Origin of the sequence: Ligilactobacillus murinus (genome assembly GCF_003288115.1) — a bacterium.
GTDB lineage: Bacteria > Bacillota > Bacilli > Lactobacillales > Lactobacillaceae > Ligilactobacillus > Ligilactobacillus murinus.
Genome location: NZ_CP023565.1, coordinates 1,527,843 through 1,585,513, shown reverse-complemented (window position 1 = coordinate 1,585,513; position 57,671 = coordinate 1,527,843). Strand labels below are relative to the sequence as shown.

Below are 57,671 nucleotides of genomic sequence, written 5' to 3'. Positions count from 1 at the left end.
TTTTAGCTCTTTTAGTTACAAGTTTATGGAATATCTTTTTTATCTATTATCTATCTAATTGGTTAAATGCATCTTTAGTAGTTGTTATAAACAGTTTACTGTGTTTGTTCATCGCACCTTTAGTGGCTCAAACTAAGCTATGGCTGCTCTTTCCATATACTTACCATTACAAGGTGGTGGAGGCCTTGATCGGACTTAAGCCAAATGGAGTTCAGTCACCTGATTTTTTAAATGTTGATTGGGGTATGTTTGGCAGTTCAGTTGGATCAGCGTTATTGAGTGCGGTGCTGTTTTTCTGGTTACTAGGGAGGAGATCGGATGTTCAAAATAGTAAGAAGTGAAAGTGTGAAGTTGAAGGGGAGTTTCCAGCTGTATTTCGCAGTTGGTGTGATGGTGCTCCAATTGGTGACTGTGGTCCCATATGTGCTCTTGCTAAAAAATGGAGTCGCTCTAGTTGATGTTTTATTGCTTACATTTGCAGGTTATCCCTTGGTGACCAGTATGAGTGCTGTTTTGCTTTTTGAGCAAGAAAAAATGGCTAATTCATTTCAAGAGATCAGATGTTATCCTAAAAAATATCGACTTTGGGGAAGCAAATTGGTTTTGAGTGATTGCTTATCGATCGCTACACTGACAAGTACATGGTTGATTTTAGGTCAGATAAAACTAGCACTAGTCTCATTTCTTTTGGTAGTTTTACTTGAGCACATCCATGTTGGGCTAACTTTTTTTGTCGATCAGACTAAAAATATCCTGCTCGGTTTTTTAGAGGTCCTATTTATCATTTTTGCAAGTAACAAGGCTTTATTGAATATTTACGTATTGCCCGTGATCTTACCAGTAAATTATATTTTTCAGCCTAACAGTTTATATTTGCTCCTATATGTTGGCTATTTCATCTTAGCGACATGTATTGTATTATGGGGGATCCGGCGCTTAGATCGGTGATATTTTCGTGAAAATAAAAGAAGTCCCCTTGCTTGCAGACTAGGGGACAACTTGTGCTCAAGCGAGCCAATTAATTCAAGCACAGTATAGCATATTATTTATAGCGGTATTTAAACAAATAGGGTAAGTAGCTCGTATCGACACGTTCTACTTACCCTGTTTGTTTATTTTTGATGGTTAGCTAAATGGTCTTTGGCGATCGCTGCCCCATAGATCAAGGCTTCGATCACGGTGATAAAGAAGCTGACTGGCCAATCAGTGAGATAGCTAAAGTATAGCCCAAGCCAAACTCCAGCCAAAATGAAGACGAAATTTAAAACGATCATCTGGTAGAGTCGATGGGCGAAGTATTTTGTCGCCGAAGCTGGGATCGTTAAGAGCACAAAGATCAGTAACGCACCGACGATCTGAGCTGTAATACTGATCGTTAAGGCGAGCATCACTAAAAAGATGATCGAGATAGTTTTGTTAAAGCGCTGATTATACTGAGCTCCTTGAGAATCAAAGGAGTTATATGCTAGACGCTTGAATAAGATCGTGATCGTCAACAATAGTAAGATGCTAAGTGCGATCAAAACTTCGATATCGTTGCGGTCGATCCCAACGATGCTCCCAAATAAAATACTTGTCGCATAATTAGCTTGTTTATCTGAGAGTGATAAAAATAAGATCCCAAGCCCTAAGAAAAGACCGGAAAAGACACTGATCGAAGCTTCACGTCGCCCGAGCCGTTCACCTGACATCCCGATCAATAGGGCACTAGCCGTAGTAAAAGTCAGCATCCCTGCTAAAGGCGAGATCCCGATAAAGATCCCAAATGAAGCTCCAGAAAAACCGATCTCAGAGAGCGTATGGGTGAAAAAAGATGTTTGGCGTGCTACCACAAAGGTCCCCATAACACTACAGATCAAAGCGATGAAGATCCCGGCAATAAAGGCATAGCGCATAAAATCATAAGCAAACATTATTTTTTAGCCCCCTTTTCAAGTAAGACACCAGTTTGATCTTCCAAATGAAGTTCATAGTCGGCGTATTGTTCGATCAGCTCGGGATCGTGCGTGATAAACAAGATCGTTAGCCCGTGTTGTTGCATGACCTCACGTAGCATTTGTAACAATTCATGTTTGTTGGTCGTATCTAAACTTGCGGTAGCTTCGTCCAAGATGAGTAACTTGGGATCAGCACAGAGCGCTTGGGCTAGATAGGCCCGTTGCTTTTCGCCCCCAGAAGCTTTGCCTAAAGGTTGATCTTTGATCCGCGTCAGTTTTGTCTCCGTCAAGATCTGTTCGAGTTTTTCGTTTAAAGGCTTGCGGTTCCAAAAGAAATTGCGCTTTTTGAGACCAAAAGCTACGAAATCCTTGATGCAAAGGGGATATTCATCATCAATGTTGCGCAATTGTGGTACGTATTGGACTTCATCACGCTTGACATTAAAGACCGTGTGAACGGTATAGTTGTTAGCTAGATCTTGCAATAAGTGTTTGACGAGTGTTGTTTTTCCGACCCCATTTTCACCTGTGATACAGGTCAAACTACCTTGGGCGATCTCAAAGGAGAGATTGGAGAAAAGCTTGCGGTTGGGGATGGAAAGATCCAAGTTATGCACTGATAGGATCGATTTCATGAATAACTACTTCTTTCTATTTTTGAGTATCTAAGACAGCTTGGTATTCGCCTTGTAGCCAAGTTACGTATGTCTTATTTTTAGGTAGCGTTTCAGTAACTTTGACGACAGGAATGTTGCTTTCTTTACAGAGTGAAACGATATTTTTGATCACTGAGCTGTCGCTTTGGGTATTTTGAACAAAGAAAGCGATCTTTTTGTTTTTGATATCGTTTTGTAATTTCTTGATGTCTGAATATGATGGGTCGCTACCTTCTTCAGTTGCTTTAGCGAAGTGACTGTTAGCGATCTTGTAACCCATCTTCTTTAAAGAATAGTCAAAGACTGGTTCTGAAACAGCTACTTTTTGATTATTGCTGTTTTGTTTGATCTTGTCTAGCGTTTGTGTTAATTTAGCTAAAGTTTTTTTGTATTTAGTAGCATTTTTCTTGAAGGCAACCTTATTTTTAGGTTGTATTTTACCAAATTCAGTTGCCAAACGATCGGCGAGTTTTTCCATAGTTGTTGGATCATACCAGAGATGTTCATTTTGACCTTCCTTAACTTTCATGACATCAGCCACAGATAGATATTTTTTACCATTCAATTTTTTGACCCAGTTATCGTAGCCGGCACCGTTATAGATGACAAGATCAGCTTTGGAAACGATCTTAGCGGTCTTAGTTGTGGCTTCAAAGTCGTGGGGATCAACATTAGGACTAGTGATCAATGAAGTGACGGTTCCGTGATCACCTAAGACAGCCTTAGCAGTTTCGCCGTAAAAATCAAGGGTCGTTACTACATTTAGCTTATCAGATGCAGCGGCGGTATTTTTGTGACCAAAGGTGAAGAATGCTAGAAAAGCACTCACGAGTAAGATGAAACTAAATAATTTTTTTCGCATGATAAATATATCCTCTCTTAAATTGTAATGATTACCATTAACGATACTAACGTTTGAAATTACTGCTGTCAAGCGTTGTGGAGCCTAAAAAGCCTCAAATTACGATTAAGTATTTTAAGAGAGTACGTCAATTAAACTTTGAGAGCTTTTGAATTACGATTTAAAAAATTCTAGGAAAAATTTTTGCATAGTTTTTAGTGTTAGATATAAGTCTAGTTTAGTGCTAGAAATCCCAGTATAAAGGTAAGTCTTTGGACTTGAAAAATCCTGCGTACAGATCCAAAATAAAGTCAAAAGGGGATGGGAGATTTGAGTACTTATGAAGAGGCCCTTAAAGCATGGAACTTAGCGGGTTTTAAAGATGGGATGATCTTTTCGTGGATCATCTCAGAGCATAAAGACATTTGTTTAGAGCTGTTGCAACTGATCTTACCTGATTTAGGGATCGTAGACGTTAAAAACATCAAAAAAGAAGATACGCATAAGCAAAATACCGTCTTTCACGGGGCTCGCTTTGATATCTATGCTGAAGACGAGCATGGACGAATGTATGATATTGAGATGCAGGTCAGTGATGAACATAATTTAGGTAAGCGGATCTCATATTATCAAAGTTATTTGACCCAGCATGCTTTGGAGGCTGGGCAAGACTATAGTGATAGGGTCGATACGTATGTGATCTTTATCTGTGATTTTGATTTTTTCGGTGTAGGGTCACCGGTATATACGACTGAAGTGCGCGTAAAAGAAAGTGATCTGGTACTCGATACAGGGGAACATAACATTATTTTAAACGCTAAAGCTAAAGATTTTTCAGCTGTTTCACAAGAATTGGCGGCTTTTTTGAAATATGTAGATACAAATGTTCCAACGAGTGCTCTTACATGTAAGATAGCTGATGATATTGTTATTTTGAAAACTAACACGCAAAAGGAAGGTGATTACATGTTCTATGAATTAGAATTTCGCTCACGCCTTGCTAGAGAAACAAAAAAAGTAAGTAAAGAGGCACGAAAAAAAGGTCTAGCCGAAGGACGAAAAGAAGGACGAAAAGAAGGTAGAAAAGAAGGCAGAAAGGAAGGGCGGAAAGAAGGACTCACTGAGGGATGGGCCAAAGGGGAAAAACGAGTTGTTTGTGATATGATCAGCCGCTTGACTGCTAAGGGATATTCCAAACAAGATGTCATTAGTGCGGTTACAGAATTGACTCACTTTACAGTAGAAGAAGCTACTGTGCTTTATGACAAGTTATTTGTAAAGTGATCGAAAAAGGCTCACGTTGAAAAGTTTTCAGCGTGGGCCTTTTTGACTTGTTAGTGAGTTATTCATTTGGTGCTTCGTAAATATTACTTTGGCTTTCAGTACTTGGATCCAAAGTAGGTCGTGTTTGCTTTTGGGGTTGGGTGACTGGCGCAAGTGCATCATTGAGACGTCCGATCGGGTCATAAGCCCACAAGAAGAGGCTGACGACCACTAAGTTGAATAACGTAAAAGCTAACCACCAGTTGAATAAGGCATGCATGATCCCATTAGTCGTAGCTTTTGCCTTGAGATAGGCGTGTCTATATGGATCGTTTTCTGGTTCCATTGGAGTCATCCTTTCCTATGTGTTATAAAGTTATTTTTACTTAAAAATAGATTTTTCGCAACTAAGATCATTAATTTTATTCAGCTTCATAAACATCACTTGTGTCAGTACCCTCTTCTGTGGTTTCGGGTGTAGTAAAATATTGCTGCTGGGGTCGTGTTTGCTGGATCGTAGTGTTGATCGTTTCGGTTATCCGTCCAACAGGGTCAACGATGATCCAGAAAAACCACAATATTAAACAAGTGATAATGATATGAAAGAGACCAAAGATCAAATACCAGATAAAGGCTGAACATAAAATCCCATTAGTCGTAGCTTTTGATTTCAAATAACGGTCTCTATAAGGGTCGATATCTCTTTTCATAATTATCATCCTTTCTATGGTGCTATTCTAGGCTATCCGTACGGTTCAAAGCGTTGTGATATAAAAAACCTCCGCAAGGGGAATGCGGAGGAAAAAAGGAGTATGTTTACCTAGTAGCAAGGGGGGCTGACTAGGTAATGTTTCAGCTATAGGACTACACCTGTGTGATGTTTTGCTTTAGCTTATGGTTACAGTATAGGCGCTTAAGATAAAGAAAAAATAATCGTTTTCTTAAGGATTAGATACAAAATACTTAAAAATATGTAAACAATAAATTTTTATACTAAATTTGTTGAAATGAATACCTGATAAGCATTTTGTTTGATGCTAGACCAACTTTACCAGTCAGCTTTAAAAGCTGTAACGTATGATAACATTAGTTCGTGACGTTCTTTTGCGATCGCTTTAGCTTCAGCAGTATTTAGCATATCCTTGATCTTGAACAGTTTTTCGTAAAAGTGGTTGATGATCGTTTCATTTGAAAGATCACGGTAGGCTGCTTTATCGAGCTCTTTTCGAGGTGGCATAGCAGGGTCGTAGAGCTTTTCTTTGTGGCGGGCACCATAATAGATGGCACGGGCGATCCCGATCGCTCCGATCGCATCTAACCAATCGGCATCCTGGACGATCTGACCTTCGAGGCTAAGTTCTTGTTTGCCAGCTAAAGAGTGCGAAAATGACATCTTACTGATGATCTCCATGATGTGGTCTTGCTCACTTTGACTCACTTCTAAAGCCTGCATTTGTGCAATAACGCTGGCTTTAGCTTGGTCGATATCGGTAAATAATTTCTCATCGACGACATCATGCAATAAGGCTGCTGCTTGGACGACAAAGCTGTTGCCACCGAGTTTTTCATTTAGGGTACGCGCCATTTTGACGACCCGCTCAATGTGCGCCATGTCGTGACCGGTGTGATCGTGAGACAGTTTTTCATAAGTATAGGCATGAAGCTGTGCCAATTGTTGTGTTTGATCCATTTGAACGACCTCGTTTATTTTTTAGTGAAACTATGCTTGATAAATTCGAATAAGAAATCTAGGCTATATGGAGTGAAGAAGGCATCAGAACTAAGGGTCGCCCCCTCAAAGTTGAATAATGAAACTTCACTTCCGCGAGACTGGATAGTTGATAAGAGCTCGGTTGCTTGTTTATCAGTCAGGGTATTGTCTGCGGTACCGTTTAAGATCAAAAGTGGGGGTAACTTTTGGGTGTTTTGTAAGAGCAACTCACTGAGAAATGGCCCCGAAAAAGGCTGTGGTGTCAGCGATGTTTCTAATAGCACTCCACCCTTATAACGTAAAGGCGAGCGTCTGACATCTTCATCATTTGACCGTTGTTGTCCCTGTTCTAGAATGCTCAAACTACTCAAATATCCCCCTAGACCTTCGCCAAACAGTAGATAGCGGTAAGGATCAAGCTCGTATTTGAAGGCGTGATCGAGTAAAAAGCGGGTGGCTGAGTGGATGTCTTTTACCATGGCAGTAACATCAGAATTAGTACGGTATGAAATTAGAGCTACGGCATAGCCACGTTTGCTGATCTCTAGCATTTGTGCAAAACGCTCATCGCTCTTGACCATATTGTGCTCATCAACATCAGGAACATAAATGAGTAAGGGAAAATGGGCTTTAACGTTTGGTAAGAGTGGGGGAGTGATGAGATCTAACGTTAAGGGACGTCCGTCTTTAAAGGCATAGACGAGCTTGGTCTGGATCTTAGGATAGCGTGGGACAAGTGGTTCATTGAAATTGATGATACTATTTTGTTCCATATTAAAATCCTCCAAATTTAAGCTTGATTTGCGGGGGCGAGACTTGTATTTCCGCATTAAATAAATTACTATTATAATAGCACGTGAAACATATTAATTAAACAATGTTTCACAATTAGATCAGATGAGGGGAACAAATGACACCAGAAGAATTTAGAGCGGAATTGGCAAAGCATGGAGTAAAGCTTTCTGATGAGCAAATGCAACAATTTCAAACCTACTACGAATTTTTAGTTGCCACAAATGAACACGTCAACTTGACTGCGATCACCAAACAAGACGAGGTCTATTTAAAGCACTTCTATGATTCACTTTTACCGGCGCTTGAAGTCAAAGATCTTCAAACATGTCCTTTTAGCATCTGTGATGTTGGTGCGGGGGCTGGGTTCCCATCGATCCCACTTAAGATCGCATTCCCAAATTTAAAGGTCACGATCGTTGATTCTTTGAATAAACGGATCAAATTTTTAGAGGAATTATCCCAAAAATTAAACTTAACAGATACGTATTTTTATCATGCTCGGGCAGAAGAATTTGCTGGTAAAAAGAGTGGTTTTCGTGAAAGTTTTGATGTCGTTACGGCGCGGGCGGTTGCGCGTTTGTCGGTCCTAAGCGAGTTTTGTTTACCATTAGTCAAGTTAAATGGGCGTTTTATCGCATTAAAGGCGCAAAAAGCAAGTGAAGAATTAGCCGATGCCAAGTATGCAGTGGCTACACTTGGTGGTAAAATTGAAGAAGATATCCAGACCGCTTTGCCTAAGAGTGATGAGACGCGGCATATCATTGTGATCTCAAAGAAAAAAATAACGCCAAATAAATATCCGCGCAAGCCAGGCACACCAGCTAAGCAGCCTTTGCAGGCGCCCCAAGGGAGGAAATAAAAATGGCATTTTCATTTTTTAAGAAGAACAAAGAAGAAGAACCAAACGACAAAAATCGGGTCCAAGAGATCGAATTGAGCAAGATCGTGCCTAATCAAAACCAGCCACGGACGATCTTTAGTGAAGAAAGTATTGCTGAATTAGCAGATACGATCTATGATCATGGTTTGTTGCAACCGATCGTTTTGCGCAAGTTAGGTGATGAGCAATATGAGATCATTGCTGGTGAAAGACGTTTCCGGGCAGTAACTAAGCTTGGTTATGAAAAAGTTCCAGCGATCGTACGTGAGATGAGTGACGCTGAATCAGCTTCCTTAGCGATCATCGAAAACTTACAACGTGAAGGGTTGACAGCAGTTGAAGAAGCTAAAGCCTACGCTCATTTGATGCAATTAAATGAATTGACGCAAAAACATTTAGCTAAAGAAATGGGTAAGAGTCAAGGATTTGTAGCAAACAAATTACGCTTGTTGAAGTTACCGCCACAAGTTCAAGATGCGATCTTAGACCGTTCGATCACTGAACGGCATGGGCGGAGTTTGTTGACGGTCGAAGATGAAGCTACTCAATTAGAATTATTAGCTCAGATCAAGGAAAATGATTGGTCGGTCAAAGAAACAGAAGCGGCGATCGCAGCCTTGGATCAGCCAAAACCAGCCAAGAAGAAAAAAGCTAAGACGACCACAAAGAATGTGGCACCTAACCAAAAAGTTGCTGTCAACACTGTGAAAAAAGCGGTCCAAATGGTTGAAAAATCAGGCATTAAAGTCAATATGACCGAAGAAGATACAAAAGAGTTCCATCGCATCATTATTGATATTCCAGTCGCTAAAGACTAGGGGGGATAATTTTGGGAAGAGTTATTGCATTAGCAAATCAAAAAGGTGGCGTTGGTAAAACGACCACCAGTGTTAACTTGGCTGCCAGTCTTGCCGATCTCGGGCAAAAAGTGTTATTGATCGACATGGATGCCCAAGGAAATGCAACGAGCGGGATCGGGATCGACAAGGGACAGATCAAACAAGATATTTATGATGTATTAGTCAATGAAGTCGAGCTAGAAGATGCGATCTTACATACCAAACGCGATAAGTTAGATGTTGTTCCAGCAACGATCCGGTTATCTGGAGCTGAGATCGAGTTGGCCTCACAGTTTGCGCGTGAGAAACGTTTAGCTGATGTATTGGTCTTGATCAGGGATGAATATGATTTTATCTTGTTGGATTGTCCGCCTTCACTGGGGTTATTGACGATCAATGCCTTTACGACATGTGATTCGATCTTGATCCCCGTGCAAAGTGAGTACTATGCTTTAGAAGGCTTGAACCAATTAGTTAATACGATCAAATTAGTGCAAAAACACTTCAATCCTACTCTAAAGATCGAGGGTGTTTTGATGACAATGCTTGATTCTAGAACTAACCTAGGCAATCAAGTCGTTGCCGAAGTGAAAAATTTCTTTGGCGACATAGTTTATCAAACGGTGATCCCTCGGAATATCAAATTATCAGAAGCTCCAAGTTACGGAATGGCGATCGTTGATTACGATCCAAGATCTAAGGGAGCTTTAGCTTATGAAGCTTTGGCAAAGGAGGTTTTGGCGACGGATGCCAAATAAGAAAAACAAAGCCTTAGGGCGCGGGCTAGAAGCTTTATTTTCGACTTTTGAAGGGGACGCTCAAGCAAAAGAAACTGTGGTCGAACTAAAGATCGATGAGATCCGATCAAATCCTTATCAACCACGGAAGATCTTTGACGAAACTGGGTTAGCAGAACTAGCGGAGTCGATCAAACAACAGGGTGTCTTTCAACCGCTCATCGTACGTTCCTCAAGTGTGATGGGTTATGAATTGATCGCAGGCGAAAGAAGATATCGAGCTTCCAAGCTAGCTGGCAAAAAAACGATCCCGGCGATCGTGCGTCAACTAGATGAAGCAGAGATGATGGAGATCGCGGTGCTAGAAAATCTTCAGCGCGAAGATCTCACACCTTTAGAGGAAGCTCAAGCATACAACACGCTGATGGAAAACTTGCATTTGACCCAAGCTCAAGTTTCAGAACGCTTAGGAAAGTCACGCCCGTATATTGCTAACTATCTGCGGTTGTTGAGCTTACCAAAAGAAGTCAAGGAAATGTTACAAGCAGGTCAATTGTCAATGGGCCAAGCACGGACCTTGTTATCATTAAAAGACAAGAAAAATTTGGTCCAGTTAGCTAAAAAGACGGTCAAAGAAAATCTGACCGTTCGTCAATTGGAACAATTAGTCAGTGAACTAAATGGTGAGAAAAACCATAAGAAAGCTGCTAAAAGAAAAGTTGCTTTAGATCCACATCTGCAAAAGAGTGAAGATTTATTAAAGGAACGCTTCGGGACAAATGTTGCGATCAAAAGCACGGCACGCTCGAAAAAGGGCAAGATCGAAATTTCGTATTTATCGATGGATGATTTGAACCGCATTTTGGATATTTTAGATATTCATTTAGATTAAGTGAGGGATGCTTATGTATGAATTGCATGATATCGTTGAAATGAAAAAGACTCACCCCTGTGGCGTTAATCGCTGGGAGATCATTCGCATGGGGATGGACATCAAGATCCAATGCACCGGCTGCAAACGTTTGATCATGATGCCACGTAAAGAGTTCGATAAGAAGATGAAGAAAGTTTTAGAAAAAGCCGGGGAATAATTTTTTAAGAAAGAGTGGAAAACAAATGGCATTAACAGCAGGTATCGTCGGGTTGCCAAACGTCGGCAAGTCAACACTATTTAACGCGATCACAAAGGCAGGGGCAGAAATGGCGAACTATCCTTTTGCGACGATCGACCCTAATGTTGGGATGGTGGAAGTTCCAGATCCACGTTTAGCACGGATCGATGAGATCATTCCCGCTAAAAAGATCGTACACACGACCTTTGAATTTACTGATATTGCTGGGATCGTTAAGGGTGCTAGCAAGGGTGAAGGTCTAGGGAACAAATTCTTGGAAAATATTCGCCAAGTAGATGCGATCGTGCATGTTGTGCGGGCTTTTGATGATGAAAACATCACCCACGTGGCTAATAAAGTTGATCCTTTGGAAGATATCCAAACGATCAACTTAGAATTAGTCCTAGCCGATCTTGATTCGGTCAACAAACGCTATGCCCGCGTAGAAAAAGTAGCCCGGACTAAGGATAAAGATGCAGTGGCTGAATTTGAGGTTTTAAAGAAGATCAAGCCAGCTTTAGAAGCAGAAAAACCAGTGCGTTCACTTGAATTTAACGAAGATGAACAAAAGATCGTCAAGGGCTTATTCTTGTTGACCTCTAAGCCTGTCCTTTACGTGGCAAATATTGCCGAAGAAGATATGGCCGACCCAGAAAGTTCCAAATATTACCAACAGATCAAAGAATTTGCGGAAAATGAAGGTTCGCAAGCTTTGGCTGTCTGTGCCCGAACTGAAGAAGAGATCGCTGAAATGGATGACGATGAAAAGCAAGAATTCTTGGAAATGGAAGGTGTCGAAGAATCTGGGCTTGATCGTTTGATCCGTGCTTCTTACAAATTACTGGGCTTGGCAACCTTCTTTACTGCTGGTGGTAAGGAAACTAGAGCTTGGACTTTTAAACAAGGGATGAAAGCGCCACAAGTTGCTGGTGTGATCCACTCTGACTTTGAACGGGGCTTTATCCGCGCTGAAACGGTCTCATTTGCTGACTTAGATAAGTATGGGAGCATGCAAGCTGTTAAAGAAGCAGGTCGCTTGCGCCTTGAAGGTAAAGCATATGAAGTTCAAGATGGTGACATCATCGAATTTAGATTCAACGTTTAAGCGATAGGAGGAAAAGTTCATGGCAGAAAGTAAACGCAATGAAAAGGCAGCACAACAGCAACAAGCACGTGCTAAAGCAGTCGAAGTGACGATGCGTGATGGTAAGTTTTCGGGTCTAACTAAGCGTAATGAAGATTATCTTTTCCACTTAGACAAGGCTTTGACCGAAAAAAATTATGATCGGGAACAAAAAGAACAAGTTTTAACTGAAATGTATCAAGAGTTAAAGGAGAAGCAAAAGCAAGGGGTCGTGGCAACTAAGCTCTACGGTACGGTCACTGAAAAAGCTGAGTTGATCGTCAATGGACCTAAAAAGTCAGAAGCTCCGACTGAATTACCTAAGTTTTGGATCTTAGCTTTGGATAACGGTTTGATCATGTTTATCATGTTCTGTATCATGTATACCTTATTAGGTGTCTTTTCACCAAAGCAAGCTGATGTCAGTGGTGGGTGGATCACCTTGTTAGCAACTTCAACGATCGCTGGGGTCGGCTTAGCGTTCTTTTATCGCAGTATGCTCTCAGCTCGCAAAGAAAAGGGTAAAAAGCGTTGGATCAAGACCTTACTGATCACATTAGAATTGATCTTGATCTGGATCGTTGCCTTTGGGGTGATCGCCTTTATCCCAGTTTCGATCAACCGCACGATGGAACCGATCGTTTATGCGATTTTAGCTGGTATTGGCTATTTAGTAAGACGCTATCTAAAGAAAAAATACAATTTCAGAAGTGTAATGTTTTAGTTCGAGTACGGTCAGCACCGTATAAATAACAAGGGCACCACTATGATACATTTTTTGTATCATGGTGGTGCCCTTGTTATTTATATCAGGCGTTGTATTACAGGCGCATTTGTCTGCCTTGTAATACTTTTGAGCGGATGAGCTTAGTGACCTATGCTAGATCGCTAGTGCAGGTTATTTTTATAAAAAACATTGGATATTAGTGAGTTGTAGTGTTAAAATTCTATTTGAAAATGATGTGTTTTAAGTAAGAAAGAGAAAAATTATTGAGGAATTGTAAGACACTATGCAAAGAAAATACAAGTTAGTAGTTGTTATGATCGTTAGTCTATTTTTGATAGGCGGAGCTAGTATAGCGATCATTAAGGAAGTTGAACATTTACGGATCGAAAGACAAAACTGCCAAAAAGCCGAGTCGATCCAGGAAAGTAAGAAAGAAGTCAAAGAGCAAGCTAAAGCCAGACAAAAGATCGCATTGTGGGTCGTACAACATTATGAGGGGAAGGAAGCTATTGAAAAAATAGGTGTTAGTAAAATCTATACAAACGGAATCTTTGGATCTGCTGGTGAAAGCGTTGCAGTTATCATAAATGGTAAAGAAAAAAACATAATTGATGGAATACATTTAGGCGATGATCATATTCCAAAAGAGCCAGGAGCACGTTTCGAAAACAGCGATTATAAATACAGCAACGAACCTTTGCTAAATAAAGACTTAAATGGTGTTGATGTGTATTATTGGAGGGGGAATAACAATGGAACCAATGAATGACTATAATTTACTATCTAAAGATGTGTATGATGTGGACTTCTCTAAGGGTGGAATGTATAGAGAAGGGAAAATTTTAGATAATACAAATTATAAAATTCTCGACATCTCCCGCAACGGCATCTATGGTAATAAAAAGCAGTATGGTGTTCCCAACCATATGCAGGCGATGACAGTTGCGCAAAATTACATAGGAGAAATTTATGCTAAAAAATAAGAGTAATAGTTGTTGTGATCCTTAGTCTATTTTTGATAGGAGGAACTAGTATGGCGATTATTAAAGGAGTAGAACATTTACGGAGCGAAAAGCAAAAGCGTCAAAAAGCCGAGTCGATCAAGGAAAGTAAGAAAGAAGTCAAAGAGCAAGCCAAAGCCAGACAAAAGATCGCATTGTGGGTCGTACAGCATTATGAAGGAGCAGAACCAATCAAGACGATCGAAGTGGGAAAGATAAGGACACATGGAATATTGGGATCTGGCGGAAGTAGTGTTTCAATTATTATAAATTCAAAGAAGAAAAATATGATTGAGGGTATAGGAGTTGATCAGCAAGGCAATCCGACAAGTGTAGGATTCTCTTTTACAGATAGCGACTATAAATACGTAGAAGAGAAATTATCGAATAAAAATTTAGATGGGATCAATATTTTATATTGGGAGGAAGAAAATGATACCAGATTTAAATGAGTTCAATCAGTTGTCTAATAAGGTATATGATATTGATCAGTTGAAGGGAAGTAATGGACAAGAAGGTAAAAATTTAGATGGTACAAACTACGAAATCCTCGACATCTCCCGCAACGGCACCTATGGCAATAAAAAGCAGTATGGTGTTGCATATGTAGGCAATGACAGTCACGCCAAATTACATAGGAGCAAATTATGCTAAAAAATAAAAAAATAAGAGTAATAGTTGTTGTGATTCTTAGTCTATTTTTGATAGGAGGAGCTAGCATGGCGATCATTAAGGGAGTAGAACATTTGCGGATCGAAAAGAAAAAGCGTCAAAAAGCTGAGTCGATCCAGGAAAGTAAAAAAGAAGTCAAAGAGCAAGCCAAAGCCAGACAAAAGATCGCATTGTGGGTCGTACAGCATTATGAAGGACCAGAACCTATCAAGACAATTGAGGTAGGAAAGATATATACACATGGAATTTTAGGATCAGGTGGACGAAGTGTATCAGTCATCATAAATGCAAAGAAGCAGAATATTATTGAAGGTATAAGCGTTGATGAGGACGACAATCCAACTGATCCAGGTGGATCTTTTGATGATAATGAGTATAGCTATGCTGGAAAGACTATGAAAAATAAGACATTAGATGGTGTTAAGGTGATCTACTGGGAGGGAAAACAACATGATGAAAGATACAGAAGTGATTCCAGATATCAATGATTATAATTTATTATCAAAAAAAGTATATGACGTGGATCCTCTAAAGGGTGCAGAATATTCTAAAAATCAAAAACTACATGGAACAAACTATAAAATCCTCGACATCTCCCGCAACGGCACCTATGGCAATAAAAAGCAGTATGGTGTTCCTAATCACATGCAGGCGATGACAGTTGCACCGGTAAAGAATGGCGTGGTAGACTACAGCCAGCTTACGATCGCTTATGCTGGGACTAACCCAGAGGATAAAGTCGATCTAGTGACTGATGTGATCGATGTTGCTGATGTGGATGGCACCTTATCCCAAACTAAAAATCTGGTCGAACTCTTTGAACCGCCAGTGAGTCAATTCGATACCGCTTTGGGCTATGCTAATTATATTCAAAAACGCTATCCTAAAGCAAAGATCACGGTAACAGGCCACTCTTTAGGTGGTTCGTTGGCTTTGACTGTTGGTGCCAAAAAGCATCTAAAGACAGTAACGTTTAATGCACCCGTGCCTAAAGATAAGTTGAGTAAAAAAGATAAGCAGTATATATTGGATAATCCGACAAAGATTACTAGTTATTTGAATGTCGACGATCTTATCGGTAATTATAACAACAGCTATACCTTGTTTGGTGGACTTTTCAAGGGGGATTTTCAGCATTACTATAAAAATGGGACAGGGATGGGTGATATCGATCTTGAAAAGACATTACGCTCACTCTCACAAGGCAAACTCGTTTTGAAAAACGGCCAGACGATCCCTGTAAGTAAAGAAAAATTAGAAAAGCTCATCAATGAAAATCATAACGTAGCTAACTGGTTCGATGAAAAAGGGCAGCTTAGATATTCACATCATAAAGTGGTAGTTTCAAAAACACAGGCCACGTTTGAAACAAAAGTGTCAAAGGCTGACACTGCTTTAGCTGAGCGCTTGGCTAAGATACGTGGATTACGCAAGAAGTATGGACATAAATATAGCGTCAAAGGTGGCAAGATCAAACTAGATGCAGCTTTGGCTTACGCTCTAAAAGCTGCGATCAAAGAACACGGACAATCCGGGATCGAAGTGCTCGAACAGACGCAAAAACAGATCGAAGCAAAGTTAGAAGCCAATTGGAATGAGACTTTACAGATGGCGCGCCAGATCGGGACGGATCTCACGGAAGAAGAAATACTGGAAGTCCTGCATTTTGCCGGGGCTGATAAGGAAAGCTTATATACCAAGCCAGTTGAGAAATTAAACGAGCAATTAAAACCACTAAAGCAACTAAAAGAAGAGCTAGCTGATTTCGATAGGGCATTTGACAAGCGTATAAAGCAACGGATCGCTGACGATCAAGAATTAGCAGGAGAATTTGGACTATGATGATGAAATCTGTTTGCTTTTGTCTGTTTATGTTATAGTTGAGTTATCATAAAATTAGGGGCTAAGGCGATGTTAAAAAAAGAACGTTTATTAAAAATTTTAGAGATCGTAAATCAAAAAGAGATCGTTACGGTAAATGAGTTGATCACTACGCTAGGTGTTTCAGATATGACGATCCGGCGTGATCTAGATGAACTCGATAAGAGCGGGAAGTTGATCCGATTACATGGAGGCGCTCAAAAGATCGCTAATATCGAGGAAGTCGAACTCTCGCGTAATCAGAAAAAAGAACTTCATTTGGTCGAAAAACAAGAAGTTGCTAAACTAGCTGCGCAAAAGATCAAACCCAAAGATACGATCTATATTGGAGCTGGCACGACCCTTGAATTGATCGTAAATTATGTTGAAAAACCAGAAACTTTGCGGGTCGTGACTAATAGTTTGCCGGTCTTTGAAGCTTGGCAAAAGACTGACGCTGAATTGATCTTAGTCGGAGGCAATTATCGGCGTCATTCGGGCGAATTTATTGGTGGTTTAACGATCAAATTACTCGAAGATCTCAAGTTTACCAAGGCGTTTGTAGGAGTCAATGGGGTCAATAATGATAATATGATGGCAGCTAATACTGAGGAAGGTCAAGCTGAGGCACTTGGTTTGAATAATGCACAAGAAAGATATGTCGTGATGGACAAATACAAGTTTAACCGGAATGATTTTTATAACTTTTATAGTCTCTATAATGTCGATGCTCTCTTGACTAATAGTTCATTAGCACCAGATACTTTAGAACATTACCAGGCATATACGAAGATCGAAAACTAAGACAATAATAAAGGCCTCACCATGATTTATCGTGGTGGGGCCTAATTGTTTTATATAGCTGAAAGCTAGATCGGTACTTGGATGACTTGAATACCATTTTTTTCAAATTTAGCAATGAGCTTAGGATCAGCAAATGAATCAGTGATCAAAATATCGACATCATCAATGCTACCTACAGTAAAGTTAGAGGATTTGCCTAGTTTGGTGTAGTCGGCTAAAACAATGACTTGCCCAGAGTTTTGAATGATCTTGCGGTTGATCCGAGCTTCATTTATCTGAGAAGTCGAGATCCCAGTTTGGTCGTTTAGGCCATTGCAGCCGACCAAGGTCACATTTGAGCGCATGCTGTTAAATGAATTAAAAGCAATATCGCCGATCATGACCTCTTTAGCAAAATTGACTTCTCCCCCACTCAAAAAGATACTAGTCTTAGAATTTTTTTTATATCCTAAAGCATGAAGGTTATTAGTCAAGACAGTGATGTTTTTATCTGCCAGATATTCAAGGACTTTGACAGCCGTGTTACTCGAGTTGATAAAGATGATCTGACCATCACTGATCAGATTGCTGGCTTCTTTAGCTAATTTATCCTTTAATTTGTCGAGCGGATCTTCAGAACCGATCTTATCGACAGTTTGTTCGACGTAAACTATCTTCCCAAAGGAGCGTTCTAATAAGCCCATCTTTGCTAAGATCTCGCAATCACGGCGGATCGTCATTTCAGAAACGTTAAATTGCTGACTCAATTCGCTGATCGTGGCAGTTTGTTTTCCTTTGAGATAGTCGGTCAATGCAGTGCGCCTTTTTTTGATAGCTTGATTAGAGCTTTTCATTATAAATTACCCCCTGAAGTGCATAGTATTTTGATACTTGCGGGCGAGTTTTAAGTAGTGCCCCACCTGTTTGGAATCATTTAAGATGCGGTATTCATTTGCCAAAATATGATAGTAATAAGCCTTTTCGCGCGCATTTAGTCGTTTAGGTGAGATCTTATCCAAGTGACGAATGCTCTTTTGGTGCAAACCGTTAGCTGAAGCGATCAAGGCGTCGATCTCATCAAATGAAAAAAGTGGACTAAAATGTTTTTGATCACTGTGTTTGAATTCGCGTAATTTATCGCCACAGTAAAGCATTTTTGTAGGCTCTTTTAGAAAATAATAACATAAAAGCTGGTTGTACCAAAAGATGAACAAATAATCAGGTGAACCGTGGAAAAAATCATGGTGCTGGTTCATGTGTTCTAGGCAACCTTGATAATTTCCTTCATCCATCAAGCAAAGAGAATCGAAAATGATCAGTGAGCCTTTGAAGCCGTTAAAAATATCATATTTGACTAACTTTTCGCGGGCTTTTTTACATTGTGCAAGATCAGTCTGCATTGTCAAAGCTGTTGTCATTTTGGTATAGAGAAATTTCAAGTATTCATAGTACAACGCACCAACTAAGATCACCCCCCCACCAAGTGCATAGAGCAATTTAGCACTCAAGGCTGGAGTAGTTATGGTAGCTGTGACGATATAAAGCGTGAAAATAAGATAGATGAACAAAAGTCCGAGTTGTTTAGTGACTGAGTAGGAATTCCAAAAGAACTTTTTCATAAAATGCGCCTCTCCTTTCGGATCTTTTCTAATTATATGATAACAAAAAGCGTTTGCATTAACAATAAATAGTTCATTTTCCTGAAAAAATTTTATTTTTATGATTATTAACATAAAATATATGATATTAACATATAAAGTTGTGTTAAGCGTTTCCAAAAGTGTTATTCTATAAGCGTAGAGAAAAACTTGAAATGGAGGAAGTAATATGGCAAAAACGATCAATGATGTTTCGCGAAATAGTTGGATCTTGTCAACTTTTCCAGAGTGGGGCACATACTTAAATGAAGAGATCGCCGCTACAAAGGTCAAAGCTGGTAGCTTTTCAATATGGTGGCTTGGTTGCACCGGGATCTGGCTAAAGACACATGAAGATACCAATATTTTATGTGATCTATGGTGCGGAACAGGTAAACAGACACACGGAACAGGTAAAATGAAGGCTGGTCATCAGATGATGCGAATGTCAGGTTGCCAGAATCAACAACCTAACTTACGTAATCAACCGTTTGTGATCGATCCATTTGCGATCAAGGATGTCGATGCGCTGTGTGTTTCTCATATCCACTCTGATCATTTGGATATCAACACAGCAGCGGCAGTCAATAAAAACTGCCCAGAAGCTAAATTTATCGGTCCTAAAGAAGTTGTAGCGACTTGGAGAAAATGGGGCGTGCCGGAAGAAAAATTGATCGTAGTCAAACCAGGCGATGAAGTCAAGGTCGGTGCGGTCACGATCAAAGCGATGGAAGCTTTCGACCGGACGGCTCTAGTAACAGAAAGTGATCCTGAAGTTAAATTAGCGGGTAAGCTACCACAGGATATGGATAAGATCGCTGTTAATTACTTATTTGAAACGTCTGGGGGCAACCTTTATCATGCCGCTGATTCACATTATGCTAATGAATTTGCAAAACACGGCAATGAAAATCAGATCGATGTAGCATTGGGAGCTTACGGTGAAAATCCACGGGGGATCACGGATAAGGTAACTTCGATCGACATTTTGCGCATGGCAGAATCACTGCGCGCTAAAGTTGTGATCCCAGTACACTATGATATTTGGACTAATTTTTATGCCGACCCTAAAGAGATCACAGAACTGTGGCGCTTACGCAAGGACCGGTTGCAATATGATTTCAAACCATTTATTTGGCAAGTTGGGGGTAAATTCACCTATCCAGAAGACAAAGATCGCCTTGAATTCATGTATGATCGTGGCTTTGAAGATGTCTTTACCAAAGAAAATGATGTGCCTTTCCCATCATTCCTATAGGAGGGAATCGTTATGTTACGTTACTTTTATGATAATAACTTAGTTGCGATCAGCAAAAAGACACCAAAAGATTGGGAAGAAGCGATCCGATTGAGTGGGGAGATCTTGAAGCAAAATGAACTGATCACTGATCAATATGTCGATCAGGTGATCAATGATGTCAAAGAATACGGCCCCTACATTGTGATCGTGCCTGGAGTCGCAATGCCGCACTCATCTGCTAAAAATGAAGGCGTTTTAGGAACTGGGATCGGTTTTACCCTTTTACCGGAAGCAGTTTCTTTTGAGGCGGGGAACCCTGAAAAAGATGCCCAACTCTTTTTCATGTTGGCAGCTAAGGATTCGGCAGCCCATATGGAAAACATCGCTAATTTGTCAGATCTTTTAATGACTGAAGGTCTGATCGCTGATCTCAAAAAGGTAAAAACAATGGAAGATTATATCACTGTGATGGAGAAATATCAGCTCTAGCTCAATTTATAAAAGGAGGATAACGCAATGGAGGCGATTTTAGATATCTTGATGGGTATTTGGGATTACTTTGCTCAAAACATTTTGACTCAACCCGCCTTTTTGATCGGTTTTATCGTTTTGATCGGTTATTTGCTTTTGAAAAAGCCACTTTATGAATGTATCTCAGGTTTTTTAAAAGCAACAGTCGGTTATTTGATCTTAACGGTTGGTTCAACTGGATTAGTTACTAGTTTTCGTCCGATCCTAGTTGGGTTAAAGGAAAGATTCCATTTAAGCGCGATGGTAACTGACCCATATTTTGGACAAAATGCTGTAACGGCTGGGATCGAAAAAACTTTTGGCCGTACTTTTGGTGATACGATGCTCTTATTACTGATTGCATTTATCTTTAATATCTTGCTAGTTCGTTTCAAAAAGTACACTAAATTGCGTGCTGTGTTCACTACCGGTAATGTTCAAGTCCAACAAGCCGCGACGGCCTTTTGGCTTTTGCTCTTCTGTTTCCCAGATATGGGACGTTTGCACATCCTATTTATTATGGGACTGATCTTAGGACTCTACTGGGCTGTTGGTTCGAATTTGACCGTTGGGATCACCCAAGACCTTACAGAAGGAGCTAGTTTTGCGATCGCTCACCAACAGATGTTTGGGATATATCTGTTTGCCCGGTGGTCTGAACGTTTCAAGAAGAAAAAATCTAATAAACGTTTGGAAGATATTGAACTACCAGGATTTCTATCCATGTTCAATGACAACATGGTCGCAACTTCGATCTTGATGCTCCTCTTCTTTGGGATCATCTTGGTAGTTTTAGGTCCAGATTATTTGGTACAAGCTAAGTTTATGGCAGAGGGCCAGAGTTTTGTCTTCTACATTTTAGAAACGTCACTGATGTTTGCCGTATATTTGGCGATCTTGCAGCTAGGCGTGCGGACTTTCGTGGCGGAACTGACAGAATCGTTTCAAGGGATCTCCAATACATGGTTACCAGGGGCTGTACCTGGGATCGATATCGCGGCGACCTTTGCCTTTGGGTCACCAAATGCAGTTACGATCGGCTTTTTAATGGGGGCGTTAGGTCAATTCTTGATGATCATCTTACTGATCGTGTTACAATCACCAACGATCGTCGTTGCAGGTTTTATCCCACTCTTTTTTGATAACGCTGCCATTGCTGTTTATGCAAATAACCGTGGTGGGATCAAGGCGGCAGTGCTCTTCCCATTTATCTCAGGGATCATTCAGGTGCTTGGATCGGCCTTTATCGCAACTTGGGTCGATTTAGCCCAATATGGTGGCTATATCGGGATGTTTGACTGGGCAACAGTTTGGCCATTCTTCACAATTTTGATGAAATACGCTGGTTATGTTGGTATCGCCTTAGTCGTTTTGGTTTTAGTACTCATTCCACAATTACAGTATCGTGCTGATCCGGAAGGTTACTTCTTGAAAGCTGAAGATTATGATAAGTGGCTTGAATTGCAAGAAGAAAAAGTTGCTCAAGCTTAGACAAACACACATAAATGGAGGTATTTAAAATGAGAGTTTTAGTTTCATGTGCAAATGGTTCAGGTACAAGTTTGATGATGATGCGGACAGCCCAAAAGGCTTTGGAAGGTTTGGGGTTTGATATTACTAATATTCATCACTGTTCGATCTCAGAAGGTAAAAATACGGCGCGTAACTATGATGTTGTTTATACCCCAACAACATTTACCGATATGTTCAAGGATGCTGCTGCACGTGGGGTCGAAGTGATCGGGATCAAAAATCCAATGTCGGCTAAAGAGATCGCAGAAGCGACCGAAAAATCATCATTACCAGAACGATTCTTAAATAAATAAAGATCGAAAAGAGGCTTGCAAAGGTAGCCTCTTTTTCAAAGAAAGGATGAACGAGATGGCAAAACCAAACTTACAGATCGCTTGTGACTATAATGATCTTCCTAGTGCTTTAGCTGATCTGAAAAATGTCGGCGATGCAGTTGATATCATTGAAGCGGGAACGATCTTGCTCTTACAAGGTGGCCAAGAAGTCATTAAAAGCTTTAGAGCCCTTTATCCAGATAAGATCATCGTTGCAGATACTAAATGTGCCGATGCTGGGGGAACAGTTGCCAAGAACAGTGCTGATGCTGGGGCAGATTGGATGACCTGTATCTGTTCAGCAACGATCGAGACGATGAAAGCAGCAGCTAAAAAAGTCGGTGAGATCCAAGTTGAGTTGTACGGGGATTGGACCTTTGAACAAGCACAACAATGGTTGGATGCTGGTATTTCTCAGGCAATATATCACCAGAGTCGGGATGCTTTATTGGCAGGAGAAACTTGGGGGCAAAAAGACTTGGATAAAGTCAAAAAATTAGTAGATATTGGGTTTAGAGTCTCAGTAACTGGTGGGTTGAATGTTGAAACGCTTAAATTATTTGAAGGGATCGATGTTTTTACCTTCATCGCAGGGCGCGCGATCACACAAGCACCAGATCCATTAAAGGCAGTTAACGCTTTTCAAGCTGAGATCGTACGGCTCTGGGGCAAATAGCAACGGAGGTGTGGTAAATGATCTCATTAGGGATATACGAAAAGGCATTGCCACGTGATATTTCCTGGGAAAAGCGGTTGGAGTTGGCCAAGGAACTCGGATTTAATTTTGTGGAACTTTCGATCGATGAAAGTGACAAACGTCTGGCTCGCTTAGATTGGAGTGAAGAAAAGATCGCCCAGATCAATGCGGCGATCAAAAAAACTGGCATTCCGCTCTACACTTTGATGTTAAGTGGACACCGGCGTTATCCACTGGGGTCGCTCGATCAAAAAACACGCCAAAAGGCCTTGGATATGCTAAAAAAAGCCGTCATACTAGCTGAAAAACTGGGGATCCGAAATATCCAAATGGCTGGTTATGATGTCTTTTATGAGGATAAGACGGCTTTGACCCGTGAATATTTTATCGAAGATCTGCATAAATGTGTGCAAATTGCGGCTGCGCATCAAGTCACGTTAGCGATCGAGACGATGGATGATCCTTTTATCAATACGTTAGCCGATGTCGCTCAGCTAAAAAAGCAGATCAAAAGTCCGTGGTTACAGGCCTATCCTGATCTAGGAAATCTTAGTGCCTGGTCAAATGAAGTGGCTAAAGATCTCGAAGATCATGTCGAGCTGATCGCAGCGATCCATCTCAAGGATACTTTGCCAGTCACAAAGACAACACCTGGAAAATTCAAGAATGTTGACTTTGGCAAGGGCTGTGTTGATTTCAAAGGCTTGTTAAAAACGCTCCAACGCTTAGGGTATGAAGGCACTTATACGATCGAACTTTGGTCACAAGAAACAGCAAATGATCCATGTCAAGAGACTGCCCGAGCAAAAGCGTTTTTTGACCAGATCTTTGCTGAATTGGAGATCAAACAGCGTCCAGTCGCAGGATAGAAAGCAGGGGATATGATATGCTTAGTGAATTAAAAAAAGTTGTTTATGAACAAAATATGCGTTTACCAAAACTTGATCTGGTCAACTTTACTTGGGGCAATGTTTCTCAGATCGACCGCAAGCAGGGGCTGTTTGTGATCAAACCTTCAGGCGTTGCCTACGAAAAACTAACGCCTAAAGACATGGTAGTCTGTGATCTAGCTGGAAATGTGGTCGAAGGAACGCTTAATCCTTCCAGTGATACCCCGACCCATGCATATCTGTATCGGAAGTTTAAAGATATCGGTGGGATCGTGCATACCCATTCGCCGTGGGCAGTTGCTTTTGCTCAAGCAGGCGTTGGACTCCCTGCTTTGGGTACAACGCATGCCGATACTTTTTATGGAGCTGTACCGATCGCTAGAGCATTGACGAAAGAAGAGGTTGCAACTGAATATGAGGCCAATACAGGAAAAGTGATCGTGGAGACTTTCAATGGTCATGGACTCGATCCAGAAGCGATCCCAGCTGTACTTGTACGGCAACACGGTCCGTTTACTTGGGGCAAAGATGCGGCCACAGCTGTGTACAATGCAAAGGTTTTGGAGGTCAGTGCGCAAATGGCATTTTACACGATGCAATTAACTCCTAAACAAGCGAGTGTTCCTCAATATTTGCTCGATAAACATTATTATCGAAAACATGGGGCCAATGCTTATTATGGCCAAAGATGATCAAAAAAGCTGGCTACGAAAAATAGCCAGCTTTTTTTACGTTAAAAAGAAAGCGCTTAGATTTTAAATTTGATTGAATAAAAAGATTATACTATTATAAAGTTAGGTAAATTTTTAAAGGGGTGAGCTTATGGAAAAAATTATGATCATCAACTCGGGGAGCTCGAGTTTAAAGTTTAAATTATTTAACAATGAAACACATGAAACCTTGGCAAGCGGGATCATCGAACGGATCGGGATCCACGGTTCAAAGATCAAGGTGAAATATGGTGCTGGGCAGAAGTATGAACTAGACCATGAGATCACCAATCACTTACAAGGGATCGAACTTTTACTAAATGTCTTAAAGGAATTAAACTTGATCGCGGATCTAAGCGAGATCAAAGGTATCGGACACAGAGTTGTCGCTGGTGGGGAGTATTTCAGTCAGCCAGTGATCGTAGATAATGATGTTATTGCTAAGATCAAAGAATTAGCACAATTAGCACCATTGCATAATCCAGCCAACTTAAATGGGATCAAAGCATTTCGGAAATATTTACCCAATTCTTTATCGGTAGCTGTTTTTGATACGGCATTTCATCAAACATTACCACAAGAAAATTATATGTATAGTACACCATATGAATGGTATGAAAAATACGGTGTTCGTCGTTATGGTGCTCATGGGATCAGTCATGAATACGTGGCGCGTAAGGCGGCTGAACTAATGGGACGTCCTTTTGAAGAACTCAAATTGATCACTTGTCATTTGGGCGCAGGGGCATCGATCACGGCGATCAAGTACGGGCGCTCATTTGATACTTCGATGGGCTTCACCCCACTGAGCGGTATCCAAATGGCAACTCGTGCGGGCGATGTCGATATATCTTTAGCTAACTACATTATGAAAAAACTAGATATTCAATCGATGTCTGATATGGTGTATCTATTGAATGAAAAGTCAGGCTTTTTAGGCGTCTCAGGTGTTTCAGCTGATATGCGTGATGTTGAAGATGCCGCTGCAACTGGCAATGAGCGTGCGAAGTTAGCGATCAAGTTGTTTTACAATAGTATCTTACGTTATGTTGGACAATATATCGCTGAGATGGGTGGTGTCGATGGGATCGTCTTTACCGGTGGGATCGGTGAAAATTCACCCGAGACGAGTGAAGCGATCATGAAACGCCTAGCTTATATGGGCGTGACGATCAATGAGACTGAGAATAAAAAACGTGGAGCGCAAACGATCATTTCGGGACCTGATTCGACAGTGACTGTGATGCGGATCCCAACCGATGAAGAATATATGATCGCACAGCATGTGTGGCGTTTACTTGAGAATTAAGTTAAAGTAAGGCAAAGGTCTCACTTTTTTTAGGTGTTTTTACATGACAATTTATTAATAAAATGCTAAAATCGATAACCGATATTAAAAAAATTAAGGTGGTCTTTTGTTATGCAAACAAAACAGCGGAATTTCGACTGGTTTAGTTTGGTCGTTGGGATCGTTTTTGTGATCGCTGGGATCGCAGCCTATATGAAACCCGACGATACTTTGAAATTTATTTCGATCTGTATCGGGATCGGGGCTTTAGTCAAGGGATTTTACGAATTATGGTTTAGACGTGGGATCGGCAACTTGTTTGGTGAAAGCTCAGGTTGGTTGCTCTTTATGGGGATCGTTGATATCATTTTAGGTCTCTTATTTATCTTTAGAGCAGCTTCTGGTGTAGTGGTGATCGCCTACATCTTTGCCTTTTGGTTCATCTTTGATTCGATCGCTGAAATTGCGACAGCTAGCTATTTCAAGCAATTTAACCGGGGCTATTATATTTTGAACTTGATCTTAAATATCTTGGCTTTGTTCATCGGTTTTGTACTATTATTCAACCCATTGATCGCAGCTACGACTTTGGTCTTGATCATCGCCTTTTACTTGATCTTGATCGGTGTCATTAAGATCATCCAAGCATTTTGATTTTATAGAGCAAAGCGGACTAAGTGTAAACTGGGTCCGCTTTTTTGATGAGGTAATAAAATGAGAAACGCTGAAAAACTCCCCCAACAGATCGAAGTTCGTGGGGGCAAAGTTCATAATTTAAAAAATATTGATATCGATATCCCGTTGCACCGGTTTGTGGCGATTTCAGGTCTTTCTGGTTCGGGCAAAAGTTCGCTTGCGATGGGGATCTTATATGAAGAAGGTTCTAGAAGGTATTTAGAAGCTCTTTCGACTTATACTAGAAGACAACTCAAGACTGGAAATAAAGCTAAAGTCGAAAGCGTCAAGCATATCCCATCGGCCTTAGCTTTGCGGCAACGGCCCGCGATCCCGTCTGAACGGGCGACAGTTGGGACGATGAGCGAATTACTGAATGTGATCCGGCTGGTCTTTTCACGTTTAGGGCGCCCTGTTTGTCCCAATGGGCATCAATTATCTCCAAGTCTTAAAATTGCTCAAGCGATGAGTAAAACTGGTGATCAGATGGGACTGATCGATTGTCCGACTTGTGGGGTGGATTTTTACGCTTACAGTGCAGAAGATCTCGCCTTTAACTCAAGTGGTGCGTGTGAGAAGTGCCATGGGACAGGGAAAGTACGCCAATTAGATGAGAACAAATTGATCGCTGATGAAAACTTGTCTTTAAATGAAGGGGCGATCGCTTCGTGGCGTTTGCCAGGGCGTAATTTTATGCCAAGTGTTGCTGAACAAGCAGGTGTCAGAGTCGATGTTCCCTTTAAAGAATTGACTGCTAAAGAAAAAGACTTTATTTTAAATGGTCCCCAAAAGAAGTTCAAGATGGATTTTCGCACAAGTACGGGACGCGTTTTCCATGACTTTAATGTCTTGTACGAAAATGCCCACCAAGCTGTTTTAGAGTCGGCTAAGACAAGTAAGAGCGAGCGTTCCCAAAAGAAGATCAGCGAATTTTTCCATTATTCGACTTGTCCTGTCTGCCATGGGACACGCTTACGTCCAGAACTATTACAACAGACAGCTGGCAAGTTAAATATTGCCGAGGTCACTGAACTTAGCTTGCATGAGCTACCAACATGGAAAAAACAAGTGTTAGCAACACTACCGTCTGAGATGACTAAGATGGCACAAGCGATTTTTACCGAATTTGATGATGATCTACGTCCTTTATTGGAATTAGGCTTAGATTATTTGACGTTAGCCCGTAACGGTAATAGCCTTTCAACTGGAGAGTTGCAACGGATCCAGTTAGCGCGGACTTTGCGCACTGAAACGACGGGTGTCTTGTATGTTTTAGATGAACCATCGATCGGGTTGCATCCAGATAATATCCAAGGGCTATTAAATGTCTTTAAACAGTTAGTCGCACAAGGGAACTCGCTTGTTGTGGTCGATCATAACGTTGATATCATCAAAGCTGCCGATCATATCATCGAGATCGGTCCTGGCTCAGGCAAACAAGGTGGACATATCTTAGCGACTGGAACACCAAAAGAACTAGCAGCCAATAAAGATTCATTGATCGGACCATATTTGAGTGGAAAAGCAGAGCTTAATGCCCGCAAAGTTTGCTCTCTGACAACTAAGAAAATGACTTTAGCTATCAGTGATCACTATAACCTCCACGATGTAAAAGTTGAACTGCCACTAAAGCGACTCACGGCGGTCACTGGTTTTTCTGGTGCTGGTAAGACCAGTTTGATCTTAGATTCCTTAGTACCAGCGATCAAGGCCAAAGCTAAAGGAGAAGGTTTACCGGCGCAAGTAAGCGAACTTGAGTCACCGATAAAAGATGTAGTAAGTGTTGATGCGAGCCCGATCGGTAAAAGTACGCGTTCGACAACGGCAACATATACGAGCATCATGGATAATTTGCGTAAGTTATTTGCTAAACAACCACTGGCTAAAGAGCGCCACTATACGCCGAGTTATTTTTCCTATAACAATAAACAAGGTGGATGTCTCGAGTGTGGTGGAACTGGGGTCGTGACCTTAGATGTCCAATATTTACCTGATATGGAACAGACATGTCCAATATGTGCGGGGAAACGTTACCGTCCAGAGATCAGCGATGTCAAATGGCGCGGCTATTCGATCGTTGATATTTTAGCCCTCGATGTCGCACAAGCACTGACTGTTTTTAAAGATGAACCAAAAATCTTGCGGGAATTAGAACTTTTACGTGAAGTAGGGCTAGATTACTTACATCTAGGCGAGAGCACTCCGAGCCTTTCTGGGGGAGAAGCCCAACGCTTGAAATTAGTGAAACACTTAGATCACAAGCAAAAGACGACTTTATTTGTCTTTGATGAACCAACGATCGGACTTCATCCACTTGATGTCAAAGTATTGCTAAAAGTTATGCAAAAACTTTTAGATCAAGGGGCGACGATCATTACGATCACGCACGATCAAAACCTGATCGTTAATGCCGATAACATCTTAGATCTAGGACCACGAGGTGGAAAAAACGGGGGTAAAGTCATTTTTTCAGGCCCGCTTTCTGAATTATTGCACCATCCAACAAGTTTGACAGCTAAGGCTTTAGTCGACTATTTAGCGCATTTTGAATAATTTTTTGGTATCGCTTGAGATGAGCGATACCTTTTTTGTAAAAGCTTGATATGATATTTAGTTAAAAACTTAGATATGACTAAATATCATTGTACTCTTACTCAATTTATGACAGGATAACTTTAAAATCGATCTAAGGGGATCATATCACTTTGTCTTTTATCAATGACTGAGTTTTTATCTATTTTTTAGGTATATACAAAATCATAGATAATATCTATGGTAGAAAATATTCATGAAGTATCTTTTGATAAATTTTGTTTAAATTAGTAGGTAACAACTTACTGTAACTGGGAATAAGTAATTTTTTAATTTCTTGGAGATTCATTTTAGGTTGTAACATCACGTGAAAGGAGAGCTTGGCGTTCTTTTTCAGTTAACGAAAATTTATTTAAAAAATTATAGTCATCTGAGAGAAAATCGGCGATCAACCTCTGATTTGACTGTAATTCTTTAACTAAAAAATTAGAATATTCAGACGTTATCAAATTGTACTTGAATCATTTTTTAATTTGTGTCATGATAGTGGCATAATTTTAAAATTAATACAAGGGGAATTTTTATATGATACATTTTAGTAACGTATCACTTGGATATGATACTACTACAGTGGTCAAAAACGTTGATTTTACCTTGGAAAAAGGGGAATTTGTAGCATTAGTTGGGGCTAATGGATCAGATAAAAGTACATTAATGAAAGCAATGGTCGGGATCTTAGCGCCACTTGCAGGTGAGGTCTCAGTAGATTTACATACAGCAAGGAAAAATCCGTTCAATGATATCGGATTTAGTCCACAAAATCAGATCATAGATTGGTACATGAATGTATACGACAATGTTTTTCAAGGACCACTGTTGGTCGGATTTTCTAAAAAAGAGGCGACAAAACTTTGTCAGCAAGCGCTTGAGCTGATGGATATCACTAAGATAAGTGACAAACAGACCGATCATATCTCAGGAGGACAGTTGCAACGAGTTCAAATAGCGCGAGAATTAGCTAAAAAACCACAGCTCTATATTTTGGATGAGCCGACAACAGGGCTTGATGTAGAAACTTCTGAAAGGTTATTTTCATTTCTAAAAAAACGTAGCCAAGAAGGTGCACTGGTCTTGGTGTCATCCCATGATCTAGTCTTATTGGAAAATTACGCTGAAAAATTGCTCTTTCTTGACAAGGGCAAACAAAAGTATTTTGGAAATCTTCAGCAATTTTTAGCGCAGGGTATGAGTTTACGAGAAAAATACTTGCAAGAAAGGACTGAAGAACATGGATCCGATGAATTTTAGAAATATTTCCACTGGGATCGGTGCGATAAAGATCATTGCTTACAGTGAGTGGGTTGCTTTCAAACGGAATAAAGGTTTGTTATTATCAATGGGGATGGGACCTGTATTATCGTATGGTTTATTGGTCTTGGCATTGAGTACTAGTTTGAAAACAGTCAATTTAGAAGGTGTAGCTATTTTGTATAAACAGTATGCCTTGACTGGTGTATTGACCTTTTTTGTGACAAGACAGATGTCACAAGCTATGTATCGCGCTACGATCGATAAAGAATATGGGCTATTGGCACTCAAATTTTTGAATGGGATCCAACCATGGTATTATCTGATCGGAATGAGTTGCTTTCCGATCGTGGGCTTACTTTATCAGTGTTCGATCTTATTTATCCTTGGGATGATGTCAGATGGGATATATAACATTGGCTTTTTCTTATTGTCCATTATCGTTGTGATCATCTCACTTGGCTTTTGGTCAGCCCTTGGGATCTTACTTAGTACTAAAATATCGACCTATGAAAAGCGAGATATTGTGATGACCTTGATATTTAGTCCGGTATCGTATGCAGCTGCTGTATAAAATATGAACAAACGTAATCAAATATATCAAATGATTACATTTGAGAAAGAAATATAGCTTTTCCTTTCCTAAATTTTATTTACTACCGTCAACGCTAGTGTTCCCATATCCTAACAAGAGGGTAATGACATTGACTAGCTCAGATAGCTTAAGGGTGTAGCCCACCCCGTTATATTTTCTAGTTTAATAAAGCTAAAAGATTAGCTACGGCATTTTCATCTCGATCCATGATCGCACCACATTCATAACAAATATATTCGTTATGCTTAGTTTTATATTTTTGATTACCATCAAGATTAATTTTTTCATCACCAGTCTTGATATGACCGCAATCAGAACATCTTTGTGTGCTTGGATAGTATTTATCAGCTAAGACTACTTCTTTATCATACCAGCCAGCTTTATAGGTCAATACTTGTCTAAAGTAACCAAATAATGATCTTTGTAAGCCTTTAGAAGCTACGTGTGTCATCTGCATTTTCTTTACATCTAGATCTTCGATCACGATTTTGTCATAATCACTAACTAATTTAGTTGTAAATTTATGGATAATATTATGTTGAATATTAGCTACTTTGCGATAATCGAGTTGTAACTTGGCTCTCGTTTTAACGTAATTATTTGTTTTAGTAGCTTTATTTCCATTGACCACACGTTTTCTAGCTAACTGACGTTGATAGTGTTTAATACGTTTATAAAGCTTTTTTAAATGATCAGGTAGTGTATCAACTTTACCTTTGGTATAGTTAAAATGACCTACATTAATATCTACTGCTGTTTTATTACCAGTTTTACCTTTTTTAGTTATTTCAACTTCAAAAGGTAGACTAGCCCAGTATTTATCATTTTCACGGTAAATTGAAACGACTTTTAAATCACCTTCTAAAGACTTAGCCCCTTTAAATCTGATGTCGTACCAAGTTTTGATTTCAAGTGGTTTGTCAAGTCTTAGCTTACCATTAACGATCTTAGCCCTATCAGTTTTAAAACCTTGTCTAGGAGCTTTCTTAGACTTAAATTTGGGCTTGCCCCAATCAGGTCGTGCCTTATCAAAGAAATTTTTCCAAGCTTTACCTAGGTCAGAGATCGCTAATTGTAAACAACGAGCTGATAATTGATACTGCCAATCCGCTTTATTAGCTACTAATTCATCACGAACCCTACGTTCGCTAGGTTTTAATTTTTTATCCCCTAAAATCAAGGAACTATCATACATATCATTCCATAAAGCTATACCTTGATTCCAACAGTATCTACGATAATCGCATAAATTATCAAGAACCTTCTTCATTGTTTGATCGGGATAGAGTCTTACTTTTTGAACTCGAATCATTATTTTCACCACTTTTCAAAGACCTGTCATTTTTCAATTTACTTTTATACTTGCGTAAACCATATAAGCGACAAGAAAATACATGTACAATGCTTATCATATCATCGATCATTTCTTGAGTAGGACTAGTTTTAATGTTATTTAACACTACAATTTCCGTATTGTGCATCTTACATAATCTTTCAAACCAGTCATAACCAAAGCGGATAAAACAATCTTTATAGGTAATAAAGATTGTGTCAACTTGATTATCCATTACTTCTTTTAGTAATTGTTTCATCAAGAATAACACCTTTAGCATGGGAGCACAATAAGCTTTTAAAGACCCATTGTTATCCCAGCGTTGTAGGATTAAAACAGTAACGCCCGATCTTTCAGCTATTTCTTTTGGTTTTAATATCTACCTCACATTTTATCTTTCTTGTAGATATTACATCACATTTGATTATATTTTAATGCATTTTAACTAACAGTTATTTCCTCCGACGCTCTATGTTTTTTCTGATAAGTTACCACTGTTTGTCAAATGTTTGATCATGATCAATCCGCTTACATACCAACTAAAAGCGATCAGGACGGTGGCATTTGGCTTTTTTGAGCCACTACCTATTTTGGTGGATCTCTTGCTTACACTTGGAATGATGTATCTAGCACAACGAATTTTACGAAAGATCTCTTTACAATTATCAGTAAGATAAAAAAGATCTCTGAAATTTTCGGAGATCTTTTTTGCTTAATATTTAGCGTCATCTTGGTATCGATTGAAGTAGGCGAGTTTGATCTGCCCGTTATCGTCAACATCAAAGCGAGTAACTGAACCATTCTTGGGACTGACGGTGATGTCGATCTCAGGAGCAAAATGTGAAGTCAGGCTACGGATCAAAGTTGAATGCGCGACAAGCAAGATCTTATCGCCATCGTTTGCGATCTGATCGAGATATGCAAATCCACGGTCTAAGCGTTGCCAGTATTCGGTATTGTTTTCTGCATCATGGAAAGGATCGGCTTCCTTGGTAAAATCACGTGCTTTTTCGATCGAGTATTTGGTGATGATATCGTTAAAAGTCCGACACCCGTGATCGGCTCCGATCATCAGCCAAGCCTGACTGGTATCACTGCCTTCAAAGTAACCAAAATTTTGCTCGCGAAAATCAGGCAAAGCTGTAGGGATCAGCTCTTCAGCACTAGCAACATTTTCTTCTAGGATATAGCGACATGTCCGCGCGGCGCGATTCGTGTCGCTGTGAAAAGCATGCGCAAAGTTTAAGTGTGCTAGTCTTTTACCAGCTTGATGCCCATCTTCGATCCCTTTTGGAGTCAAAGGCGAATCACACCAGCCTTGGATCTTGTTGTAACGGTTGAGATAGGTCTGTCCATGGCGGACAAAGTAGAGCGAGTATGCCATAAAAGTTTCCTCCCGTGACCAATATATTTGTTTCTATTATAGCATGAAAGCGGTTTTGTTGACGGGTGAAAAAATTTAGTTTTTTTACTTGACTTGAAGTTAACTCCAAGCAATAAGATTATGACAATATATTTTATCACTAGTCTACGTAATGATTCCTCGGATAATATTCGAGGCTTACGGCACTTTTTTCGCTTTTGTTGATATCTATTTTGGGCATTTACGATAGAATATTTCTCTTTACCACCATTACGTGATATTTCACGACTGATAGTACTTTTAGAATATCCGATCTGCATAGCTATTTTTTGATAGATAAAGTATCAATTCTCTATCCTTTAGTGTAAAATGTTTATATAGTCATTAGCTTAACTCCTCGTAATATAAGATTTGAAGCAAATATAATTGCTTCAGTGATAATAAATTTTGAGATATCTTTCGATATTGTTGTCTGCCTAAGATAAAATGTCATTAGGAAAGGATCCTTATGGGTAGTGGTAGTTCTTATCACTCCTTAATGAATTAGTGGTTTTTTCATTGTACTTGGAGTTGAGGCAATGAGTCTCTTTTTTTGCCGTATGCCTTGCATTTGAATTGTAAATTAAAGCTAAAAAAATAAGGAGAGTTTTTTATGTTATCGAGAAAAAATAAATGGGAATACAGTAAAAAGTACAGTGATGTGAGTCGAAAATATTGCATCAAAAGGATCGGACTCATCACGACATCAGTCTTGATCGGAATAGCGTTTATGGGAGCTAGGCAAAACGTTTTAGGTGATGAAGTGGGGACTAATGTCACAGAAAATGAAGTCGTTTTGACCACAGCGCCTGTTACAGAGGAAAAGTCTACCGATGAGATAGCGGAAGCGAAACTAGAGCTAACTGAGCAAGCTGATGCTAGTCAAACAACGGAACAACCTGAAACTTTGGCGGCTCCAGCAACAGTGAATACTGAACGCCAAGCTGAAGATGATGGTTCAACTGCAGCTTATTTAAGTGAACTTGCGCCACCAAAAGAAACAAGCACAGCTGACACATTTTCTTTAGATGATTGGGAATACGACGTCAATGTAGCCGATAAACAGATCCGCTTGACCATGTATAAGGGAACAGGTCCTGAACTCACGATAACAGGGAGAGTTTCTGACCCACGTTATCAAGATTATACGGTCGTAGCTGCTTGGGATGTCCCAGTTTTCCTCATTCGCTTTTTATATCGGAATGCGCCAACGCATTTTAATATCTTAAAGACATCAGATGGTAAAAAAGTGCTTTATGATAATCCGCATTTGAGTTTTTCCGATATAGATGTGGAAAGTCTTGATTTATCAGGTTTAGATACGTCGAAAGTGGTCAATATGCATGGTGCATTTGATCACATGCCCTATGCGAAAAGTCTGAATTTAAGTGGACTTGATACGCATAATGTGACTGATATGAGTAGTATGTTTTGGGTTTCAGACAAGCTAGAACATCTGGATCTAAGCAGTTTTGATACTAGCAAGGTTACCGATATGTCTGGCATGTTTTTCGGTATGAGTGGTTTAAAAACGTTGGAGCTAGGTAATTTTGATACGCATAATGTAGAGAATATGGTCGCGATGTTTGGCAGTCTGTATGAGCTAAAAAAATTGGATGTCAGTCATTTTGATACTAGCAAGGTGACTGACATGGAAAGTATGTTTGCCCACGCGGAGAGTTTAGAAAAACTGGATGTCAGTCATTTTAACACGTCTCAGGTGACTGATATGCGCCGTATGTTTGCGAATTTACCTAAACTAAAGGAGCTGGATGTCAGCAATTTTGATACACGCAAGGTGACTGATATGTCTGGCATGTTTTCGTCGATGGAGGAACTAAAGGAGTTAGATCTAAGTAATTTTGAGACATACAATGTACGTGACATGGGTTCGATGTTTTATGAGACAAAAAACTTGGAGGCTTTAAATTTAAGCAATTTTGATATTAGCAAGCTAAAAGATCACTCCTATAGCAGCGATAAGCCGAATGTTTTTGCTTTTGATCGGAGCCCTAAATTGCGGTTAGTCAATCTAGCCAACCTTGATATTTCAAACTCAAGCGAAAAAGTGCGGGCTAGTTTAGCCGGAGCGCTCAATAACCGCCAAGGAGCTGTAGCGATCGTCGCTAAACCAGAAGTTTTTAAGTTGATGAAAACAGATAATAGTGGGACCGTGATCGGGCCACAATATGAAGCGGGTGAAGGCAGATTTCAAAATGGGAGTGCGACACTCAACTTGGTGAAAAGCCAAAATATAGATCCGGCTGAGCTATATGCAGCCTTACCAACTCAAACAGAGCTAGCTAACGTTGAGAGCCCTGTTTTAGCGGGGTATAAATTGAAAAACTGGAGCTTGATCTCAGATGAAGTTGACAATCTTAGTCGCTTAGGCTTAAAAGGATATGCCCCTAAATTCAAGACAGTGCGTTACCAAGCAACGTATGAGCCACTAAAAGAAACTGATGCAGGTATAGTTACGTATGTGCCAAAAGCTAAAGATCTGACAGTCAGGGTAAATGAAGATCCTGTTGCCCCTGGAGCAATCGCCAATAAAGAGGAGTTACCGTCCAATACGAAGTATGCTTGGAAAGAAAAAGTCGATACTACCACAATTGGTGCAAAATTCGGCACGCTTATCGTAACTTATCCAAATGGGGCAAAAGAAGAAGTAGTAGTGAAGATCACGGTGATAGCTGCTGATCCTGTGGTTGATACTACCGCTTCGAAATCAGAACTAGAGCAGGGGAGCGCTAAAGGTTTTAGCCCGCATATCAAGCAAGAAAGTGACAAAGCGCCAGCTCATACTAACGCCAGCGATGAAAAACAAAGCTTGCCGCAATTAGGGGACGCAAATGCTAACCTAAGCTTGATCGCAGGAGTGCTTGTAGCGGGAGTTGCAAGTCTGCTGGGGGCAAGCTTGATAGTTAATAGAAAACGATAAAAAAATAAAATAAGTGGCTAAATATTGTTACCATATCGGGATGTCCGTCAACTGATATGGATGACCCGTACAACACTTCCTACAGAAATGTGGGGAGTGTTTTTTTACGCAAAAAAACTGGTATGGCATTTCCATCCATACCAGAAAGTGTACACCCACCATTTTTGAAAAAATCAAAAATTATGGTTCGGATTTCTATATTGATAATTGGTAACTAAGTAGTTTTTCCCCAGCCTCATTTCTTTATTCATAATCATTTAACTTACTGATCTTTTTACGGATATCATTAACAACGTCTTTGTTAGCCGAGAACAATAGATGGTCGCCCACTTGGATCTGGGTGTTACCATTGACCGGGATCGCTTTACGGTGCCTAAAGATTCGGCTGACCGTGATCTCTTTGATAAATGGTAATTTGCGTAATTCAAGCCCAGCAAATTTGGCGTTGCGGACAACGACTTCATATAAGCGTGAATCGCCGGTGATCAGATCAAGCGTTGATGGGGACTCGATGATTGCCCGCATCATGCCAACTGTGGTAGCAAAGGTCGTAAAGAACTCGACCCCTGCGTCAGACAGGCGTTTGTCCATTTCTGCCATGCTAGTTGGGTCACTATTTTGGATGCGAGTCAAGACACGGTCAACCCCGTATTCTTTAGCAGCTAAAGCCAAAGAATAGTTGATATCAACATCAGAGTGCCCTAAGACTAAGATGTCAGTGTCAAAGATCTGTTCTTTGATGAGGTCTTTTGGCTCAAGGCTCTCAACTAAGTGCACATTGGAACGGTAATCGTAAGTTTGGTAATTTTTTTTCCAGTTAGTATACATCTGGATATCATACCAGTCTTCATTTAGCTGTTCAGCGGTGTTGATCGTGACCAAGTTGACCCCGATGATCGTAACTTTGGTCTTTTTGAGATCTTCTGGTTCAGGTTTATGCAGTTTATTAAAGACTAGTGGCCCTAAGATACAACTGACCACAGCGGCTAAGATGAAAGCCCCAGATTGTTCACTCGAGATGACTTTTAGATTCTGAGCAACGGTCAACGTCGCTAAGACTAGTGTGATCGTTGTTTGGGAAAGCATCGCCCCGGCTAAAGCATTGATCCGTTTGAAGCGTTGACGCAATCCCAAGTAAGCTGGGGCTTTTGCCAAGACATAAGCGGCAAAAAACAACGGGATCAAGATCAAAGTCTTAGGTGAAGCAAGGAGTTCAGGAATATTGATCTTAGCTCCTGTTAAAATGAAAAAGAACGGGATAAAAACACCATAGCCGATCGCATCGAGTTTTTCTTGGGTACTATGTGCTGGTTGGAGCAATTTGATCACGATCCCGGCGATAAAGGCCCCTAAGATATCTTCAGCACCAACAGATTCAGCTAAGACGACTAAGGTAGTAATGACTAACAATGCCAAGCGGATATCGATCTGAGTCGTAGATTTGTTGATCTTATCTAGGGATGTGAAAAAACTGCGGAAGCGTTTGAAGATCAGGGCTCCGACGATGAAAAGTAAGAAGATCAACCACGCACTTTCACCTTTACCTGAGACAAAAGAACTATAGACCGTCAAACAAAGCAAAGGTACGACTTCACCTAAGACAGCGATCAAAAGCAAGGTTTGTCCGAGTGGTTTATTTAGTAATTCATTTTCCTTTAAAACAGCGATCACGACCCCTAAAGCAACGGTCGAAAATAAGATCGCAGCTAAGATAAAGTTGCTAAATAGACCAAAAAATTTAAAGAGCAAAGCTAAGGCTAGTGCCATTAGTAAGCTTCCCCCATAGGCAACAGCAGCGACTTGAACGGGTGAAGTCGAGGGCGCATTGGCGGCTTTTTTGCGTGCCAGTGGGGTAAGTGGTCCGTTATTTTTCTTGAAAATAGAAAAGTCGATCTCCATCCCACTCAAGAAAAGTAAGAAGATGACCCCGTAATTTGAAAGAAAGCTTAAGATACCTTCAGTTTGCACGAGGTCAAAGCCACTTTTGCCAAGCACGATCCCAACGAGTACTTCAGCCACAGCAGTCGGTAAAACACTGATCTTAAAGCGCTGTAAGATCATTGGTGTGATAAAAGCAGCAAACGTAACTATCAGTACAGAAACTGACATGAAATTTCCTCCTTAGAAAACGTTTGTTCTATTATACACAATCATTTCTCTAAGTTCAAAAACACGACAAAGAAAATTAGATATGCTACAATAGAATATCGAAAATTTGTTTGTGCGGAGGGTAAATAATGGCTGAAAGTATTAAGCAACAAGAACAACAACGCATGGATCGGGTAGTCGCTCAGATCAAGAAAGCGCAAAAAAAGGCGCAAAAAAATATCGCTACTGCTAAAAGCGATACGCAAGCGATCCAAGATGATTTCAAGAATAATCTCCGTATCAAGACGGGAACTTATTCGGGGATGATGGAGACCGCTTTGACTGTGCGCCAACAACAACAACAATTAGCCGAACGAGAAAATAACAAAACGCAAGCCGCCAAACGTTTAGATGTGCTCGAAAAGATGGAGCAAAAGCCATATTTTGCCCGGGTCGACATCAAAGAACAAGGTGAACAAAAGCAAGAAAAGCTTTATATCGGGTTGGCTTCATTTTCTGATGAAAAAGATCGCTTTTTAGTCTATGACTGGCGGGCACCGATCTCAAGTGTTTACTATGATGGCGGACTAGGAAAAGTTGAGTACACGACACCTGTCGGCAAGCGTGAAGTCGAACTCGAATTAAAACGCCAATTCATGGTCGAAGACGGTAAGATCGTAACGTTATTTGATACGGATGAGACTGTGGGTGATCAGATGTTGTTAGAGGTTTTAGATGAAGGGTCCGATACGAAGATGAAAAGTATCGTGACGACCATTCAAAAAGAACAAAATAAGATCATCCGCGATACTGACTCAGAATTGTTATTTGTTCAAGGGGCAGCTGGTTCAGGTAAGACCTCAGCTGTTTTACAACGAGTAGCGTATCTATTGTATCGCTATCGGGGCAACCTCAATTCTGGTCAAGTGGTGCTTTTTTCACCAAACCAGTTGTTCAATGACTATATCGACCAAGTTTTACCTGAATTAGGGGAACAAAATATGGTGCAGATGACTTATCATCAATTCACCAATCGGCGTTTACCAAAAGTTCGAGTCGAAACACTCAAAGAACGTTTTGAAGAAGAAAACCAAGGTATCGACCAAAAGATCAAGGCGGTCAAGGATAGTTTGAAATTTTTCAAAGTTGCGACAGCTTACAGTAATTACCTTGAAAAAAATGGCATGCGTTTCAAAAACATCATGCACAATGGTGAAATTTTCTTCTCCAAAAAAGAAATCAGAGATATCTACTACAGCTTTAATGAAAATTATCATCTGGGAAATCGCTTGAGTGCGACTAAGGAAGCTTTGATCAAGCGGCTAAATTCTAAAGTTGCTCAAGCAGCAAAAACTGATGAAGTCCAAAAAGCGGTCCAAGATCTGTCACAACAGCAATTAAATGAGTTGTATGGCGATCGGCCGCGGAATTTTGAAAATGGCGATAAAGAACTGAATTTCTTAGCGCGCCAATATGTCATGCAAGACTATAAAAAGATCCAAGTGGCGATCATGAGAAATCGCTTCTTAAATATCAATGCGCAATATGTGCATTTCTTACGTAGTGTGCCAGAAATGCTAGAGCTAAGTGAGTTTGAGCTGACTAAAACAGCGTGGGAAGCAGGTATCGAAAAGACGATCAGCATGCTTAAACAGCGTCGTTTATCTTTGACCGATGTAACGCCATATCTTTACTTATATGATCGGATCACGGGTAAAAAGGGCGAACGTGATATCAAGCATGTCTTTATTGATGAGATCCAAGACTATACGGCCTTTCAATTAGCGTATCTCAAAGCTGAATTTCCACGGGCTAAATTTACAATGCTTGGTGATCTGAACCAAGCGATCTTTACGAAGGAAAATAGTCATACGCTTTTGAGCGAGCTTGGCACAATGTTTCCAAAAGAAAAGACAAAAGTCGTGCAGTTGACGACTTCATATCGTTCGACCCAACAGATCACGGACTTTACGAAGGAAGTTTTAGTCAATGGTGAAAAAGTGACGGCTTTTGAACGCAATGGGAAGAAACCAACGATCATTGTTGACCAGGACAAAGCTGCTTTAGTGAACGATGTTGTGGATATTTTAGCTAAAAATGATGCTGCTAAACAAACGACAGCGATCATCGGGAAGAGTTTAGCAGAATGTGAAGCGCTCTTTACCTTATTACAAGCCAAAGGTGTCCAAACGACTTTGATCCGGACGGAAAATCAACGTTTAGTTCCTGGAACTTTGATCGTACCTTCTTATTTAGCTAAGGGGCTTGAATTTGATGCAGTCATCATGTGGAATGCCGATCAAAAAAATTATCATGATGAAAGCGAACGGCAACTGGTCTACACGATCTGTTCACGGGCGATGCATCAACTGGATATCTTGGCACTAAAAGAGTTATCCCCATTATTTGAGACTGTGGATAAAAATTTATATCATTTGATCAAACGTTGAGTTAAAAGCGGTGTTTCGTGATGAAACACCGCCTTTTTTGACGGAGAGATGATTTCAAGTTTATAGATAAAATTAAAAACTGATAAAAATTTAATGATAAAAACATTGTCTTTTAGGAGGCGGGGTGATATTATTGACTTATTAAAGTCATATTGGGGGAGAATTTATGGGGAAAACAGGAGATTTTTCTAAAAAGCAACTGCATTTATCGCTTGGAAGCTATTTTATTGGGAATTTTAGCAGTGGGATATTTAACTTTATTTTAAGTCTTTATGTCTTAAAAGTGACAGATTCGAGCTTTTCATTTTCATTGATCTTGATGTTAGGGCCGTTAGCGACTATCTTAGGAAGTCCGCTAGTTGGACAGATGGTAGATAGATATCCACATAAGAATATCGCATTAGGGGCACAACTTAGCAGTATTTTGATCGTAAGTTTAAGTATGTTGTTATTTACAAGGTTTCAAACGCCTCTTGGTAGCGTGATCATTGCAGGTACCATAGCCTTTTGGTTGACATTATATGATGATTTTCAAACGATCGCATATAAAGCCTCTACCTTGAACTTAGTGGCTAAGGCTGATCATCAAAAGCTGATCGTAGGTGAACAAACGATCTCTGCTTTGATGATGTTAGTAGCTCCGATCTTAGGTGGTGTTTTATATCCGATATTTACACTGAGGCAGATAATGTTTTGCGAGATCGTTGGTGAAGCATTGGTCTTTTTTAGCTTGTTACGGTTAGATTTTAAGGCATTTGGAAGAGAAGCTAGGACCGATAAACAAGAAAATATATTATCAGGTATCGTTGCTGGAATGGGATATATCAAAGAAGATCGGCTACTGAGAACGCTACTTATTTTTGGAGTAGTAGCGAATCTAGTCTTGACCGCAGTAGAGGTAGGTGATCCGATAGTTTTAGTCAAAGATCTTGGTGTAAGTGCACATACCTATGGGTGGATCATGTCTAGTTTAGCTTTGGGGATGATCGTTGGTTCTGTTTTGATGGGAAATGTCAAAGTAGCGCAAGGAAAATGTCGTTTTACGGCAAAAGTCTCATTTTTGATGGTCATTTCTTTGCTAGCTATGGCGACCGTCCTTTTGTATAAAAGCACTTTACTTGTGAGTACAGTCTTTACGGTGAGTTTATTTTTGCTAGGGCTAGCGATCTGTTTAGCAAATGTTCCTTATGCACTACACATGCGCACTGAAGTAGCTATGGAAAAACAAGGTCGTATCAATGCTACCTCTGCTGCAATATTAGAACTAGCTTCTCCGCTAGGGCTGTTTTTCTTTGGTACCTTATTTCAGTACTTGGCACCAGGAGCGATCTTCTTTTTGGCTAGCATAATTTTAGCTGGTGTTGGCTCATGGTTGTATGGTAATAAAAAGGAACACTGAGATCTTCAGCGTTCCTTTTTATCAACTTAGACTATCTAGTTTATTTTTTAGTAGTGGGGTGAGTTGCTCGACGAGTTGCCGATATGCCATCTCAGAGTAGTGCAGATCATCTGCTTGTAGTAGTTCTTTTGGATCTTTATCTTTGCAGAACTCAAACCAATCTAAAGCTGGGATCTTAAATTCATTGGCGACTGTCAAAGTCTCTTTAGCATATTGCTCCATCTTAGAAAGCGGGCGCAGATTGGCTCGTGTTGGTCCTGCGATCCCAGGCGTTACTAAAAGACATTTGTTAGGGCTGATGCAAGTCAGCATATAAGCTAAATTGTTGTGGTAATTAGCTAAGAAGACATCTTTACTGGAAACATCATTGGTGCCAAAGAAGATCACTACGATATCGGGGACTTCATTTAAGACATCCTCGCGCAGCCTTTTGCAGGCATTACGTGTTTGATCGCCGGGTAAACCACGGTTGATGAACTCAACATCAGGGAATTTATCCTCTAAAAGTCGGGTAAAGATGGGGCTAGGATGACCATCAACTACGCCTGCTGTTAAACTATCACCGAATAATACTACTTTAGTCATGTTTCCGCTTCCTTTATTAGTAAATTTATATAAAATCCGTGCTATAATTGTCTATTATAAGATAGAAAACGCTATACAAGGAAATAATACGCATGGAAAATCAAATAAATTACTATAAGATCTCACGCAAAGAGTGGAGTGGCTTTTATAAAGACCATATCACCCCCTTGACTGAGGCTGAACTGCAAAAGATAAAATCGTTAAATGACCGTATTTCGACCACAGATGTGGCTGATATTTACATGCCGTTGATCCATTTGCTCAAGATGTTTGTGACTACTCATCAAAAGCTCCAAGATGATCAGGCGAATTTTTTAGGGATACGCCCGCACAAAGTCCCCTTTATCTTAGGGATCGCAGGCTCAGTAGCAGTAGGTAAAAGTACAACGGCCCGTTTGTTAAAGACATTACTCAGCGAAGTTTATCCTGCTAAAAAAATTGAATTGATCACAACGGATGGCTTTTTATACTCCAATAAGGTGTTAAAGAAAAAAGGCTTGATGAGTCGCAAGGGCTTTCCTGAAAGCTATGATATGGAACGGTTGATCAGTTTCATCAATGATGTTAAAAATAATTTGCCTGCTAAGGCACCAGTCTATTCACATGAGGTCTACGATATCATTTCGGGTGAATATGAAGAGATCGCTTCGCCTGATATTTTGATCGTTGAAGGGATCAACGTTTTGCAACTGCCAAGTAAGCAAAAGATCTATGTGAGTGATTTCTTTGATTTTTCTATTTATGTCGATGCTAAAGAAGAAGATATCAAACAGTGGTATTTGGAACGCTTCGGGTTGCTGTTAGATACCGCATTTAAAGATCCTAAGAATTATTACTATCCTTATACTTTAGGCGATCGTAAAAAAGCATTTAAGATGGCAGCTAAAGTCTGGGATGAGATCGATCACCCTAATCTGCACGATTATATCTTACCCACTAGAAATCGTGCCGACCTGATCATCGTTAAAGGGAAAAATCATTTGATAAATGAGTTGATGTTACGCAAATACTAGTACTGGTTCATTCGGATTCTAGCTAAAATTTAATTAAATTCATGAAAAATGTACGTGAAAAACGATTGACCCAGCTTAACTCAATGAGTACAATGTAAGATAATACATGCAAAAATTTTATGATGAGGTGAATATCTTGGCTAATGTTGACATGCAAGCTTTTGACAAGATCATTGTATTGGACTTTGGGAGCCAATATAACCAATTGATCACTCGTCGGATCCGTGAATTCGGGATCTATTCTGAATTATTATCACACAAGATCACGGCTGAAGAGATCAAACGAATGGCACCTAAGGGAATTATTTTCTCTGGTGGTCCAAACAGTGTCTACGATGAAGGAGCATTTAAAGTCGATCCTGAGATCTTTGATTTAGGGATCCCAGTGCTTGGTATCTGCTATGGGATGCAACTTATGACTCAAGAACTTAGGGGCAAAGTCGAAGCTGCTGATAATAAAGAATACGGTAAAGCAGAGATCACAGTAGCGGATGCAGATGCAGTGATGTTCAAAGATCTACCTAAGGAACAAACAGTATGGATGAGTCACGGTGACTTGGTGACAGAAGTTCCAGCTGGGTTTGAAGTTACAGCAACAAGTGCAAACTGCCCAATTTCAGCAATGGCTAACACAGCCAAGAATTTCTATGCATTACAATTCCACCCCGAAGTACGCAACAGTGAATACGGTAATGATATCTTGCGTCACTTTGCGTTTGATGTTTGTGGTGCGCGTGATAACTGGTCAATGGAAGACTTTATCGACATGCAGATCGCTAAGATCAGGGAACAAGTCGGTGATCGTAAAGTCTTGCTTGGTCTTTCTGGTGGGGTCGATTCGTCTGTTGTTGGGGTCTTGTTGCACAAAGCGATCGGTGACCAGTTGACTTCGATCTTTGTTGATCATGGCTTGTTGCGTAAAGGTGAAGCTGAACAAGTTATGGAAAGTTTAGGCGGAAAATTTGGCTTAAACATCATTAAAGTTGATGCTAAAGAACGTTTTATGGATAAATTAGCTGGCGTTTCTGATCCGGAACAAAAGCGTAAGATCATCGGTAATGAATTTATTCGTGTCTTTGATGATGAAGCAACTAAACTCAAGGGTATCGATTTCTTAGCTCAGGGAACTCTTTATACTGACGTGATCGAATCAGGTACTGATACAGCTCAAACGATCAAATCCCACCATAACGTTGGTGGTTTGCCAGAAGATATGCAATTCGAATTGATCGAACCATTGAACACATTATTCAAAGATGAAGTCCGCGAATTAGGTGAAAAATTAGGCATGCCACACGAACTTGTTTGGCGTCAACCATTCCCAGGTCCAGGTCTTGGGATCCGTGTTATTGGTGAGATCACCGAAGAAAAATTACAGATCGTGCGTGATTCTGATCTCATCTTACGTGAAGAGATCGCAAAACACGGTCTCGATAAAGAGATCTGGCAATATTTCACAGTGTTACCAGGGATCCGTTCTGTGGGTGTGATGGGTGATGGTCGGACTTATGACTATACAGTCGGTATCCGTGCCGTGACTTCGATCGATGGGATGACGGCTGATTTTGCGAAGATCCCATGGGATGTATTACAAGAGATCTCAGTGCGGATCGTAAACGAAGTGGCCCACGTCAACCGCGTCGTCTATGACATCACTTCTAAGCCACCAGCAACGATCGAATGGGAGTAAAAATTCGCAAAGCTATCTGAGATCTATTATTAAATGATCAGTTGATAGAAAAAATAAATAACTCTGTATTAAAAGTCCTTAGTTATGGATAGAGATCCATGACTAAGGACTTTTGTGTCTTTATTCTGATCTTTGGGTTAGCTTTTGATTTTAAAATTTAATATAAAACAATATATGATTTGTGCAGTCGAACCGACTATAAATCATCAACAAAATGTAGAAACAGAAAGTAAAACTGATGCTTTAAAACAAATGCACAGATGGTAAAGTTACTGAATGTACTAAAACAGGCACCTATGCTTTATCAAGAATTGGGTAGTTATATCCTATCACCGATCCAAATAAAGATACACCAGTACCATATGAAAAGATAGTTCACCAGAGAAAAGCGAGTCAAACAAGAATACCATAAGAAGTTTTGACTTAAACTGATTATATACGACAAATACCGATCGCTTTAGGATCACCTGTTTATCAGAAAAAAGAAGATAAAGAATAGCGTAGCAGTGTTATAAAGAGTTTTATGAAGATAGCTTGAGCTTATTTGGGTGGTACTTTTTTTCTTATGGAGCTCAATAATTACATAGTGTTAGGTTTGCCTGTAGAGCCTATTTTCACGATAAATAATAAATTTATAAATATTTAATGTTTTATACAAACTACTAATTGTTGTATAAAATAATTTTTATAGAACAAAACGACAATTATGTGGTTTAAAGAGTTGTTTTGTCTTAATAAAAGTTTTATAACAAAGCTGAGCAGGATCGTATAGGGGGAGTATCTATAAAGGTAGGGAAAAATATGTTATCAAAAAACAATACAAATCTTTATTCAGCTAAATTAGCACCGAAACATCAGAAATTTGCGATCAAAAAGTTTACAGTTGGGGTGGCATCAGTCCTTATTGGGACAACATTTGCCTTCTATACTGCACCTAATGTTTTGGCCGATCTATCAGATGCCCAAAGTGATCCAGTAACGACTAAAGATCAAACCAATGCTTCAGCCTCAAAAGAGCAAGCATCACGAAAAGATGCGACATCTTCAGTAGATAAAACACCAGCAGAGCAAGCTCCTGTAGTTAAACAGCCTACTGAGCCAGAGCAAACTTCTCAAACTCCAAGTCAAGATGCTAGTCATGTAACTGATATGGCACAATTAAAAACTGCGCTAAATGACAGAAATGTAGCCGAGATCGTATTAGATAAGGATGTTACTAATGACACGGATAAATATGTAAATGTTGATCAGGCTAAAGTCGCGCGTAAAGTGACTGTTTGGGGGTCTAAAGTAGATGATAAGACAACGACGCTAAACTTAGGTGATCAATCACTATATTTTTACAATAAGACAGAAGATGCTGAACATAAGTGGGATCTGACATTTAAAAATCTAAATGTGACGACCAATGATCCCCATGGATATGGTGTTGTAAGTTTTCAAAATAATGGTAAAAATGCCAATGTTACCTTTGATAATGTCAAAGCAGGAGGCAATGGGGTCTTGGCCTATGCACCTAATGCAACGGTAAATTTGCATGATGTAAGTGTGACTCCAAGCTATGTTGAAAGTTCACCTACTGCCAATTTAACAGCCGATAAAGTTGATCTTAGTGGTAATGTTGACCTGAATGCTGAGGTAAATAATAGTTATACAGCAAAAAATATTGAGGCAGGTGGTCAAGTTACGGTTAAAAGTGGGGCTAATGTAGTTTTGACGACCACTAACTCCAATAGCAATCGGTTACAAAATTTGACAGCCGGTTCATTGAACGTTGAAAAAGGAGCTAAGTTAACGGTCAGATCAAAGACGACAGCTTCAAATGTCAAAGTCCCTTCATCTGCTTCTTGGAGCGGCCTAGTAGATAATTCAAGTGCAGTCTATGTGACGAAAGGAAATGCTAAAGTTGATGGTGAGTTGAAAGTTGAGCCGTTTACTAAAGATAAAAAGTCGACTAGTGTGGTCGGAGCTGTTGTTTTAGGGGCTTCTGGCAATGAGGAAAATAATCTTGTAGTGGGATCGACAGGTAAATTAGTTGTTGATGCGACACAAGCGCCTAATACCCGTGGCGTTTATTTTACGCATAATAATCATGATTTTGGCCTACAACCAGGAGGTCAAGCAGTATTTAAGATGGGACATGGCGTTTCGAACGCTGTCTTTAATCCAGATAATCTGATCTTAAATGAAGGTTCTAAATTAGTTGTTGAGACTTATCAAGATAACAATGGGGTGACCAATGTAGGTTTTGATGATACTGGCGCAGGTGCTCATTCAGGTGTGATCACATTAAACTTAAATAGCAGCGATCATTCTAACAATTCTTATGTGACAGTTGGAAATATTCATGGAAATTTGACGGTTAAGCAAGATGCGCTTTTAAAAGTTGTACGTAAGGTAGATGAGACTAGTCAGCAAGCTGCAACGCCGGTATTATCTTTTGGGGGAACTGGAATAAATAATGGAACAAGTATATTAAATGTCGATTATGGTTCGGTAGTGCTAGAAGATGCGCTCCAAAAAGATAGTTTAGCACATTCCAATTTGAATTATTATTCATACTTAGGGATCAATAATAATGAACACTCACCGATATATCCATTGGGGATGGTATCGATGTGGGGAACAAGTTCGACCGATCGAGTGAATTTAGTGGCACCAAAGCTTTTTAAGATGGTGCGTACGGGTGAGCAAAAAGGGATGCTCTTTCGGTTAGAAGCTGAGGATAATAAAATAATGTTAACTACTGACGAAGGAAAAAGTGTACCAGTAAAATACGGAACTTTAGGCAATGTCAAATATAACAATGGTCTAGTTTCGCAGGCTAAAGATTATCGGTGGGATCTGACTCATTTGAAATCAGTCAATTGGTTTGGCGATTTCTCGATGAATTATCTCAATAAAAATCAAACAGGGACACCATTTGGCTTGTCTCCAACAGCAAGTGTCAGCTTCAAACAAGAAACGCCTCAAGCTGCTAAAGATGATTTCAATAACTATTTTAACTGGTGGAGTTCTACGAATTTAGAGCTTGGTACTGATCTCAATGGTTTTCATCCATTTTATAGACCTTTAGTAGTTTTACAAAATGAAGTCCAAAGTGAAAAAGTATCATACCCTGAGCATGAAAACCCTGGTGATGTGACTTATAAAGTAGGTGCAACAGATGGCGACTGGGTGAAAGTCGATGCAACAGGGACTTTATCAGTAACGCCAAATGCTACAACTAGTGTGGGGATGCATAATGTGCCGGTCGAAGTTAGTTTTGCTAGTGGTCAAAAAGTAGTCGTTTATGCCCCAGTAACAGTACTAGATAGCAATTCTAAAGCAGTATTTAATGGTGAAAATGTATTGCTTGGTGAGGGGCGCCCTGTATTTACACATAAAGCCAGCAATAAAGCATTAGTTCCAGCTCCAATGCAAGCATTAAATAAATTAGTTGTTTATACTAAAGATCTAAAAACAGGGAAATATTTGCCAAGTGCAGTTTATCTTCCAGATAAAGCAGGCGAGTTTACTGATGAAGCTACAGGTAAGGCTTTAGTAGGTGTTAAAGTAACTTGGAAACAAGTACCGTCCCCTTTGGTTGCTCAAGATAGCTCTAATACAGGAACTGAATCACTGCCAGCAGTGGTCAATGTAGCAAATGATCTGGTCGATTTTCCAAAAGGAGGTCGTTTCCCTGATCTGGGTGAACTACCGGTAATGATGACAATGTATGGTGCTAGTGCTAAAAATGATGTCCAGGCAACTAGTGGGCTAGAGAAGACGTTACCTAATGCAAGTGATGTTGTTCAAACTGAGGAGCTTACACCAGCGCATCATGCTGAAGTTGCCAGTGTTGCTTGGAAAACAAAACCTGAGTTAACGCGACCCGATCGCCAAGCTAAAGGGGTGGTCAGTGTTGATTTTGTTGATGGAACAACACTAAACGTTCCTGTTTTAGTGAATGTTGCTCCTAATATGGCTGAATCCAACACACCACAGGGGCAGGAACTGACTACTCCATTAAATCAAGTACCAGAAGCACAAAGGGGGATATCAAATACTTCTGAGCTACCTACAGACACAAAATATAGTTGGAAGGCTCCGTTAGATGTGACAATCCCAGGTACGCGTCAAGCTACAGTAGTGGTAACCTATCCAGATGGAAGCCAAGATGAAGTGCCAGTTAAAGTGGTAGTAAAAGCACCTGGAAAAGTGCCAACAGATGCTGAAAAATATACGCCACAAGGCCAAGAAGTAGAGACAGCCCAAGGTAAGGCCCCAGAAGCTCAGGCAGGAGTGTCCAATAAAGCGGATTTACCAACAGACACGAAGTATAGTTGGAAAGCACCGTTAGACGTGGAAACCCCAGGTCAGCATGAAGGAACAGTAGTGGTAACATATCCAGACGGCAGTCAAGATGAAGTACCAGTTAAGGTAATAGTAAAAGCACCAACAGATGCTGAAAAATATGCACCACAAGGCCAAGAAGTAGAGACAAATCAAGGAAAACAACCAGAAGCTCAAACAGGGGTGTCCAATAAAGCTGATTTACCAACAGACACGAAGTATAGTTGGAAAGCACCATTAAACGTGGAAACTCCAGGAGAGCAAGAAGGCACAGTGGTGGTGACGTATCCAGATGGCAGCCAAGATGAAGTGCCAGTTAAAGTGGTAGTAAAAGCACCTGAAAAAGTTCCAACAGATGCTGAAAAATATACGCCACAAAGTCAAGAAGTAACGACAGCCCAAGGAAAGACACCAGAAGCCCAGGAAGGAGTGTCCAATAAAGCGGATTTACCAACAGACACAAAGTATAGTTGGAAAGCACCGTTAAACGTGGAAACCCCAGGTCAGCATCAAGGAACAGTAGTGGTAACATATCCAGACGGCAGTCAAGATGAAGTGCCAGTTAAAGTGGTAGTAAAAGCACCTGAAAAATCCTTAACAGATGCCGAAAAATACGCACCACAAGGCCAAGAAGTAGAGACAGCCCAAGGAAAGACACCAGAAGCTCAGGCAGGAGTGTCCAATAAAGGCGACTTACCAACAGACACGAAGTACAGTTGGAAAGCGCCATTAGACGTGGAAACCCCAAGAGAGCTTAAAGGTACGGTAGTGGTAACATATCCAGACGGCAGTCAAAATGAAGTACCAGTTAAAGTGGTAGTAAAAGCCCCAACAGATGCCGAAAAATACACACCACAAGGCCAAGAAGTAGAGACAGATCAAGACAAAACTCCAGAAGCTCAGGCAGGAGTGGTCAATAAAGGCGACTTACCAACAGAAACAAAATATAGTTGGAAGGCACCGCTAGACGTAACGACTCCAGGAGAACATGAAGGAACAGTAGTGGTGACATATCCAGATGGCAGTCAAGACGAGGTACCAGTTAAAGTGGTGGTAAAAGCACCAACAGATGCTGAAAAATATACGCCACAAGGCCAAGAAGTAGAGACAGCCCAAGGTAAGGTTCCAGAAGCTCAGGCAGGAGTGGTCAATAAAGGAGACTTACCAACAGGCACGAAGTACAGCTGGAAAGCACCGTTAGACGTGACAACCCCAGGACCTCATGTCGGTACAGTAGTGGTGACGTATCCAGATGGCAGTCAAGACGAAGTGCCAGTTAAAGTGGTGGTAAAAGCACCTGAAAAATCCTTAACAGATGCTGAAAAATATACGCCACAAAGTCAAGAAGTAGAGACAGATCAAGGCAAGGCTCCAGAAGCTCAGGCAGGAGTGGTCAATAAAGGAGACTTACCAACAGGCACGAAGTACAGTTGGAAAGCACCGCTAGACGTAACGACTCCAGGAGAACATGAAGAAAAAGTAGTGGTGACGTATCCAGATGGCAGTCAAGACGAAGTGCCAGTTAAAGTGGTGGTAAAAGCACCTGAAAAATCCTTAACAGATGCTGAAAAATACACGCCACAAGGTCAAGAAGTAGAGACAGCCCAAGGCAAGACTCCAGAGGCTCAATCAGGAGTATCCAATAAGGGCGACTTACCAACAGAAACAAAGTATAGCTGGAAAGCGCCATTAGACGTGGCAACCCCAGGAGAACATGTGGGAACGGTAGTGGTGACATATCCAGATGGCAGTCAAGACGAGATACCAGTTAAAGTGGTAGTAAAAGCACCTGAAAAAGCGTCAACAGATGCCGAAAAATACACGCCACAAAGTCAAGAAGTAACGACAAACACAGGCAAGACCCCCGAAGCAGAAAGTGTTGTGACAAATAAGTCAGACTTACCAACAGGCACAAAGTACAGCTGGAAAACTCCTCTAGATGTAACAACCCCAGGATCTCACAAAGGAACAGTAGTTGTGACCTATCCAGATGGCAGTCAAGACGAGGTACCAGTTAAGGTAACAGTAAAAGCACCAACAGATGCCGAAAAATACACGCCACAAGGTCAAGAAGTAGAGACAGCCCAAGGCAAGAACCCAGAAGCTGAAAGCGTTGTGACAAATAAAGCAGACTTACCAGCAGGCACGAAGTACAGTTGGAGAGCCCCATTAGACGTGACAACCCCAGGATCTCACAAAGGAACAGTAGTTGTGACCTATCCAGATGGCAGTCAAGACGAGGTACCAGTTAAAGTGGTAGTAAAAGCACCTGAAAAAGCGTCAACAGATGCCGAAAAATACACGCCACAAAGTCAAGAAGTAACGACAAACACAGGCAAGACCCCCGAAGCAGAAAGTGTTGTGACAAATAAGTCAGATTTGCCAACAGGCACAAAGTACAGTTGGAAGGCACCGTTAGACGTAACAACCCCAGGAGAACACGAAGGAACAGTAGTGGTGACCTATCCAGATGGCAGTCAAGACGAGGTACCAGTTAAAGTGGTAGTAAAAGCACCTGAAAAAGCCTTAACAGATGCCGAAAAATACACGCCACAAAGTCAAGAAGTAGAGACAGCCCAAGGCAAGACCCCCGAAGCTGAAAGCGTTGTGACAAATAAAGCAGACTTACCAGCAGGCACGAAGTACAGTTGGAAAGCACCGCTAGACGTAATGACTCCAGGAGTGCACGAAGGGACAGTAGTTGTGACCTATCCAGATGGCAGCCAAGACGAAGTACCAGTCAAGGTAGTTGTGGATGGTGCAGGCACAACAGCTGATAAACGCAAAGAACAAACGCAAACTAAAGGTACCAACAAAAATGTCTTACCACAAACTGGCGAAAAGGACACGGTCGTTCAAGCTTGGTTCGGAGTACTTATCTCTTTACTAGCAGGTATGCTGGGAGCTAAAACTTTAAACAAGAAACATTTCCAAGATAAATAAAGCAATGATCAACAAAAAGCCGAGACTAGATATAGCTTATATGCTACTAGTCTCGGCTTTTTTGTTTAACCAGTGATGCCTTTGTGTAAAGTTACAGGCAAGATATATTCAGTGTCAGTTGGCTCATTATTTAAGCGTTGCTTGAGCACGGTGATCGCTGTTTGAGCGATCTGTTCGAGCGGTTGGACGACTGTAGTAAGCCCAGGTAAGATGTTTTGAATTATCTGAGTTCCATCGTAGCCGACGAGCAATAGGTCTTTAGGGACATGCAGGCCTTGCTCTAGTGCAACTTGCATGATCAGGGCGGCATCAACATCATTTGAGGCAAAAATAGCATCAAGATCGGGGTGATCTTTAAAGATCTGAGTAAAGATCTTTTTTTTCTCGATATAGGGGATATTAAAATCAACGGTTACTGTGATCGGCGTTAAACCATAAGCCTTTATCGTATCTTCATAAGCTAAACGGCGCCGCTTGGTAGGTGACTCTAATTCGATCGGACCATTTGTATGGATGATCTTTTTAGCTCCTTGGTTGATCAGATGTGTCGTAGCTAAGACGCCCCCGTTATAGTTGTCTGATTCGATCACAGGAATATCTTGATTCATATTACGGTCGATCGCAACAACTGGTAGGTGAGAGTAATTATATTCTTTGATCCCGCGATTATGGGTCCCAACGATCAAACCATCGACTTGTTTAGTCAGTAATTGGTTTAAATAGTGTGCTTCTTTTTTAGGATCATTCATCGAATTACCGATCAAAACTTTGAACCCCTCGTTATAAAGCCTTTTTTCAAGCTCGGCACTTAATTCACCAAAAAAAGGATTAGCGATCGTTGGGAAAAGAAGCCCAATGATGCGTGTTTGCTTTTTGTATAATTGACGTGCGACTACATTTGGCTGGTAGTTTAGCTCTTTTACGGCTTGATAAACACGGTCGATCGTTTCTTGGCTCAGATAGCCACGGTTATTTAGGACTCGTGAGACTGTCGTTTTAGATACATTGGCCAATTTGGCGACATCTTCTAATTTTGGGCGCATGTCTTCGCCTCCTTTGCGATCTATTTTAACAAACTTTTAGGCTCAGTGTTTATCAAAAGTGATCGCCTTACCTAAACGATAGAGCTGCATACCACATTTGGCTCTCGTATCTAGCCAGACTTCAGGTGTTTTCTCAAAATAAAAGCGTTCAGTAAAAACGGCTTCTCCATCATTGATAAAGATCTCAAGTGAGCTAGTATCGATAAAGAGTTGTAATTTGAGCTTACTTTTTGAAGTGATCGTAGCGTAGCGTTTATCTCCATTTTCAAGGATAAAAGTTTGCGTCTTTTGGTCAAAAGAAAGCTTTATTTGAGCACTTGTCTTGGGATCATTTAAGGTGAGACTAAAATCAGCAGAGTCAAGTGTTAGCTCGAGCTCGGCTTGTTTTTCACCTTCACAGAGCAAAGTTTTTTGCGTCAAATTTTTATCCCAGGTGGCAAGTTTGGCAGTTCGCAATTGACTTAGTTCTTTGATCGGACGCATGTAAAGTTTGTCATCCTTTAAAATTAATTCACGTGGTAAAGTCAAAGCTCCGGCCCAACCGTCAGCCTTTTCAGGAAAGTCACTTTCCCACATATCCATCCAACCAAAGACTAAGCGCCGGCCATCTGGGGCAAGCATCGTTTGAGTCGCATAAAAATCATGTCCGTGATCAAGTTCGGTGAATGATCCATGACTAAAGCTATTTTTTTGATAGTTATATTCTCCGACAAAATAACCTGTTTGGAATAAATTAAGGTATTTTTGCCCGTCAGCTTCGATTCCTTGCGGTGAAAGTAGTAAAACATCTTTACCTGCTAGTTCAAAAAAGTCGGGGCATTCCCACATATAGCCTTCAGTTGCTAGTGCCTTAGCTTTAGTGATCGCACCTAGGTATTGCCAGTCTTTTAGATCTTTGGAACGGTAAGTGATCACACGACCGTGCCCATCTTTACCTTGACTGCCTAGGATCATGTAGTAAAAGTCATCTTTTTGCCAAACTTTTGGATCGCGAAAATGGTGGGTGTTATCAGTTGGCGGCAAGGCAATGATCGGGTTATTTTCATATTTAGTAAAATTGATCCCATCAGTACTATAAGCAAGATCTTGCGTTTGCCAAAAGTGATCAGGATCACCATCATCATAGTAATGATGCCCCGTGTAGATAAGATATAAGACATCATCTTTAACAATCGCACTGCCAGAAAAGCAGCCATCTTCATCGGCTTTTGTATCTGGAGCGATCGCGATCGGTAAGCTTTCCCAATGGACTAGATCTTTACTTCGGGCATGGCCCCAATGCATTGGGCCCCAATCAGCTGAATAAGGGTGATATTGATAAAAGATGTGGTAGTATCCTTTGTAGTAACAAAAGCCATTTGGGTCATTGATCCAACCAGCAGGGGCACTGACATGGTAGCCTAAACGGTAGCGGTCGTTAGTTAATTCGATCATTTTTTTCATAATATAAAAGTCTCCTTTATTATTTTTCTAAGGGTTGACCATTGACAAATTCGTTATCTTTTTTGATGATAAAGAAACCATAGATCCCAGTGAGCAATACGATCAAGGCAATGATCTTGAAAGTCATACTGTAGCCCATGTTATCGCGCAAGATCCCAAGTGGTGTCGATAAGATGACTTGTCCTACTTGAGCAGCGATCTGAAAACCGATCATATAAAGCGTTGCTGATAGTTTGGTGTCAAAATGCAATGTGAAGTATCGAAAGATCGAGAGCACAAAGAGTGGAACTTCAAGCGAATGTAGCATCTTAACGCCAGAGATCACGATCGGATCAGTGATAAAGCCACAAAGTCCGATCCGTAAACACATGATCGCTGTTCCTAGTAAAAGGGTCTTTCTGACACCGATCTTTTTCATGAGAAGTGGAACTAAGCCTAACATCAAAGCCTCGACGAAAACTTGGATACTGTTCAAAGTCCCATAAGTTTTTTGGCCAACAGCATTGGATGAAAAGAGACTAGTATAAAATTCAGGAAACATTTGTTGGTCAAAAACGTTATAAAAAGTCCAAGAAAACATCACAAAGAAGATGATCTGCCAGAGAACTTTGATCTTTAAGAGCCCCACCATGTCCTTTAACTTTGGCGTTGCATCGTCGCTTTTTAATTCATCGATCGCTTTTAAAGCAGCCCGTTCTTCTTTGGGGCGCCAGAATAAGAGATCTAACAGTAAGCAGATCCCGATAAGTGAACCGCCGATGAAGTTTAGCCGAGGGTCTTTGACAAAGAGAAAGCCAGCAAGTAAGGCTGAGATCGCATATCCAAATGAGCCCCAAGCCCGTGCTTGACCATAAGCAAAACCAAAAACACGCGAAAAACGTTCAGTGGTTGCTTCTAAGACACCGACTGCCGAAAGATAAGCAGCCGATAAAAAGATCGCTCCGACCCAAGCACCTACGATAAAATGACTTTGAAGCAAAGGGGCATAAATAAAGATGAAAAAAGGAGCGGTCAAAGTTGCTAAAATAGCGTTAAAGATCAATAAATGCCGTTTGATAAATAATTTATCTTGGATCGTCCCGTAAAGAAACATCAAAACTAAACTAGCGATCGAATTGATCGAAAAGATCGTTCCGACAGCACTACCTGAGAGTCCTAGACCATTGTGCTCAGATGTTAACCACAATTGGAAAAAACTCCACCAAATACCCCATGAAGCAAAGAATAAGAGCATCGTAGTCGAACTTTGTAGATATGATGGATTTTTGAGTTCACGTAGTTTACGTTGTAAGTCCATAACTTTTTTCCCTCCAAATATTTTATTTGTGTTAACCGGTTGACATATTGTTGTTAGCGCTTTCTTGTATATTTAAGTTATACCATGCTATCTTTGTTTATGTCAACCGGTTAACATAAACTTAAAAAATAGAGCTACTGCAATGTGGTAGCTCTATCTTTGGTGCTTATTTGCTAAATACTGTTCTCTAGTGATGACCCAGATCTTGACATCAGTAGGGGAAAAATTATGTGTGATGTAGTTTGGAAAGATCTCTACTGGACGCATTCCGATCTTTTCTAAGACTCGACCACTATTAGGATTTTTTGTTGCATGGACCGCATGGACTTGGGCTAAGTTGAGCTCATCAAAAGCCAAGGCTAACAAAGTACGGGCAGCTTCTGGGACGAGCCCTTGACCCCAAAAGTTACGGTTGATCACATAACCAAGCTCAGCACTAAATGCAGTCAGATCCATCAAGCTGATCGTCCCGATAAATTTATTTGTATCGCGATAGACGATGCCCCATTTACCCAAGGGAGCTGCCATAAAGTGTGTAGCGATCGCTTCTTTACTCTCATCTAAGGTCTGATGGGTGGGAAAGCTCACCCACTTAGTAACTTGCGGATCACTAGCATATTCATACATATCCTTGGCATCAGCGAGACACACTGGACGTAAAACTAGCCTTTTTGTTTCGAGTTTAGCAGCTTTAGCAAATAAAAGTGGTTGTGGATTCATGAAATATCCCCCCAGTTGATCGGGGATCTTTTAAAATAATATTTGCGATCGTGTTCAGTGATCTGGCGTAAAACACGGCAAGGGACCCCTACAGCAACGACATTTGCCGGCAAGTCTTTAGTA

53 protein-coding genes and 1 pseudogene (2 of these 54 cut by a window edge) are annotated in these 57,671 nt (G+C 40.5%); 35 read left to right on the top strand and 19 right to left on the bottom strand.

The window, feature by feature from the left end:
- Both CPS94_RS07905 and CPS94_RS07900 read left to right on the top strand, forming a co-directional pair.
- On the top strand, positions 1-341 hold the 3' portion of the coding sequence (locus CPS94_RS07905) for an ABC-2 family transporter permease (RefSeq protein WP_112193524.1). It extends 409 nt beyond the left edge of the window; the window shows 341 of its 750 coding nt (coding positions 410-750); the start codon falls outside the window, past its left edge; it ends in the stop codon at positions 339-341.
- The gene (locus CPS94_RS07900; protein ID WP_112193522.1) at positions 319-948 is read left to right on the top strand and encodes an ABC-2 family transporter permease; all 630 of its coding nucleotides are present in this window, start codon (positions 319-321) and stop codon (positions 946-948) included. The genes CPS94_RS07905 and CPS94_RS07900 overlap by 23 nt, the downstream gene beginning before the upstream one ends.
- 164 nt (positions 949-1,112) lie before the next feature.
- Here CPS94_RS07900 and CPS94_RS07895 read toward each other — a convergent pair whose 3' ends face one another.
- From CPS94_RS07895 to CPS94_RS07885, 3 genes are read right to left on the bottom strand one after another with little or no spacing between them, the layout of a single operon-like run.
- Positions 1,113-1,913 (bottom strand): metal ABC transporter permease, encoded by an 801-nt coding sequence (locus CPS94_RS07895; RefSeq protein WP_004050636.1) that lies wholly within the window; start codon positions 1,911-1,913, stop codon positions 1,113-1,115.
- Positions 1,913-2,572, bottom strand: a complete 660-nt coding sequence (locus CPS94_RS07890; RefSeq protein WP_004050634.1) for a metal ABC transporter ATP-binding protein — start codon at positions 2,570-2,572, stop codon at positions 1,913-1,915. The genes CPS94_RS07895 and CPS94_RS07890 overlap by 1 nt, the downstream gene beginning before the upstream one ends.
- 16 nt (positions 2,573-2,588) lie before the next feature.
- A complete protein-coding gene (locus CPS94_RS07885; RefSeq protein ID WP_112193520.1) occupies positions 2,589-3,455 on the bottom strand; it encodes a metal ABC transporter solute-binding protein, Zn/Mn family in 867 nt (288 codons plus the stop codon).
- Between the two features lie 300 nt (positions 3,456-3,755).
- Between CPS94_RS07885 and CPS94_RS07880 the strand changes: the two genes are divergently transcribed.
- Positions 3,756-4,718 carry an Rpn family recombination-promoting nuclease/putative transposase gene (locus CPS94_RS07880; protein WP_112193518.1) on the top strand — a complete coding sequence of 321 codons (963 nt, stop codon included), beginning with the start codon at positions 3,756-3,758 and terminating at the stop codon, positions 4,716-4,718.
- Positions 4,719-4,776: 58 nt separating this feature from the next.
- Here CPS94_RS07880 and CPS94_RS07875 read toward each other — a convergent pair whose 3' ends face one another.
- The 4 genes from CPS94_RS07875 to CPS94_RS07860 form a co-directional block, all read right to left on the bottom strand.
- Positions 4,777-5,043, bottom strand: coding sequence for a hypothetical protein (locus CPS94_RS07875; protein ID WP_112193516.1), 267 nt, complete (start codon positions 5,041-5,043; stop codon positions 4,777-4,779).
- 76 nt (positions 5,044-5,119) lie between these two features.
- Positions 5,120-5,407 carry a hypothetical protein gene (locus tag CPS94_RS07870; protein ID WP_112193514.1) on the bottom strand — a complete coding sequence of 96 codons (288 nt, stop codon included), beginning with the start codon at positions 5,405-5,407 and terminating at the stop codon, positions 5,120-5,122.
- Between the two features lie 338 nt (positions 5,408-5,745).
- Positions 5,746-6,387 (bottom strand): HD domain-containing protein, encoded by a 642-nt coding sequence (locus CPS94_RS07865; protein ID WP_112193512.1) that lies wholly within the window; start codon positions 6,385-6,387, stop codon positions 5,746-5,748.
- Between the two features lie 14 nt (positions 6,388-6,401).
- Positions 6,402-7,181 carry an alpha/beta hydrolase family protein gene (locus CPS94_RS07860; RefSeq protein WP_112193510.1) on the bottom strand — a complete coding sequence of 260 codons (780 nt, stop codon included), beginning with the start codon at positions 7,179-7,181 and terminating at the stop codon, positions 6,402-6,404.
- Between the two features lie 137 nt (positions 7,182-7,318).
- Here CPS94_RS07860 and rsmG point away from each other — a divergent pair, with 137 nt between their 5' ends.
- The 14 genes from rsmG to CPS94_RS07790 all read left to right on the top strand — a co-directional run bounded on the left by rsmG (position 7,319) and on the right by CPS94_RS07790 (position 16,958).
- Positions 7,319-8,062: a 16S rRNA (guanine(527)-N(7))-methyltransferase RsmG gene (gene rsmG / locus CPS94_RS07855; RefSeq protein ID WP_112193508.1), complete on the top strand. Its 744-nt coding sequence runs from the start codon at positions 7,319-7,321 to the stop codon at positions 8,060-8,062.
- Between the two features lie 2 nt (positions 8,063-8,064).
- The gene (gene noc, locus CPS94_RS07850; RefSeq protein ID WP_112193504.1) at positions 8,065-8,901 is read left to right on the top strand and encodes a nucleoid occlusion protein; all 837 of its coding nucleotides are present in this window, start codon (positions 8,065-8,067) and stop codon (positions 8,899-8,901) included.
- 11 nt (positions 8,902-8,912) lie between these two features.
- On the top strand, positions 8,913-9,680 hold the full coding sequence (locus CPS94_RS07845; RefSeq protein ID WP_112193502.1) for a ParA family protein: 768 nt from the start codon (positions 8,913-8,915) through the stop codon (positions 9,678-9,680).
- Positions 9,670-10,551, top strand: coding sequence for a ParB/RepB/Spo0J family partition protein (locus tag CPS94_RS07840; protein WP_112193500.1), 882 nt, complete (start codon positions 9,670-9,672; stop codon positions 10,549-10,551). Before CPS94_RS07845 ends, CPS94_RS07840 begins: the two co-directional genes overlap by 11 nt.
- A gap of 13 nt (positions 10,552-10,564) precedes the next feature.
- On the top strand, positions 10,565-10,750 hold the full coding sequence (locus CPS94_RS07835; RefSeq protein WP_004050614.1) for a DUF951 domain-containing protein: 186 nt from the start codon (positions 10,565-10,567) through the stop codon (positions 10,748-10,750).
- A gap of 25 nt (positions 10,751-10,775) precedes the next feature.
- The gene (gene ychF / locus CPS94_RS07830) at positions 10,776-11,876 is read left to right on the top strand and encodes a redox-regulated ATPase YchF (protein ID WP_056959111.1); all 1,101 of its coding nucleotides are present in this window, start codon (positions 10,776-10,778) and stop codon (positions 11,874-11,876) included.
- A 19-nt stretch (positions 11,877-11,895) separates the two neighbouring features.
- Entirely contained in the window at positions 11,896-12,618 is a 723-nt protein-coding gene (locus tag CPS94_RS07825) for a DUF1129 family protein (protein WP_112193498.1), read from the top strand.
- Between the two features lie 286 nt (positions 12,619-12,904).
- Positions 12,905-13,390: a hypothetical protein gene (locus CPS94_RS07820; RefSeq protein ID WP_112193496.1), complete on the top strand. Its 486-nt coding sequence runs from the start codon at positions 12,905-12,907 to the stop codon at positions 13,388-13,390.
- On the top strand, positions 13,374-13,604 hold the full coding sequence (locus CPS94_RS07815) for a hypothetical protein (protein ID WP_112193494.1): 231 nt from the start codon (positions 13,374-13,376) through the stop codon (positions 13,602-13,604). The genes CPS94_RS07820 and CPS94_RS07815 overlap by 17 nt, the downstream gene beginning before the upstream one ends.
- 50 nt (positions 13,605-13,654) lie before the next feature.
- On the top strand, positions 13,655-14,074 hold the full coding sequence (locus CPS94_RS07810) for a hypothetical protein (protein ID WP_238145337.1): 420 nt from the start codon (positions 13,655-13,657) through the stop codon (positions 14,072-14,074).
- Positions 14,055-14,276, top strand: a complete 222-nt coding sequence (locus CPS94_RS07805) for a hypothetical protein (RefSeq protein WP_112193490.1) — start codon at positions 14,055-14,057, stop codon at positions 14,274-14,276. The genes CPS94_RS07810 and CPS94_RS07805 overlap by 20 nt, the downstream gene beginning before the upstream one ends.
- A gap of 65 nt (positions 14,277-14,341) precedes the next feature.
- Positions 14,342-14,782, top strand: coding sequence for a hypothetical protein (locus CPS94_RS07800; protein ID WP_238145336.1), 441 nt, complete (start codon positions 14,342-14,344; stop codon positions 14,780-14,782).
- Positions 14,745-16,136, top strand: coding sequence for a lipase family protein (locus CPS94_RS07795; protein WP_112193486.1), 1,392 nt, complete (start codon positions 14,745-14,747; stop codon positions 16,134-16,136). Before CPS94_RS07800 ends, CPS94_RS07795 begins: the two co-directional genes overlap by 38 nt.
- Positions 16,137-16,205: 69 nt before the next feature.
- Positions 16,206-16,958 carry a DeoR/GlpR family DNA-binding transcription regulator gene (locus tag CPS94_RS07790; RefSeq protein WP_112193484.1) on the top strand — a complete coding sequence of 251 codons (753 nt, stop codon included), beginning with the start codon at positions 16,206-16,208 and terminating at the stop codon, positions 16,956-16,958.
- A 65-nt stretch (positions 16,959-17,023) separates the two neighbouring features.
- Here the strand turns inward: CPS94_RS07790 and CPS94_RS07785 are convergent, their stop codons facing one another.
- Positions 17,024-17,791 (bottom strand): DeoR/GlpR family DNA-binding transcription regulator, encoded by a 768-nt coding sequence (locus CPS94_RS07785; protein WP_004050601.1) that lies wholly within the window; start codon positions 17,789-17,791, stop codon positions 17,024-17,026.
- Between the two features lie 6 nt (positions 17,792-17,797).
- Complete coding sequence (locus CPS94_RS07780; RefSeq protein WP_004050593.1) at positions 17,798-18,556, bottom strand: hypothetical protein; 759 nt, start codon at positions 18,554-18,556, stop codon at positions 17,798-17,800.
- A gap of 208 nt (positions 18,557-18,764) precedes the next feature.
- On the opposite strand from CPS94_RS07780, the gene ulaG reads away from it, so the two are divergent.
- The 12 genes and pseudogenes from ulaG to CPS94_RS07720 form a co-directional block, all read left to right on the top strand.
- Positions 18,765-19,832: an L-ascorbate 6-phosphate lactonase gene (gene ulaG / locus CPS94_RS07775; RefSeq protein WP_112193482.1), complete on the top strand. Its 1,068-nt coding sequence runs from the start codon at positions 18,765-18,767 to the stop codon at positions 19,830-19,832.
- A 12-nt stretch (positions 19,833-19,844) separates the two neighbouring features.
- On the top strand, positions 19,845-20,303 hold the full coding sequence (locus CPS94_RS07770; RefSeq protein WP_004050589.1) for a PTS sugar transporter subunit IIA: 459 nt from the start codon (positions 19,845-19,847) through the stop codon (positions 20,301-20,303).
- Between the two features lie 27 nt (positions 20,304-20,330).
- Complete coding sequence (locus tag CPS94_RS07765; protein WP_112193481.1) at positions 20,331-21,815, top strand: PTS ascorbate transporter subunit IIC; 1,485 nt, start codon at positions 20,331-20,333, stop codon at positions 21,813-21,815.
- Positions 21,816-21,844: 29 nt separating this feature from the next.
- Positions 21,845-22,150, top strand: a complete 306-nt coding sequence (locus CPS94_RS07760; protein ID WP_004050585.1) for a PTS sugar transporter subunit IIB — start codon at positions 21,845-21,847, stop codon at positions 22,148-22,150.
- A gap of 55 nt (positions 22,151-22,205) precedes the next feature.
- Positions 22,206-22,847: a 3-keto-L-gulonate-6-phosphate decarboxylase UlaD gene (locus tag CPS94_RS07755; RefSeq protein WP_112193479.1), complete on the top strand. Its 642-nt coding sequence runs from the start codon at positions 22,206-22,208 to the stop codon at positions 22,845-22,847.
- A 17-nt stretch (positions 22,848-22,864) separates the two neighbouring features.
- Positions 22,865-23,737, top strand: a complete 873-nt coding sequence (locus tag CPS94_RS07750; RefSeq protein WP_112193477.1) for an L-ribulose-5-phosphate 3-epimerase — start codon at positions 22,865-22,867, stop codon at positions 23,735-23,737.
- Between the two features lie 17 nt (positions 23,738-23,754).
- On the top strand, positions 23,755-24,450 hold the full coding sequence (locus tag CPS94_RS07745; RefSeq protein WP_112193475.1) for an L-ribulose-5-phosphate 4-epimerase: 696 nt from the start codon (positions 23,755-23,757) through the stop codon (positions 24,448-24,450).
- A gap of 130 nt (positions 24,451-24,580) precedes the next feature.
- Positions 24,581-25,777, top strand: a complete 1,197-nt coding sequence (locus tag CPS94_RS07740; RefSeq protein ID WP_112193472.1) for an acetate/propionate family kinase — start codon at positions 24,581-24,583, stop codon at positions 25,775-25,777.
- A gap of 111 nt (positions 25,778-25,888) precedes the next feature.
- Positions 25,889-26,410 (top strand): HdeD family acid-resistance protein, encoded by a 522-nt coding sequence (locus tag CPS94_RS07735; protein ID WP_112193470.1) that lies wholly within the window; start codon positions 25,889-25,891, stop codon positions 26,408-26,410.
- A gap of 60 nt (positions 26,411-26,470) precedes the next feature.
- Complete coding sequence (locus CPS94_RS07730; RefSeq protein WP_112286464.1) at positions 26,471-28,984, top strand: excinuclease ABC subunit UvrA; 2,514 nt, start codon at positions 26,471-26,473, stop codon at positions 28,982-28,984.
- A gap of 564 nt (positions 28,985-29,548) precedes the next feature.
- Complete coding sequence (locus CPS94_RS07725) at positions 29,549-30,271, top strand: metal ABC transporter ATP-binding protein (protein WP_112193466.1); 723 nt, start codon at positions 29,549-29,551, stop codon at positions 30,269-30,271.
- Positions 30,252-30,836, top strand: a pseudogene (locus CPS94_RS07720) (ABC transporter permease); the annotation flags it as partial. The gene CPS94_RS07725 and the pseudogene CPS94_RS07720, both read left to right, overlap by 20 nt.
- Before the next feature lie 187 nt (positions 30,837-31,023).
- Here CPS94_RS07720 and CPS94_RS07715 read toward each other — a convergent pair.
- The 3 genes from CPS94_RS07715 to CPS94_RS07705 all read right to left on the bottom strand — a co-directional run bounded on the left by CPS94_RS07715 (position 31,024) and on the right by CPS94_RS07705 (position 33,583).
- The gene (locus CPS94_RS07715; protein ID WP_112193464.1) at positions 31,024-32,178 is read right to left on the bottom strand and encodes an RNA-guided endonuclease InsQ/TnpB family protein; all 1,155 of its coding nucleotides are present in this window, start codon (positions 32,176-32,178) and stop codon (positions 31,024-31,026) included.
- A complete protein-coding gene (locus CPS94_RS07710; protein ID WP_112193462.1) occupies positions 32,120-32,578 on the bottom strand; it encodes a recombinase family protein in 459 nt (152 codons plus the stop codon). Before CPS94_RS07710 ends, CPS94_RS07715 begins: the two co-directional genes overlap by 59 nt.
- 333 nt (positions 32,579-32,911) lie before the next feature.
- The gene (locus tag CPS94_RS07705) at positions 32,912-33,583 is read right to left on the bottom strand and encodes a histidine phosphatase family protein (protein WP_112193460.1); all 672 of its coding nucleotides are present in this window, start codon (positions 33,581-33,583) and stop codon (positions 32,912-32,914) included.
- Between the two features lie 631 nt (positions 33,584-34,214).
- Here CPS94_RS07705 and CPS94_RS07700 point away from each other — a divergent pair.
- Positions 34,215-36,542, top strand: a complete 2,328-nt coding sequence (locus tag CPS94_RS07700; RefSeq protein ID WP_112286463.1) for a BspA family leucine-rich repeat surface protein — start codon at positions 34,215-34,217, stop codon at positions 36,540-36,542.
- 243 nt (positions 36,543-36,785) lie between these two features.
- Here the strand turns inward: CPS94_RS07700 and CPS94_RS07695 are convergent, their stop codons facing one another.
- Positions 36,786-38,651: a monovalent cation:proton antiporter family protein gene (locus CPS94_RS07695; protein WP_112193456.1), complete on the bottom strand. Its 1,866-nt coding sequence runs from the start codon at positions 38,649-38,651 to the stop codon at positions 36,786-36,788.
- 128 nt (positions 38,652-38,779) lie between these two features.
- Here CPS94_RS07695 and helD point away from each other — a divergent pair, with 128 nt between their 5' ends.
- Both helD and CPS94_RS07685 read left to right on the top strand, forming a co-directional pair.
- On the top strand, positions 38,780-41,080 hold the full coding sequence (gene helD, locus CPS94_RS07690; RefSeq protein ID WP_112193454.1) for an RNA polymerase recycling motor HelD: 2,301 nt from the start codon (positions 38,780-38,782) through the stop codon (positions 41,078-41,080).
- A gap of 166 nt (positions 41,081-41,246) precedes the next feature.
- A complete protein-coding gene (locus CPS94_RS07685) occupies positions 41,247-42,479 on the top strand; it encodes an MFS transporter (RefSeq protein WP_112286462.1) in 1,233 nt (410 codons plus the stop codon).
- Positions 42,480-42,500: 21 nt separating this feature from the next.
- On the opposite strand, the gene CPS94_RS07680 is transcribed toward CPS94_RS07685, so the two are convergent.
- Complete coding sequence (locus CPS94_RS07680; RefSeq protein ID WP_004050564.1) at positions 42,501-43,064, bottom strand: GDSL-type esterase/lipase family protein; 564 nt, start codon at positions 43,062-43,064, stop codon at positions 42,501-42,503.
- A gap of 92 nt (positions 43,065-43,156) precedes the next feature.
- Here CPS94_RS07680 and coaA point away from each other — a divergent pair, with 92 nt between their 5' ends.
- From coaA to CPS94_RS07665, 3 genes are all read left to right on the top strand, one after another.
- Positions 43,157-44,077: a type I pantothenate kinase gene (gene coaA, locus CPS94_RS07675; protein ID WP_112286461.1), complete on the top strand. Its 921-nt coding sequence runs from the start codon at positions 43,157-43,159 to the stop codon at positions 44,075-44,077.
- 136 nt (positions 44,078-44,213) lie between these two features.
- The gene (gene guaA, locus CPS94_RS07670; RefSeq protein ID WP_112195895.1) at positions 44,214-45,767 is read left to right on the top strand and encodes a glutamine-hydrolyzing GMP synthase; all 1,554 of its coding nucleotides are present in this window, start codon (positions 44,214-44,216) and stop codon (positions 45,765-45,767) included.
- Positions 45,768-46,568: 801 nt separating this feature from the next.
- Positions 46,569-53,045: a Rib/alpha-like domain-containing protein gene (locus CPS94_RS07665; protein ID WP_112193448.1), complete on the top strand. Its 6,477-nt coding sequence runs from the start codon at positions 46,569-46,571 to the stop codon at positions 53,043-53,045.
- 65 nt (positions 53,046-53,110) lie between these two features.
- Here CPS94_RS07665 and CPS94_RS07660 read toward each other — a convergent pair whose 3' ends face one another.
- From CPS94_RS07660 to CPS94_RS07640, 5 genes are all read right to left on the bottom strand, one after another.
- Entirely contained in the window at positions 53,111-54,088 is a 978-nt protein-coding gene (locus tag CPS94_RS07660) for a LacI family DNA-binding transcriptional regulator (RefSeq protein WP_112193446.1), read from the bottom strand.
- Positions 54,089-54,130: 42 nt separating this feature from the next.
- Positions 54,131-55,531, bottom strand: coding sequence for a glycoside hydrolase family 32 protein (locus CPS94_RS07655; protein WP_112286460.1), 1,401 nt, complete (start codon positions 55,529-55,531; stop codon positions 54,131-54,133).
- Positions 55,532-55,550: 19 nt separating this feature from the next.
- Positions 55,551-56,828: an MFS transporter gene (locus CPS94_RS07650; RefSeq protein WP_112286459.1), complete on the bottom strand. Its 1,278-nt coding sequence runs from the start codon at positions 56,826-56,828 to the stop codon at positions 55,551-55,553.
- 153 nt (positions 56,829-56,981) lie between these two features.
- Positions 56,982-57,548, bottom strand: coding sequence for a GNAT family N-acetyltransferase (locus CPS94_RS07645; RefSeq protein ID WP_112286458.1), 567 nt, complete (start codon positions 57,546-57,548; stop codon positions 56,982-56,984).
- Positions 57,545-57,671 carry the 3' end of a sugar O-acetyltransferase gene (locus CPS94_RS07640; protein WP_112286457.1) on the bottom strand. It continues 482 nt past the right edge of the window, so the window shows 127 of its 609 coding nt (coding positions 483-609); its start codon lies beyond the right edge, outside the window; it ends in the stop codon at positions 57,545-57,547. The genes CPS94_RS07645 and CPS94_RS07640 overlap by 4 nt, the downstream gene beginning before the upstream one ends.

Excerpts from the sequence above, each read along its gene's own strand:
- CPS94_RS07900 (WP_112193522.1), top strand. The coding sequence starts at position 319 with ATGTTCAAAATAGTAAGAAGTGAAAGTGTGAAGTTGAAGGGGAGTTTC.
- CPS94_RS07895 (WP_004050636.1), bottom strand. The coding sequence starts at position 1,913 with ATGTTTGCTTATGATTTTATGCGCTATGCCTTTATTGCCGGGATCTTC.
- CPS94_RS07890 (WP_004050634.1), bottom strand. The coding sequence starts at position 2,572 with ATGAAATCGATCCTATCAGTGCATAACTTGGATCTTTCCATCCCCAAC.
- CPS94_RS07885 (WP_112193520.1), bottom strand. The coding sequence starts at position 3,455 with ATGCGAAAAAAATTATTTAGTTTCATCTTACTCGTGAGTGCTTTTCTA.
- CPS94_RS07880 (WP_112193518.1), top strand. The coding sequence starts at position 3,756 with ATGGGAGATTTGAGTACTTATGAAGAGGCCCTTAAAGCATGGAACTTA.
- CPS94_RS07875 (WP_112193516.1), bottom strand. The coding sequence starts at position 5,043 with ATGGAACCAGAAAACGATCCATATAGACACGCCTATCTCAAGGCAAAA.
- CPS94_RS07870 (WP_112193514.1), bottom strand. The coding sequence starts at position 5,407 with ATGAAAAGAGATATCGACCCTTATAGAGACCGTTATTTGAAATCAAAA.
- CPS94_RS07865 (WP_112193512.1), bottom strand. The coding sequence starts at position 6,387 with ATGGATCAAACACAACAATTGGCACAGCTTCATGCCTATACTTATGAA.
- CPS94_RS07860 (WP_112193510.1), bottom strand. The coding sequence starts at position 7,181 with ATGGAACAAAATAGTATCATCAATTTCAATGAACCACTTGTCCCACGC.
- rsmG (WP_112193508.1), top strand. The coding sequence starts at position 7,319 with ATGACACCAGAAGAATTTAGAGCGGAATTGGCAAAGCATGGAGTAAAG.
- noc (WP_112193504.1), top strand. The coding sequence starts at position 8,065 with ATGGCATTTTCATTTTTTAAGAAGAACAAAGAAGAAGAACCAAACGAC.
- CPS94_RS07840 (WP_112193500.1), top strand. The coding sequence starts at position 9,670 with ATGCCAAATAAGAAAAACAAAGCCTTAGGGCGCGGGCTAGAAGCTTTA.
- CPS94_RS07835 (WP_004050614.1), top strand. The coding sequence starts at position 10,565 with ATGTATGAATTGCATGATATCGTTGAAATGAAAAAGACTCACCCCTGT.
- ychF (WP_056959111.1), top strand. The coding sequence starts at position 10,776 with ATGGCATTAACAGCAGGTATCGTCGGGTTGCCAAACGTCGGCAAGTCA.
- CPS94_RS07825 (WP_112193498.1), top strand. The coding sequence starts at position 11,896 with ATGGCAGAAAGTAAACGCAATGAAAAGGCAGCACAACAGCAACAAGCA.
- CPS94_RS07820 (WP_112193496.1), top strand. The coding sequence starts at position 12,905 with ATGCAAAGAAAATACAAGTTAGTAGTTGTTATGATCGTTAGTCTATTT.
- CPS94_RS07815 (WP_112193494.1), top strand. The coding sequence starts at position 13,374 with ATGGAACCAATGAATGACTATAATTTACTATCTAAAGATGTGTATGAT.
- CPS94_RS07810 (WP_238145337.1), top strand. The coding sequence starts at position 13,655 with ATGGCGATTATTAAAGGAGTAGAACATTTACGGAGCGAAAAGCAAAAG.
- CPS94_RS07805 (WP_112193490.1), top strand. The coding sequence starts at position 14,055 with ATGATACCAGATTTAAATGAGTTCAATCAGTTGTCTAATAAGGTATAT.
- CPS94_RS07800 (WP_238145336.1), top strand. The coding sequence starts at position 14,342 with ATGGCGATCATTAAGGGAGTAGAACATTTGCGGATCGAAAAGAAAAAG.
- CPS94_RS07795 (WP_112193486.1), top strand. The coding sequence starts at position 14,745 with ATGATGAAAGATACAGAAGTGATTCCAGATATCAATGATTATAATTTA.
- CPS94_RS07790 (WP_112193484.1), top strand. The coding sequence starts at position 16,206 with ATGTTAAAAAAAGAACGTTTATTAAAAATTTTAGAGATCGTAAATCAA.
- CPS94_RS07785 (WP_004050601.1), bottom strand. The coding sequence starts at position 17,791 with ATGAAAAGCTCTAATCAAGCTATCAAAAAAAGGCGCACTGCATTGACC.
- CPS94_RS07780 (WP_004050593.1), bottom strand. The coding sequence starts at position 18,556 with ATGAAAAAGTTCTTTTGGAATTCCTACTCAGTCACTAAACAACTCGGA.
- ulaG (WP_112193482.1), top strand. The coding sequence starts at position 18,765 with ATGGCAAAAACGATCAATGATGTTTCGCGAAATAGTTGGATCTTGTCA.
- CPS94_RS07770 (WP_004050589.1), top strand. The coding sequence starts at position 19,845 with ATGTTACGTTACTTTTATGATAATAACTTAGTTGCGATCAGCAAAAAG.
- CPS94_RS07765 (WP_112193481.1), top strand. The coding sequence starts at position 20,331 with ATGGAGGCGATTTTAGATATCTTGATGGGTATTTGGGATTACTTTGCT.
- CPS94_RS07760 (WP_004050585.1), top strand. The coding sequence starts at position 21,845 with ATGAGAGTTTTAGTTTCATGTGCAAATGGTTCAGGTACAAGTTTGATG.
- CPS94_RS07755 (WP_112193479.1), top strand. The coding sequence starts at position 22,206 with ATGGCAAAACCAAACTTACAGATCGCTTGTGACTATAATGATCTTCCT.
- CPS94_RS07750 (WP_112193477.1), top strand. The coding sequence starts at position 22,865 with ATGATCTCATTAGGGATATACGAAAAGGCATTGCCACGTGATATTTCC.
- CPS94_RS07745 (WP_112193475.1), top strand. The coding sequence starts at position 23,755 with ATGCTTAGTGAATTAAAAAAAGTTGTTTATGAACAAAATATGCGTTTA.
- CPS94_RS07740 (WP_112193472.1), top strand. The coding sequence starts at position 24,581 with ATGGAAAAAATTATGATCATCAACTCGGGGAGCTCGAGTTTAAAGTTT.
- CPS94_RS07735 (WP_112193470.1), top strand. The coding sequence starts at position 25,889 with ATGCAAACAAAACAGCGGAATTTCGACTGGTTTAGTTTGGTCGTTGGG.
- CPS94_RS07730 (WP_112286464.1), top strand. The coding sequence starts at position 26,471 with ATGAGAAACGCTGAAAAACTCCCCCAACAGATCGAAGTTCGTGGGGGC.
- CPS94_RS07725 (WP_112193466.1), top strand. The coding sequence starts at position 29,549 with ATGATACATTTTAGTAACGTATCACTTGGATATGATACTACTACAGTG.
- CPS94_RS07715 (WP_112193464.1), bottom strand. The coding sequence starts at position 32,178 with ATGATTCGAGTTCAAAAAGTAAGACTCTATCCCGATCAAACAATGAAG.
- CPS94_RS07705 (WP_112193460.1), bottom strand. The coding sequence starts at position 33,583 with ATGGCATACTCGCTCTACTTTGTCCGCCATGGACAGACCTATCTCAAC.
- CPS94_RS07700 (WP_112286463.1), top strand. The coding sequence starts at position 34,215 with ATGTTATCGAGAAAAAATAAATGGGAATACAGTAAAAAGTACAGTGAT.
- CPS94_RS07695 (WP_112193456.1), bottom strand. The coding sequence starts at position 38,651 with ATGTCAGTTTCTGTACTGATAGTTACGTTTGCTGCTTTTATCACACCA.
- helD (WP_112193454.1), top strand. The coding sequence starts at position 38,780 with ATGGCTGAAAGTATTAAGCAACAAGAACAACAACGCATGGATCGGGTA.
- CPS94_RS07685 (WP_112286462.1), top strand. The coding sequence starts at position 41,247 with ATGGGGAAAACAGGAGATTTTTCTAAAAAGCAACTGCATTTATCGCTT.
- CPS94_RS07680 (WP_004050564.1), bottom strand. The coding sequence starts at position 43,064 with ATGACTAAAGTAGTATTATTCGGTGATAGTTTAACAGCAGGCGTAGTT.
- coaA (WP_112286461.1), top strand. The coding sequence starts at position 43,157 with ATGGAAAATCAAATAAATTACTATAAGATCTCACGCAAAGAGTGGAGT.
- CPS94_RS07665 (WP_112193448.1), top strand. The coding sequence starts at position 46,569 with ATGTTATCAAAAAACAATACAAATCTTTATTCAGCTAAATTAGCACCG.
- CPS94_RS07660 (WP_112193446.1), bottom strand. The coding sequence starts at position 54,088 with ATGCGCCCAAAATTAGAAGATGTCGCCAAATTGGCCAATGTATCTAAA.
- CPS94_RS07655 (WP_112286460.1), bottom strand. The coding sequence starts at position 55,531 with ATGAAAAAAATGATCGAATTAACTAACGACCGCTACCGTTTAGGCTAC.
- CPS94_RS07650 (WP_112286459.1), bottom strand. The coding sequence starts at position 56,828 with ATGGACTTACAACGTAAACTACGTGAACTCAAAAATCCATCATATCTA.
- CPS94_RS07645 (WP_112286458.1), bottom strand. The coding sequence starts at position 57,548 with ATGAATCCACAACCACTTTTATTTGCTAAAGCTGCTAAACTCGAAACA.